The sequence below is a fragment of the Pseudomonas sp. 13B_2.1_Bac1 genome, assembly GCF_025466155.1.
Lineage (GTDB): Bacteria > Pseudomonadota > Gammaproteobacteria > Pseudomonadales > Pseudomonadaceae > Aquipseudomonas > Aquipseudomonas aylmerensis.
Genome location: NZ_JANLOH010000058.1, coordinates 57,195 through 104,745, shown reverse-complemented (window position 1 = coordinate 104,745; position 47,551 = coordinate 57,195). Strand labels below are relative to the sequence as shown.

The 47,551-nt window shown below is 63.1% G+C and carries 42 protein-coding genes and 1 pseudogene (1 of these 43 running past the window's edge); 23 read left to right on the top strand and 20 right to left on the bottom strand.

What is annotated here, in order from left to right:
• Positions 1–108 precede the first annotated feature (108 nt).
• From NTD80_RS15925 to NTD80_RS15905, 5 genes and pseudogenes are all read left to right on the top strand, one after another.
• Positions 109–876 (top strand): DeoR/GlpR family DNA-binding transcription regulator, encoded by a 768-nt coding sequence (locus tag NTD80_RS15925; protein WP_028618576.1) that lies wholly within the window; start codon positions 109–111, stop codon positions 874–876.
• A gap of 10 nt (positions 877–886) precedes the next feature.
• Positions 887–2,719 carry a glutamine--fructose-6-phosphate transaminase (isomerizing) gene (gene glmS, locus NTD80_RS15920; RefSeq protein WP_065902670.1) on the top strand — a complete coding sequence of 611 codons (1,833 nt, stop codon included), beginning with the start codon at positions 887–889 and terminating at the stop codon, positions 2,717–2,719.
• Positions 2,720–2,779: 60 nt separating this feature from the next.
• A pseudogene (locus NTD80_RS15915) lies at positions 2,780–3,146 on the top strand (hypothetical protein).
• Between the two features lie 100 nt (positions 3,147–3,246).
• On the top strand, positions 3,247–3,828 hold the full coding sequence (locus tag NTD80_RS15910) for a LemA family protein (protein WP_106805580.1): 582 nt from the start codon (positions 3,247–3,249) through the stop codon (positions 3,826–3,828).
• On the top strand, positions 3,825–4,991 hold the full coding sequence (locus NTD80_RS15905) for a hypothetical protein (protein WP_262134254.1): 1,167 nt from the start codon (positions 3,825–3,827) through the stop codon (positions 4,989–4,991). Before NTD80_RS15910 ends, NTD80_RS15905 begins: the two co-directional genes overlap by 4 nt.
• On the opposite strand, the gene pbpC is transcribed toward NTD80_RS15905, so the two are convergent.
• The 3 genes from pbpC to NTD80_RS15890 form a co-directional block, all read right to left on the bottom strand.
• A complete protein-coding gene (gene pbpC / locus NTD80_RS15900) occupies positions 4,992–7,289 on the bottom strand; it encodes a penicillin-binding protein 1C (protein ID WP_262134253.1) in 2,298 nt (765 codons plus the stop codon). It abuts the gene before it with no gap.
• Positions 7,270–13,074 carry an alpha-2-macroglobulin gene (locus NTD80_RS15895; RefSeq protein ID WP_262134252.1) on the bottom strand — a complete coding sequence of 1,935 codons (5,805 nt, stop codon included), beginning with the start codon at positions 13,072–13,074 and terminating at the stop codon, positions 7,270–7,272. The genes pbpC and NTD80_RS15895 overlap by 20 nt, the downstream gene beginning before the upstream one ends.
• Before the next feature lie 77 nt (positions 13,075–13,151).
• Positions 13,152–13,781 carry a LysE family translocator gene (locus NTD80_RS15890; RefSeq protein ID WP_065902661.1) on the bottom strand — a complete coding sequence of 210 codons (630 nt, stop codon included), beginning with the start codon at positions 13,779–13,781 and terminating at the stop codon, positions 13,152–13,154.
• A 127-nt stretch (positions 13,782–13,908) separates the two neighbouring features.
• Here NTD80_RS15890 and NTD80_RS15885 point away from each other — a divergent pair, with 127 nt between their 5' ends.
• Positions 13,909–14,391 (top strand): Lrp/AsnC family transcriptional regulator, encoded by a 483-nt coding sequence (locus NTD80_RS15885; protein ID WP_065902660.1) that lies wholly within the window; start codon positions 13,909–13,911, stop codon positions 14,389–14,391.
• Between the two features lie 96 nt (positions 14,392–14,487).
• On the opposite strand, the gene NTD80_RS15880 is transcribed toward NTD80_RS15885, so the two are convergent.
• The 6 genes from NTD80_RS15880 to NTD80_RS15855 are packed head-to-tail and all read right to left on the bottom strand — an operon-like array spanning position 14,488 to position 20,175.
• Entirely contained in the window at positions 14,488–15,420 is a 933-nt protein-coding gene (locus NTD80_RS15880; protein WP_065902659.1) for a phosphatidate cytidylyltransferase, read from the bottom strand.
• A 1-nt stretch (position 15,421) separates the two neighbouring features.
• Positions 15,422–16,042 (bottom strand): lysophospholipid acyltransferase family protein, encoded by a 621-nt coding sequence (locus NTD80_RS15875; protein ID WP_065902657.1) that lies wholly within the window; start codon positions 16,040–16,042, stop codon positions 15,422–15,424.
• Between the two features lie 9 nt (positions 16,043–16,051).
• Complete coding sequence (locus NTD80_RS15870; RefSeq protein ID WP_106805586.1) at positions 16,052–16,495, bottom strand: hypothetical protein; 444 nt, start codon at positions 16,493–16,495, stop codon at positions 16,052–16,054.
• Entirely contained in the window at positions 16,485–17,783 is a 1,299-nt protein-coding gene (locus tag NTD80_RS15865) for a phosphatase PAP2/dual specificity phosphatase family protein (protein ID WP_262134251.1), read from the bottom strand. The genes NTD80_RS15870 and NTD80_RS15865 overlap by 11 nt, the downstream gene beginning before the upstream one ends.
• A gap of 2 nt (positions 17,784–17,785) precedes the next feature.
• On the bottom strand, positions 17,786–19,540 hold the full coding sequence (locus NTD80_RS15860; RefSeq protein WP_106805588.1) for a bifunctional alpha/beta hydrolase/class I SAM-dependent methyltransferase: 1,755 nt from the start codon (positions 19,538–19,540) through the stop codon (positions 17,786–17,788).
• A gap of 11 nt (positions 19,541–19,551) precedes the next feature.
• Positions 19,552–20,175, bottom strand: a complete 624-nt coding sequence (locus NTD80_RS15855) for a CDP-alcohol phosphatidyltransferase family protein (protein WP_106805589.1) — start codon at positions 20,173–20,175, stop codon at positions 19,552–19,554.
• Between the two features lie 304 nt (positions 20,176–20,479).
• On the opposite strand from NTD80_RS15855, the gene hflK (NTD80_RS15850) reads away from it, so the two are divergent.
• The 8 genes from hflK (NTD80_RS15850) to cfaB all read left to right on the top strand — a co-directional run bounded on the left by hflK (NTD80_RS15850) (position 20,480) and on the right by cfaB (position 29,641).
• Positions 20,480–22,405 (top strand): protease modulator HflK, encoded by a 1,926-nt coding sequence (gene hflK, locus NTD80_RS15850; protein WP_262134250.1) that lies wholly within the window; start codon positions 20,480–20,482, stop codon positions 22,403–22,405.
• Between the two features lie 12 nt (positions 22,406–22,417).
• Positions 22,418–23,395 (top strand): protease modulator HflC, encoded by a 978-nt coding sequence (gene hflC / locus NTD80_RS15845; protein ID WP_262134249.1) that lies wholly within the window; start codon positions 22,418–22,420, stop codon positions 23,393–23,395.
• Positions 23,392–24,426: a protease modulator HflK gene (gene hflK, locus NTD80_RS15840; protein ID WP_262134248.1), complete on the top strand. Its 1,035-nt coding sequence runs from the start codon at positions 23,392–23,394 to the stop codon at positions 24,424–24,426. Before hflC ends, hflK (NTD80_RS15840) begins: the two co-directional genes overlap by 4 nt.
• Complete coding sequence (locus NTD80_RS15835) at positions 24,423–26,309, top strand: heavy metal translocating P-type ATPase (RefSeq protein ID WP_262134247.1); 1,887 nt, start codon at positions 24,423–24,425, stop codon at positions 26,307–26,309. Before hflK (NTD80_RS15840) ends, NTD80_RS15835 begins: the two co-directional genes overlap by 4 nt.
• Before the next feature lie 115 nt (positions 26,310–26,424).
• On the top strand, positions 26,425–26,676 hold the full coding sequence (locus NTD80_RS15830) for a hypothetical protein (protein WP_065902641.1): 252 nt from the start codon (positions 26,425–26,427) through the stop codon (positions 26,674–26,676).
• A gap of 68 nt (positions 26,677–26,744) precedes the next feature.
• The gene (locus NTD80_RS15825) at positions 26,745–27,590 is read left to right on the top strand and encodes a DUF692 domain-containing protein (protein WP_065902639.1); all 846 of its coding nucleotides are present in this window, start codon (positions 26,745–26,747) and stop codon (positions 27,588–27,590) included.
• A complete protein-coding gene (locus NTD80_RS15820; RefSeq protein ID WP_262134246.1) occupies positions 27,581–28,369 on the top strand; it encodes a DNA-binding domain-containing protein in 789 nt (262 codons plus the stop codon). Before NTD80_RS15825 ends, NTD80_RS15820 begins: the two co-directional genes overlap by 10 nt.
• Before the next feature lie 87 nt (positions 28,370–28,456).
• Positions 28,457–29,641, top strand: a complete 1,185-nt coding sequence (gene cfaB / locus NTD80_RS15815) for a C17 cyclopropane fatty acid synthase CfaB (RefSeq protein WP_106805595.1) — start codon at positions 28,457–28,459, stop codon at positions 29,639–29,641.
• Between the two features lie 137 nt (positions 29,642–29,778).
• Here cfaB and cls read toward each other — a convergent pair whose 3' ends face one another.
• Positions 29,779–31,218 (bottom strand): cardiolipin synthase, encoded by a 1,440-nt coding sequence (gene cls / locus NTD80_RS15810; protein ID WP_065902633.1) that lies wholly within the window; start codon positions 31,216–31,218, stop codon positions 29,779–29,781.
• 130 nt (positions 31,219–31,348) lie between these two features.
• Here cls and NTD80_RS15805 point away from each other — a divergent pair, with 130 nt between their 5' ends.
• Complete coding sequence (locus tag NTD80_RS15805; protein WP_065902631.1) at positions 31,349–31,870, top strand: DUF3617 domain-containing protein; 522 nt, start codon at positions 31,349–31,351, stop codon at positions 31,868–31,870.
• Here the strand turns inward: NTD80_RS15805 and NTD80_RS15800 are convergent.
• Genes NTD80_RS15800 through folE2 form a run of 7 tightly spaced genes read right to left on the bottom strand, consistent with a single transcriptional unit; the run spans position 31,867 to position 37,492 of the window.
• On the bottom strand, positions 31,867–33,204 hold the full coding sequence (locus tag NTD80_RS15800; RefSeq protein WP_262134245.1) for a dihydroorotase: 1,338 nt from the start codon (positions 33,202–33,204) through the stop codon (positions 31,867–31,869). The two genes, NTD80_RS15805 and NTD80_RS15800, sit on opposite strands and share 4 nt — an antisense overlap.
• Positions 33,205–33,207: 3 nt before the next feature.
• Positions 33,208–33,768 (bottom strand): DapH/DapD/GlmU-related protein, encoded by a 561-nt coding sequence (locus NTD80_RS15795; protein WP_048721911.1) that lies wholly within the window; start codon positions 33,766–33,768, stop codon positions 33,208–33,210.
• Positions 33,765–34,178, bottom strand: coding sequence for a phosphoribosyl-AMP cyclohydrolase (gene hisI / locus NTD80_RS15790; protein WP_262134244.1), 414 nt, complete (start codon positions 34,176–34,178; stop codon positions 33,765–33,767). Before hisI ends, NTD80_RS15795 begins: the two co-directional genes overlap by 4 nt.
• A complete protein-coding gene (locus NTD80_RS15785) occupies positions 34,175–35,053 on the bottom strand; it encodes a metal ABC transporter substrate-binding protein (protein WP_120450584.1) in 879 nt (292 codons plus the stop codon). The genes hisI and NTD80_RS15785 overlap by 4 nt, the downstream gene beginning before the upstream one ends.
• Positions 35,054–35,064: 11 nt before the next feature.
• On the bottom strand, positions 35,065–35,931 hold the full coding sequence (locus NTD80_RS15780) for a metal ABC transporter permease (RefSeq protein WP_065902624.1): 867 nt from the start codon (positions 35,929–35,931) through the stop codon (positions 35,065–35,067).
• Positions 35,931–36,599 carry a metal ABC transporter ATP-binding protein gene (locus tag NTD80_RS15775; protein WP_262134243.1) on the bottom strand — a complete coding sequence of 223 codons (669 nt, stop codon included), beginning with the start codon at positions 36,597–36,599 and terminating at the stop codon, positions 35,931–35,933. The genes NTD80_RS15780 and NTD80_RS15775 overlap by 1 nt, the downstream gene beginning before the upstream one ends.
• The gene (gene folE2, locus NTD80_RS15770; protein ID WP_262134242.1) at positions 36,596–37,492 is read right to left on the bottom strand and encodes a GTP cyclohydrolase FolE2; all 897 of its coding nucleotides are present in this window, start codon (positions 37,490–37,492) and stop codon (positions 36,596–36,598) included. Before folE2 ends, NTD80_RS15775 begins: the two co-directional genes overlap by 4 nt.
• 128 nt (positions 37,493–37,620) lie before the next feature.
• On the opposite strand from folE2, the gene NTD80_RS15765 reads away from it, so the two are divergent.
• Positions 37,621–38,832, top strand: coding sequence for an N-acetylmuramoyl-L-alanine amidase (locus NTD80_RS15765; RefSeq protein WP_106802248.1), 1,212 nt, complete (start codon positions 37,621–37,623; stop codon positions 38,830–38,832).
• On the opposite strand, the gene NTD80_RS15760 is transcribed toward NTD80_RS15765, so the two are convergent.
• On the bottom strand, positions 38,829–39,197 hold the full coding sequence (locus tag NTD80_RS15760) for a glutamine synthetase (protein WP_262134241.1): 369 nt from the start codon (positions 39,195–39,197) through the stop codon (positions 38,829–38,831). The two genes, NTD80_RS15765 and NTD80_RS15760, sit on opposite strands and share 4 nt — an antisense overlap.
• A gap of 125 nt (positions 39,198–39,322) precedes the next feature.
• Between NTD80_RS15760 and dksA the strand changes: the two genes are divergently transcribed.
• From dksA to NTD80_RS15740, 4 genes are read left to right on the top strand one after another with little or no spacing between them, the layout of a single operon-like run.
• Positions 39,323–39,727 carry an RNA polymerase-binding protein DksA gene (gene dksA / locus NTD80_RS15755; protein WP_262134240.1) on the top strand — a complete coding sequence of 135 codons (405 nt, stop codon included), beginning with the start codon at positions 39,323–39,325 and terminating at the stop codon, positions 39,725–39,727.
• Between the two features lie 26 nt (positions 39,728–39,753).
• A complete protein-coding gene (zigA, locus tag NTD80_RS15750) occupies positions 39,754–40,962 on the top strand; it encodes a zinc metallochaperone GTPase ZigA (protein ID WP_262134239.1) in 1,209 nt (402 codons plus the stop codon).
• Entirely contained in the window at positions 40,962–41,606 is a 645-nt protein-coding gene (locus tag NTD80_RS15745; protein ID WP_213551855.1) for a DUF1826 domain-containing protein, read from the top strand. Before zigA ends, NTD80_RS15745 begins: the two co-directional genes overlap by 1 nt.
• A 44-nt stretch (positions 41,607–41,650) precedes the next feature.
• Positions 41,651–42,613, top strand: a complete 963-nt coding sequence (locus NTD80_RS15740; RefSeq protein ID WP_262134238.1) for a CobW family GTP-binding protein — start codon at positions 41,651–41,653, stop codon at positions 42,611–42,613.
• Here NTD80_RS15740 and NTD80_RS15735 read toward each other — a convergent pair.
• Positions 42,607–43,002 carry a DUF3301 domain-containing protein gene (locus NTD80_RS15735; protein WP_262134237.1) on the bottom strand — a complete coding sequence of 132 codons (396 nt, stop codon included), beginning with the start codon at positions 43,000–43,002 and terminating at the stop codon, positions 42,607–42,609. The genes NTD80_RS15740 and NTD80_RS15735 overlap by 7 nt on opposite strands.
• A gap of 117 nt (positions 43,003–43,119) precedes the next feature.
• Here NTD80_RS15735 and pdxY point away from each other — a divergent pair, with 117 nt between their 5' ends.
• Together pdxY and NTD80_RS15725 are read left to right on the top strand one after the other, a co-directional pair.
• Positions 43,120–43,992 carry a pyridoxal kinase PdxY gene (gene pdxY, locus NTD80_RS15730; protein ID WP_262134236.1) on the top strand — a complete coding sequence of 291 codons (873 nt, stop codon included), beginning with the start codon at positions 43,120–43,122 and terminating at the stop codon, positions 43,990–43,992.
• 82 nt (positions 43,993–44,074) lie between these two features.
• Positions 44,075–45,106, top strand: coding sequence for a hypothetical protein (locus tag NTD80_RS15725; protein ID WP_065902605.1), 1,032 nt, complete (start codon positions 44,075–44,077; stop codon positions 45,104–45,106).
• Positions 45,107–45,127: 21 nt separating this feature from the next.
• On the opposite strand, the gene NTD80_RS15720 is transcribed toward NTD80_RS15725, so the two are convergent.
• Positions 45,128–45,610 (bottom strand): acyl-CoA thioesterase, encoded by a 483-nt coding sequence (locus tag NTD80_RS15720; protein ID WP_065902603.1) that lies wholly within the window; start codon positions 45,608–45,610, stop codon positions 45,128–45,130.
• 291 nt (positions 45,611–45,901) lie between these two features.
• Between NTD80_RS15720 and NTD80_RS15715 the strand changes: the two genes are divergently transcribed.
• Positions 45,902–47,551: the 5' portion of a cation:proton antiporter gene (locus NTD80_RS15715; protein WP_262134235.1), read on the top strand. 114 nt of this gene lie beyond the right edge of the window; the window shows 1,650 of its 1,764 coding nt (coding positions 1–1,650); it begins with the start codon at positions 45,902–45,904; its stop codon lies beyond the right edge, outside the window.

Here is a 47,551-nt window from a genome sequence, read left to right as displayed (position 1 = left end):
ACATTTTTTGCTTCGAGTATTCAAAAAGCTCATTCCCGCGCTTGACGATCTTTCGCCAATAGGTTTTGATTGCCTTCGTTATCTTTCGAAGCGAAACTTATCATCACCATGTCGAAACGAAATACACCCCAACGACGCCACAACATCCTGACCTTGCTCAATGAACAGGGCGAAGTCAGCGTGGACGAATTGGCGAAGCGTTTCGAAACGTCGGAAGTGACCATCCGCAAGGACCTCGCCGCCCTCGAAAGCAACGGCCTGCTGCTGCGCCGCTACGGTGGCGCGATCACCATGCCGCAGGAACTGGTCGGCGACGCCGCCCAACCCATCTCGGTTTACAAGCGCGCCATCGCGCGGGCCGCCGTGATGCGTTTGCGTGAGCACGCCCGCATCATCATCGACAGCGGCAGCACGACGGCGGCTATGATCCCCGAACTGGGCCACCAGCCCGGCCTGGTGGTGATGACCAACTCCCTGCACGTGGCCCGCGCCTTGAGCGAACTGGAACACGAGCCGGTGCTGCTGATGACCGGCGGCACCTGGGACCCGCATTCGGACTCATTCCAGGGCCAGGTTGCCGAGCAGGTGCTGCGGTCCTACGACTTTGACCAGTTGTTCATCGGCGCCGATGGCATCGACCTGGAACGCGGTACCACTACCTTCAACGAATTGTTGGGCCTGAGCCGCGTGATGGCCGAGGTCGCCCGTGAAGTGGTGGTGATGGTCGAATCCGACAAGATCGGCCGCAAGATTCCCAACCTGGAACTGCCCTGGAGCAGCGTCCATACCCTTATTACCGATGATCGCCTGCCGCTTGAGGCCCGCGACCAGATCCAAGCCCGCGGCATTACGCTGATATGCGCGGCAATCATCTAGGAGAAATACCATGTGTGGAATTGTAGGCGCAGTCGCTGAACGCAACGTCACCGCCATCCTGCTTGAAGGTCTCAAGCGCCTGGAATACCGCGGCTATGACAGCGCCGGTGTGGCAGTCTTCACCAACGCCGGCAAGCTTGAGCGCATGCGCCGCCCGGGCAAGGTCGCCGAGTTGGAGCAAGCCCTGCTCGGCGAGCCGCTGGTCGGTCGCCTGGGGATTGCCCACACCCGCTGGGCCACCCACGGTGCGCCGTGCGAACGCAATGCCCACCCGCACTTCTCCGGTGACCTGGCCGTAGTGCACAACGGCATCATCGAAAACCACGAAGTACTGCGCGAACAACTCAAGGGCCTCGGCTACGTGTTCACCTCGGACACCGATACCGAAGTCATCGCCCACCTGCTCAACCACAAGCTCAAGGACCACAGCGACCTGACCACCGCCCTCAAGGCCACGGTCAAGGAACTGCATGGCGCCTACGGCCTGGCGGTGATCAGCGCCAGCCAACCGGACCGTGTGGTTGCCGCTCGCAGTGGTAGCCCGCTGGTGATCGGCCTGGGCCTGGGTGAGAACTTCCTCGCGTCCGACCAACTGGCCCTGCGCCAGGTCACCGACCGCTTCATGTACCTGGAAGAAGGTGATATCGCCGACATCCGCCGTGAAAGCGTGTCGATCTGGGACGTCGACGGCAACCCCGTCGAGCGCGAAGCCGTGCAATACCGTGATGGCGCCGAAGCCGCCGACAAGGGCGAGTTCCGCCACTTCATGCTCAAGGAAATCCACGAGCAGCCTTCGGTGGTGCAGCGCACCCTGGAAGGTCGCCTGAGCCAGAACCAGGTGCTGGTCAACGCGTTCGGCCCGCAAGCCGCCGAGCTGTTCGCCAAAGTGCGCAATGTGCAGATCGTCGCCTGCGGCACCAGCTACCACGCCGGCATGGTTGCGCGTTACTGGCTCGAAGAGTTGGCCGGCATCCCGTGCCAGGTCGAAGTCGCCAGCGAATTCCGCTACCGCAAGGTGGTGGTGCAGCCTGACACCCTGTTCGTGACTATCTCCCAGTCCGGCGAAACCGCCGACACCCTGGCCGCCCTGCGCAACGCCAAGGAGTTGGGCTTCCTCGCGAGCCTGGCGATCTGCAATGTCAGCATCAGCTCGCTGGTGCGCGAATCCGACCTGACTCTGCTGACCCAGGCTGGTCGCGAAATCGGCGTGGCCTCCACCAAAGCCTTCACCACCCAACTGGTCGGCTTGTTGCTGCTCACCCTGTCCCTGGGCCAGGTTCGCGGCACATTGGCTGCCGGTGTCGAAGCCACCCTGGTAGAAGAACTGCGTCGCCTGCCGACCCGCCTGGGTGAAGCCCTGGCCATGGACAGCACAGTGGAAAAAGTCGCCGAACTGTTCGCCGACAAAAACCACACCCTGTTCCTCGGCCGTGGCGCGCAATACCCGGTGGCGATGGAAGGCTCGCTGAAGCTCAAGGAAATCTCCTACATCCACGCCGAAGCCTACCCGGCTGGCGAATTGAAGCACGGCCCACTGGCCCTGGTGGATGACGACATGCCGGTGGTGACCGTCGCGCCGAACAACGAGCTGTTGGAAAAGCTCAAATCCAACCTGCAGGAAGTGCGCGCCCGTGGCGGCCAGTTGATCGTGTTCGCCGATGAGAAAGCCGGCATGGTCAACGGTGAAGGCACCCACGTCATCAACATGCCGCACATCCACGACACCCTGTCGCCGATTCTCTACACCATCCCGTTGCAGCTGCTGTCGTACTACGTCGCCGTGCTCAAGGGCACCGACGTCGACCAGCCGCGCAACCTGGCGAAGTCGGTGACCGTGGAGTAAGCCGCCATACCCTGGAGGCCCGCCCGGGTCTCCAGGTCCCCGCGAAAGGACGCGATCTCGATGCACACGCCCTCCCAGATCCATCCACGTCTGCACAACCGCCGATTCACTGTCGCCAACAACGCCCAAGGGCTGTCGGGTACGGGTACGGTGTTTCATTACCTTGTCGAAGGGTGATGCCATCTCCGGCACCTACCAAGGCGGTCGCATCCGGCTGGGTACGCAAGTGGGACGCGTGACAGGCCCGGATACCATCGAGTTGCTGTATCAGTGCCTGACGCTGGACGGTCAGCTGCTGTCCGGTTGGTCGCGTGGGACGGTCGCTGTAGACCCTGTCGGACGCACTACGCTGAGCTTCGAGTGGGGCTGGTTGTCAGGTGCCGCTGGCGGTGGCGAGTCGAGCTACGTGGAGCTTTCCTCGGGTTAAGCACCTCTTGTCGGTTCTGTGGGCCAGTGCCCGTCGCGTGACGCCGTTTTCCCCCTAGAATGCGACCCTGTGGATAACTCAGCCAGGGAACGCCTTCACCATGAATATCGAACTGCTAATCGCCGGCATCGTTGCGCTGATCATTGTCGTGGGCGTCGTCGGCTGGATGGTGGGGGTCTACAACGGGCTGGTGATGCGGCGTAACGATGTGGACAAGGCTTTCGCCAACATCGACGTATTGCTCAAGCAGCGGGCCGATCAGATCCCGGACCTGATGCGCGTGGTCCAGACCGCCATGAACCATGAGAACGCGCTGTTCACCCGCCTGAGCGACGCGCGTACGCAATACCTCAACGCCAGCAGCCTCAACGACAAGGTCGACGCCTCCAACCAGCTCAATGCTGCGCTGAAGTCGGTGATAGCGGTGGCGGAGAATTACCCCGCGCTGATCTCGGGGCCCAACATGGTCGCGTTGCAGCAGGCGATCTCGGCGGTGGAGGAGCGGATTGCCGACCGGCGGGAGTTCTTCAATGAGTCGGTCAACCTCTACAACATCGCCATCGCAGTGTTTCCCGACCTGTTCTTTGCGCGAATGCTCAGTTACCAGCGTATTCCGTTGCTGGCCATCAGTGCAGAAGAAACCCGCTACGAAGGCGTGAAGCTCGAAGTGCCGGGCACATGAAGACCACCCAGGCTGGCACCATCAAGAAAAAGCAGGCATGGAAAACCCTGCTGGCGCTGCTGATACTCGCAGGCTTTATTGGCTTGATGGTATATGCGCCGAACATCCTGATCGCGTTGTTTTTCCCGACGTTGATCCTGCTCGGTCTGTTGGCCAGCTTCGGCCCCAATTTCTACAAGACGGAACAGCGGCTGGCCACCAGTCAGATCCGCTCGCTGGCGATGGGGTTGGTGGAACTGCGCGGCAAGGTGGTTGTGGATAAGCCGCTGGTGTCGCCGGTGTATGGCAAGCCCTGCGCGGGCTACGTGTTGATCATCGAAGACGGCAAGAAAGACGACGACGGGCACTGGAGCTGGAGCCGGGCTTCGGGCGAGGCGCGCTGCAATGACTTCAGCCTGCAGGACGCCAGCGGCGAAATCCGGGTGATTGCCGAGGGCATTGATCTGTTTGGCAACAAGTCGCCTGACGATTACGAGCCGATGGGCAGCTCCCGCCGCCAGGGTGAAATCCTACTGAGCCAGGACCTTGATGTGATGCTTATCGGCGATGCCTGCGAACGCGACGGCCTGCGCGTGATTGCCCAGGGCAAACAACCCAAGGCGGTGTTCGGCGTAGCGCTGACTCAGGATGTGGAAAACCGTCGGGTCCTCGCGCCGCTGTGGCGCGCCGGTGGCTTCTACGCGGCCGGCGTGGGGCTGATCGGCGTGGGCATCATGGCCCTCACGCCCGAACACATTGCCCAACTGCATTTGCCGGGGCCGGACACTTATCAACAGATGGCCGAGCTTGGCCCTGTGTATAAATTGCTGGCCTGGTTATATCGCGAGGGCGGTTTCCAGATTCCGTTCATGGCGGCGTTTGGCTTCTTCCTGGCGATGATCGTGGTGCTGATGGCGACCCGCCTGGTGCTGCCCAAGGGCATCCGCATGGCCGTGGGCCGGGTGTTGGGTGCGTGGACCGGGCTGGGCATGGTGATTGGCGGTGTGGTCACCTTGCTGCTGTTCGTGGCCCAGGTGGATACGCTGAAGTTGTTTCTGGTGTGGATGCTGATCTTGGTCGGCACCCTGGTGTTCTCGATCTTCGAGCAGCGCAAGCTGGGCGCGGCGTACAACCATTTTGCCAAACGCGTGGGCAAAGCCAGTTTCGGCGACGAAGACGCCTGATCAGGGCACAAATTCCACTTTTAGCCCGCGACTCGTGCTGCGCCCCTGATCATCACTGACCCGCAGCCGGTATTCTCCCGACTTGCCCGGTCGCCAATTCAGCGTGGATTGCGGCGGGCCCTGGCCGATCAGGGTCTGGTCGGCGAACCAGTACAGGGTCGCCGCATCGCTGGCGGCGTTGGCGTTCAGTGGGATGCTTTCCTGGGGCTGGGACAGGCGTAACTGGTAGCTCACCTGGGTCAGGGGCGAGCGAATCTGCGGCGCTTCGCTCTGGTCACTGAGGCGGTTGGGCTGGCAGTTTTTCATCACCGTGGGCGGCGTGCGGCGCGGCAGGCCGGCGGCGCGGTACAGGCGTTGTATGTCGCTGGGCCAGAACTCGAAGACTTCCTCGCGGGTGTACTGCGCCTCGAATGGCGGGCACGCGGCCTTGCCGGTGCGGGTGTCGATCAGCACCGGGCGGTGCAGGTTGGAGACGCGTATCGGTGAGACGCCGGGGATGTACCAGGTCTTGCGGGTCTGTGGACACCAGCGGTTGGGCAGCTCGCCGGAGGCTGCGCACACGTCGATGCGCACCAGCCCGGCGGGCGGCTTGTCAGGCTTGATCAGCACATTGGGCAAGGCCAGGGGCAGGGCGTCGGCGATACGGAAGAACAGTGGCGCGGCGGTTTTGGCGCCGATGAACGCCGGGTTCGGGCGCCCATCGAAGTTGCCCACCCACACCACCAGCACATACGGGCCGACCAAACCGGCACTCCAGGCATCGTGAAAGCCCCAGGAGGTGCCGGTTTTCCAGGTGGTGCGCCAATGGCGGCCGGGCAAGCCATCCGGACGCGGATTGCGGCGCAGCATGTCGCGCACCATAAACGCGGCCTGGGGGGTAAGCAGTTGCGCGCCGGTGGACTGCGGTTGCTCCTGCAGATAGCGCAATGGCCGTAGATGCCCATCGCCGGCCAACATTACATACAGCCCCGCGAGTTCTTCCGGGGTCATCTCGCCACCGCCGAGGGCCAAGGCCAGGCCGTAATGGCTTTCACCCCGCAGGCCCTTGATACCGGCCCGTTGCAACAAGCCATACAGCGAAGGTGACCTCACCTGGCTGGCCAGCCACACCGCCGGAATATTGCGACTACGGATCAAGGCATCCCGCGCCGTCAGCGGCCCGACAAAACTGCCGTCGAAATTTTCCGGCTGGAAGTAGCCAAAATTACTCGGCAGATCTTTGAGGATGCTCATCGGATGAATCACGCCCTGATCCAGCGCCAGCCCATACAGGAACGGCTTGAGGGTCGAGCCCGGCGAGCGCCGCGCCAGCACGCCGTTGACCTGGCCATGCAGGCTTGTGGATAAGTAATCCGCCGAGCCCACCAGGGCCTTGACGCTCTGGTCGCGGCTGTCGATCAGGATCGCGGTGGCGTTCTCCACCCCGGTGCTGCGGCGCTCGGCGATAAAGCCGCTGATCAAGCGCTCCAGCAATTGCTGAAGTGGCAGGTTAAGGGTGCTGTTCAGCTCATTACCGGTCTGGGATGCCAGCAGTTGCTCGCTCAGGTGCGGTGCCAGAAACGGGATCTGCTGGCGGTTGCGCGCTTCCAGGGGCAGGTCGAGCAAACTGGCGTTGCGCGCGTCCTGTGGATAAGTTTCGCGCCAGTCGGCCATCAGCCTCAGCCGCGCGTTTTGCAGCGACGGCCCGAAGCGCGCGCGCCGCCCCGGTTGCTGGGGGATCACCGCCAACGCCAGGGCTTCGGACAGTGACAACTGCGCCGCCGACTTGCCGAAATAAATCCGGCTGGCCGCCTCGGCGCCTTCAATATTGCCGCCCATCGGTGCCAGGTTCAGGTAAGCCTCGAGGATGTCGTGCTTGCTGTAGCGCGCTTCCAGCCACAGGGCCAAGGCGATCTGCTGCAGTTTGCCCGGTACTTGCCGGGTGTTGAGATCCCACAGGCGCCGCGCCAGTTGCATGCTCAACGTCGAGCCGCCCTGGCGCTGGCCACCGGTGTAGGTCGCCATGGCCGCACGCAGCAACGCCGGAGGATTGACCCCCGGGTGCCAGTAGAAATTACGGTCTTCCTTGAGCAGCAGGGCCTCGACCAATGACGGTGACATGCGCTCCAGCGGCAGCCATAAACGGTATTGGCCGTCCTGCGCGAGGGTCATGCGCAACAGCGAGCCGTCGTCGGCCAACACCACCCGTGACGAGGTCACGGCCAGCTCCAGCGGGGCATGGGGCCACAGCCGCAACCCCGCCAGCACCACCGCCGCTGCCAGCAGCGGCGTCAGGCGTTTAAGGCTTGGTAATTTCAAGCTGGCCTACTTTGCCGCGCCCTTGCAGGGTGGTTTCGTACATGCCTTCGGCGTAGGCCGGAGGTGTATTGAAGGTGCCTGCGTTGGTGGCGCGCACACGGTAAACGAAAGTACCTACGTCGCGCAGCGCAGTGCCGTACAACACCACCCGATCATCGCGGACATCCACGTACTCCGGCTGCCAGTTACTCAGCTCGGTTTCGCCGATCGGTGCCTGCCAGGTGTCGGCCTCTTCGTCGCTGGCTTCCACGTACTCGGATTCCTCTCCTTCACTTTCCTCGGCACTGGCGGCTTCCGGCTCCGGCGGCAAGTTATACACAGGCTCGACGCCACCCGGCAGCAAGTCGACCACGGCGACTTGCTGCACTTGGTCACGGTCGGTGGCGCGCAGGCGCAAGCGCACCAGGAACTCGTCGCCTACCGCCACTTTGCTCACCGGCTCGCCCTTGAGGTCGAGGTATTCGTGGATGATCTCCAGGCCATTGGTGATTGGCTTGAGCTTGGCGCCCTTGTCGAAACCGGCCTCGCTGAGCATGTAGAACGCCGCCGGGCCGTCGGATTTTTCCATTACCAGCTTTTGCGTGGCACCCGGCACGGCAGCGCGTGGCGGCTGGCCAGCCATTTCCAGCAGTTGTTGCTGCTTGTCGCCCAGCCAGGCGGTGGCCTTGAGGGTCATGTCGCTTTGCGCGCGCTGGCCATAGTTGTCCAGAGCGCGCAGCAACAGGGCGGCCGACAGCGAGTTGTAACGTTGCTCGTTGAGGCGCTTGCCGAGCTTATCCAGCAACGCCACCGGCACATCGTCCAGCAGTTCGGGGAAGTGCCGCGCCAGCAGATGCAGATGCTCGGCGTCATGCACCAGTGGGTCGTAGTACAGACCATCGCTTTCCCACTTATCCACAAGCGAACGCCATGGGATCTTGCGGAACAACGTATCGGCCTGGCGATCCTGCTTGAGCAGCTTGTAACTGGCGGCCAGGTAAGCGGCGCCGAGGTCGTTCTGCCAGGTGTCCTTGAAGTAGCTTTCGTAGCGTTCGCGGATATCGCTCAAGGCGCCGCTGACGAGAATCCCCTGACGGCTCAGCAGGTAACTGGCGTAGGCACGGTTGCGCAATTCCGACAGGCCTTCGCTCGGGCCGTTGGCCAGGTCTGTCAGATAGGCATTCGAGCGCACCAGCAGGTCTTCGGGCACCGGCAGCCCACGCTCCCGGGCTTCGATCAGGAAGTCGGTGGCGTACAGGCTGGCATACGGCGCCACGTCCGGGTTGGCCGCCCACAAACCGAAGCCGCCGGCCTGGTTCTGGCGCTGGCGCAGCATGCGTACCGCGCTGCCGAAGGCCTGTTCGGCCTCTGGTGCATTGCCGCCCCAGATCAATGCCGGCATGGCCTTGGACACCAGTTGCTCGGTGCAGGCATAGCCGTAGTCATCCAGGTAATGCTTGAGGCCGTTGGCCCACACCAATGGCGAGGCCGCCACACCCAGTTGCACGTCGCGCAATTGACTGAACAGTTCGCGGGTGGGCTTGAGCTCTTTGCTGGCGCTGTCGAAGCGGCCCAGGCTCAGGGCCACGCGATGCTCGCTCAGAGGGCGGATCGAGGTGGTTTCGGCGACCTGGATACGTTTGCCATCCGGCAGCACCGCGACAAAACGCAGGTCCGCCGAACCGAGGGTGTCGCCGACCTTGATCTTGAACTCGGCGGTGCCTTCCTTGCGCGGTTGCAGGGACAAGGTGCTGCCCTTGTCGCCCTGTACCACCAGGCCGGCGCTGGTCTGCACTTCAAACTTCACGTCCGCCGCCGCGTCGAGGTTACTGAACACCCCGGCACTGACGTTGAACACATCGCCCGGCGCCACGAAGGCCGGCACGTTCGGCGTGATCACAATCGGCCCGCGCACCTCGGTGTTGGCCTCGCTGACGCCGACGCTGTCGGCATCCACCGCCACCGCAAACAGGTGCAACTTGCCGTTGAAGCTGTCCGGCACCTGGTAATGCAGCACGGTTTCACCCGCCGGCAGGTCCACCAGGCCCGACCACCAGGCCACTGGCGGCTGGTGTTTGCGCTTGAACGGGTTGAGGTGGTTGGCCAGGGCGCCTTCGGTATCGCCACCCGGCGCTGCCCCACTGAGCAGGCGGCTGAATTCCGGCAGGATCAGGTCAAGGATCTGACTGGTGCCGACCTCCAGCGCCCGCTTCTGGAAGAAAAAGCCAAGCGGGTCCGGCGTCTGGTAGCGCGCCACTTGCAGGATGCCTTCGTCCACCGCGTACACCACCGCGCGGCCCGGACGGTCGGCGTTGACCTTGATGTCCAGGGTCTGCCCCGGTTCGATCTTCGCCGGGCCTTCGACCTTTAGTGCCATGCGCCGCGCATCCAGGTTGATGCTGAAGGGCACCACGCCGTAGGACAGCGGGCTCATATAGACCTCGGACGAACCGATGTCCCGCACGAACTGCACGTTGACGTAGGCATTGCCCTCAAGCCCTGCCGGAACGCGGATATGTTGCACGCTGTTGGTGCTGTCGGCCTTGAACCACTGCTGGGTGTAGACCTTGTCGCGCTCGATGGTGATCAAGCCGGCGCCGGTGTAGGGCGCGCGGATGCTGATCGCGATCTCATCGCCGGTGGCGTAGCTGCGTTTATCCAGGCGCAATTGCAGCTCGGCGTTGCGTTCCAGCGAGCGCGAAGTGTTGCCACGGCCGGCCACGCTGTAGTCGATCTGGTTGAGCAGGTTGCCGTTGGCGTCTTTGAGTTGCAGGGTGAAATCACCCGGCGTGCCGGTGTTCAAGGTCTGCTTGGCACCTTCCTGGGTCATCACCAGCGGTGAGGCAGGTTGGCTGATGTTCTTGATGCGCGACTCGTATTTGTAGGTGCCGTTGGACTGTTTCACCAGCACCGACACGTAGCGGTGCTCGACCACTTCGCTGGTCAGGCCGGCCACTGCCAGTGGCGTGAGGTCCGGCGCGACGGCCAGCCATTGCACCTGGCGTGGGGCGTCCTTGGCGACGTACGACAGCGAATCCTGACTTTTCACACCCACCAGGTAGGGCGCGGATGACACCAGCACGGCACTTTGCGCGGCCACGTTGCGGCCGCCTTCAGCCTCGAACACCTGGGTCATCACCTGCAGGCGATAGGTGCTGTTGGCGAAGCGTTGCAGGTTGAGGTCGAGCACAGCCTGGCCGTTGTCATCGACGGTGGTCTCGGCCAGGTCTTCGGTGCTGGCCTCCTCCAGGCCATCGTTGAGGCGGAAGCGGTAATCGGGGTAACGGTCGAAGGCCGCGAGCGTGGGGCTCAGGGACATTTTCGCGGTGACACGCCGACCGGATGCCGGGGCACCGAACAAGTGCATCGCAGTGACTTTGGCCACCACCTGGTCAGGTGGGATCCAGCCCTGCACCGGGGTGTCGTGCAGGCTCAGGCTGACCTTCATGCGGTCCGGCTCGAAGTCGCGGACTTTGAAGCTGACACTGCCCAGGTCGGTGCGGGTCTGCTTCTCGCCGATCAACTGCAAGGTCGCGGTGTAGTCGCCGGCGGGGGCCACTTCGCTGCTGGGGAAATCAAAGGTTTCAAAACCGCTGGCGGACAGCTTCAGCGGCTGGCGAATCACTTCCAGGCCACGCGGGTCGGTGATTTGCAGCTCCACCGGCAGGCCTTGCAGGGCGCCTTTCCAGTTGCCGCTGCGCACGATCATGCCCAGGTGCGCGGTTTCGCCGGGCCGGTACAGCCCACGGTCGGTGAACAGGTAGGCGCTGAGACGATCAACGGCACCGTCTTCTTCCAGACCACCTACGTCGAAGCGCGATAAATCCAGTTGTTGGGACTGACGGGCAATCGGCAGGAACGACTGGTCATTGCCGCGAGTGACCACATACATCAGCGGCGTTTTCTCACGGCGTAGTTCATCCAGTTTGGCGAAATGCACGTGGCCTTCGGCGTCGGTATGGCCGCTGCTCACCGGCAAACCGTTGCGGCCAATGATGTCGACTTGCGCATCCGCCACCGGCGAACCGCTGCCGATGGACTGCACGTACACATCATGGCTGCCGTCGCTGGAGCGCTTGGCGATGATGCCAAGGTCGGTCACCACGATAAAACGCAGATCGCTGGTGCTGCTGCGCTCGTACTCGAATGTGCGTGTTGCCGGGTCATCCTGCGGGCTGAGCTTGAGTACGAAAATGCCGCGACGGCCGCCATTGGCGGTGAGGTAGTGGCTGAGATCGACGTTGTCGTAGACGGTTTTCGCAGGATCCGAGGACGACAGCGGAATATCCAGTGCCTGACGCTCGACCATACGGTCGAAGTATTCGTTGCCGAAGTTAGGCCGCGCAAAGCTGCCGCTGCTCTGGTCCACCAGGTGTTGCAATTGGTTGGGCAGCAGGCGGGCGATTTCCACATGCGCGCCGGGTACGCCGCGAGCCATGAAGCCCAGGCGTTTTTCGCCATTGAGGCTGAGCAGCGCGCCGTCGGACAGGAACTGCAAGGTGCGCGGATACGCGGGCATGCTGAGCAGCGACGCTGTCGGATTTTTCGCCAGGTAGCCACCGATGGCTTCGAGGTTGGCGGGCACGCGCACATACACGGCGCGCCCGGCCGGGGCCTTGAATTTGAAGGCGTGCAGGGTGTTCAACGGTTCGACGCTGGGCACGTGGGTCAAGGTGATTTTGCTGCTGCGTGCGAGCAGGGCGTCGTCGATGTCGTTGCTGTTGTAGGGGCGCGTGTCGTCCTGGGCTTTTTCCGGCAACAGCCAGGCCTGCACCTTACCGGCGATGGTGTCATCGGCTACGGCGCTGGAGCTGCTGAACATCAGCACCGGCTCGGGCTCGCCACGCGCGTTATCCACAAAGCTGACGTCGGCGCCGGTAAAGGTCAGGCGGTAGCGGCCGGGCACGGTGACTTCCGCCACCAGCGCTGCGGCGCTGGCGTTACCGCCGTCGCGCGCCTTGATGCCTTCGTCGAGCTTGGCGCTGACCGGCGTGCTTTCCAGCGGTGTGGCCAGGGCGGCGGAGCGTACGTAGGCGTTGAGTTTTTTCTCGTCGAAGGTGATTTCCGGGCGGTTGGGCAATTGGGCGTCGCGGTAGGCCAGGCCTTTGCCGAGGGTCACCGAGACACGCTTGCGCAGGCTGTCTTCATCAACAGGGTGGGAAAAATGGAAGGTTGCCACCAGCTGTTTCAGCGTCGGGTTGGACGGGTCCTGGTACAGCTCGTTTTGCGCCAGGGTGGCGCGGAACGGTTGGGTGGAAAACTGGCTGCTGTATTGGCTGAGCAGCACGCCATCGGCCAGCAGGTTTTTCTTGGCCAGGTCGAGGGTGTAATGGGCGTCTACCGGCCAGTCCTTTTCCGGCACGAACAGCAAGGTGCGGTCATCGGACCAGCGCCAGGCACCGGCCACGGAGGGGTTCAGGGTGATGCCTTCGGTCACCGGCTTGCCAATGGCGGCCAGCGGAGCCACAGATTCGGCGAAGCGCACTTGCAGGTTATCCACAACCGGCGGCTGCTGGGTGTAGTCGGTCAGGTTGGGCTTGTGCAGCGAATACCCCACGGTGTGGGGCTGCGGCAGGTTGGAATACCAGTGCCAGCCGTAGAACCCTGCGGCCGCCAGCAACACCAGGCCCACTAGGCCGGCGCCGGCCTGACGCGGATAGGCACGCGCCTTGTGCCCCAGGTTCGCCACGCCACGGCCGATCGCACGGAGCCAGAGCGGCGGATGCCATTGGCCGAAAACGGCCCCCACCACAGTCAACAACACAGCGCTGATACGGCGGCTGATCGCTTTGAACGAATCGAACATGGTGAGCATCCCTGGCTAAGTGCGGCGTATCTTACACGCGTCTTTGATACAAAAGATGACGTCGATACGCCGTACCGCTAGGCGTGTTGCACAAAAGTGAGGCGCACCGCAAAACCGATCAGAAGACTGCCGAACAACCACTGCTGCATACGCTGCGCCGAGCGATTACGCGCCAGCCAATGGCCGATGCGCGCACCCGTCAGGGCATAACAACAGTCGAAGGCGAAACCGACGCTCACCAGCATCACCCCCAACCACGCAAACTGCATTGCCACTGGCCCAGCCTGCGGGTTGATGAATTGCGGCAGCAATACCGAGCAGAACAACAGCGCCTTGGGGTTGAGCAGGTTGGTGAGCAGGCCGCGTTGAAACGCCGTGCGCCAGGCATGCAGCGTTGGCGGCGTGTTCGCGTTGGCGAGGGACGGCAGCATATTCGCGCGCAAGCATTGAACCCCCAGCCATAGCAGATAGGCTGCGCCGCCCAGGCGCACCACATCGAATGTCCACGGCGCCACTTTGAACAAGGTCGCCAGGCCCATGCCTGCCAGCGCCACATGGCACGCCCGGGCAATCCCCAGCCCGATCGCCGTGGTCAGCGCGAGGGCCTTGCCCTGGCGTGCGCCGGTCTGCAGCAACAGGATCATGTCCGGCCCCGGCAACAGATACGCCACCGACAGGGCCATCAAAAACAACCAGAGTTCCGCCATGTTCCACCCCCGTATTTGGTCGACTGATTCTAGGGCGCGAGGGCGGGGCAGGTGCTTGCGTAATAAGCCAGAAAAGCGTCTAGTCTTGGCATTCTCTGCCACTGAATAAGCTACCGGCCATTCACTTATGCCAACTCTCAAACTCGATACGTTTGATCGCAAGATTCTCGAGGCCCTGCAACGCGACGGCCGCTTGAGCAACGTGCAACTGGCCGATGAAATCGGCTTGTCTGCCTCACCGTGTCTGCGGCGTGTGCGCCTGCTGGAAGAGGCCGGCGTGATTCGCGGCTACCAGGCCACGCTCGACCGCGATGAAGTGGGGCTGGGCATGATGGTATTTGTCGGGGTGAAAGTGGAGCGGCATAACGACACCGAGGCCAACGCCTTTCGCGAGGCGGTCACTGCGCTGCCTGAGGTGATCTCGGCATTCCTGGTCTCGGGCGAGTCGGACTTTCTGCTGCAGGTGGTGGTGCCGGACTTGCGTGGCTATGAGCGGTTCGTCACCGGCAGCCTGTTGAAGCTGCCGGGCGTGAGGGATATCCGCAGCAACTTCGCGATCCAGACCGTGAAAACCCCGGGGGCGTTGCCGCTCGGGCATTTGCCAGGCTAATGATTCGTAGGCGTCGGGGTGCCAGCGATGAGGCCTGCGAATTTCACGCAGTGTTCAAGACCAGTCATCGCCGGCAAGCCGGCTCCTTAGGATTTTTCAGGTCCACCAGTAGCGCACGAGGTGGAAGAAGATCGGCGCGGCAAAACATACCGAATCCAGTCGATCCAGCATGCCGCCGTGCCCTTCGATCATGTGCCCCCAGTCTTTCACGCCGCGGTCGCGCTTGATCGCCGACATCACGATGCCGCCGGCAAAGCCCAGCAGATTGATCAGCAATGCGATCAAAAACGACTGCCACGGGTTGAACGGCGTGGTCCACCACAGCGCGGCGCCGATCAGCGAGGAGAGCAAAACCCCGCCGATAAACCCTTCAACGGTCTTGGACGGCGACAGGTTGGGCGCGATCTTGTGCTTGCCGAACAGCTTGCCGCACACGTACTGCAGCACGTCCGAGAGTTGCACCACGATCACCAGGTAGGCGATCAGCAAGAGGTTGCGGCCTTCGTAGCCAGGGATGTCGAGGGTCAGCAGGGCCGGGACGAACGACACGCAGAACACCGCGATCATCAGGCCCCACTGCACCTTCGACGCACGCTCCAGGAAGTGCGTGGTGTCGCCGCCAAGCGAAGCGAGGATCGGCAGCAGCAGGAACACGTACACCGGGATGAAGATCGAGAACAGCCCGTACCAGTCCGAGTAGATCAACAGGTATTGCAGCGGCAGGGCCAGGTAGAACGCGGCCACCAGGGCCGGGTAGTCGCTGCGGCGGGTAGGCGTGAGGGTGAGGAATTCGCGCAGGGCGTAGAACGAGACCGCGTAGAACAGCAGGATCACCGCGCCGGTACCGAGCCAGAAGGCGATGCCGATCACGACCACCATCACCCACCAGGCGTTGATGCGCGCGTTGAGGTTCTCGATCACCGCATTCGGCGTGCCACGCGTGCGCAGTTTGAGGACCAGGCCGATCAGCGAGGCGAGTACCAGGATCGCGCCGATCCCGCCGAATAACATCAGGGTTTGGCTATCCATCTCAGGAATGCTCCGGGGCAAGGGCGAGCAAAGCATCGCGGGTACGGGCGAGGAACGCGGCTTTGTCTTCGCCTTCGGCCAATTGCAGCGGGGCGCCGAAGCTGGTGGTACACAGCAGAGGCAGCGGCAGCACGCGACCCTTTGGCATGACGCGGTTGAGGTTGGCGATCCACACCGGGATCAACTCGGCCTGTGGGTAACTTTTCGCCAGGTGATACAGGCCGCTTTTGAACGGCAGCAGGCCGTCTTCCAGATTGCGCGTGCCTTCGGGGAAGATGATCAACGAGTCTCCACCCTCCAGTGCATCGAGCATGGGCTGCAAGGGGTTATCCACAGGGTCCTTGCGCTCGCGGTCGATCAGCACGCCATTAAACACGCGGTTGATGATGTAACGGCGCACTGCGCTTTTGTTCCAGTAATCGCTGCCGGCTACCGGGCGCGTGAATTTGCGCAGGTTTTGCGGCAACGACGCCCACAACAGCACGAAATCGCCGTGGCTGCTGTGGTTGGCGAAGTAGATGCGCTGCACCGGCACCGGCGCGCAGCCCAGCCACAGGCTGCGGGCGCCGGTGACGGTGCGGGCCATGGAGGTAATCAGCGTGGCGACCACAGGTTCGAACATGGGGATTCCTTATCCGGCGAAGGGCAGCCAGGGGCTGGCGAGGATCACGGCGAGGGTCAGCAGCGCCTGCGCGCCCAGCAGCCAGGCTTGTTTGCGCAGCAGTTTGAGGGCGCCGCGACGGCGCTCGGTCCAGGGGCGGCCCGCGCGCTTGGCCGACTGCAGGCCAAGGGATTGCAGGGCCTGGTCGAGATCTGCGGTGCGATCGGTGTCGCGGGCGAGCAGGGCGAAGAGGTCGGCATCAAAGGCCACGCGCAGTGCCCAGTACTTTTGCAGCAGCCCGAGGATAATCATCCACAGGCTGAGCAGCAGGCAGATGGTCGAAATACTCGCCATCAGCAACTGGGCCAAGCCGAATAACACACCGACCACGGTCAGGCCTGTTGATAACTGATCCAGCGAACGACCACGGCGTAGCAGGCTGGCGACGACCTGCAGTTCCATATCAGCGGGCATGGGGCAAACCCTCCAAAGCTTTACGGTGAGCGGGGTGCAGGACTACACGGGTACGCGCTGCACGAATAATAGCCAGCGCGTCATCCACCGTGGCCGCGCGGCCGCTGTGCAGCAGCCAGGCAGCGACGGCGGTGGCGCTGCGTGAGTAGCCGAGGGCGCAGCACACCAGCAGCGGCCCGCTCTGGCGCAGACGTTCGATGGCGTGTGCGGCTTGCAGGCATTGTTCGGGTGTCGGTGCGATCAGGTCCAGCACGGGCACATTCTGATAGGCGCGGCCCTGTGGATTAATCGGCAATTCGGCGCACAGGTCGACGATGGCCTTGAACGATTCCTGCTCGCCGGTGCTGGGAATCCTGCCGAGCCAGACGTTATCCACAATCAGATCAGGCTGTGGATGTTTGCGTGTCCACAGACGTGAATTGACCCACGCGCCCGCGAGGTAAGGCGCGTACAGCCAGCGGGCGGCGGGTGTGATCCGCCCATCGGCGCGTTTCTGGAAGCCTGCAGCACCGAGCACGAAGTAATTGGCCTTGATCAGACCCAATGAAACCGCTGGCCACAGCAGCCACAACCACCCGCCGCCCAGCCCAAAGGCCAGGATGACCAACACCAGGGCGCCGAGGCCGTAGCGCGCGCCCAACCGCCAGCGCTTCGGGTCTCGCGTCAGCCGCGCATTCAATAGCGGGCTGGGGTGCTCCAGCGGCCACAGCCACACGCACAGCCAGCCGGCGAGGGCGCCTGTGGGTAAGTCGATAAAGTGGTGTTGATAAGTGGTCAGCACTGAAATCCCGATCAACGCGAACCAGCCATGCACCACCCAGCGCCAGAAGCCCTGCGTATGGCGTTGGTACATGACCCACAAGATCACCAGCAGCGCGATGTGCAGCGAGGGCGCCTGGTTGAACGGCTTGTCGAACCCCGCGAGCACGGCGAACAGCCAGCCAAACACGCCGTCCAGTTCCGGACGTTCGAAGGTGAAGCGCAGCGGCCAGATCAGGAAGCAACTCACCGCGATGACCTGCGCCGTCAACAGGCGCAGGGCATGTTGCTTGAGCTCGTGACGGCTATTGGGCAGCAACAGCGAGAAACCGTAGAGCAGGTCGATGGACCAGTAGGGCACGATGGTCCAGGCCCAGAAGGGCATATGGGTTTCCCAGTCGAACACCAGCGTGCCGACGTCGCTGCGCTGGCTGGTGACCCAGGTGGCGAAGCCATAGGTACTGAAAAACAGCGGCGCCAACAGCAGCAGCCACAGCACCGCTGGCTTTAACAGGCCGGGTTCGCGCATGTTCAGATCTTCTGTGCCAGGGACACGGTAAAGATGCCCCACTCGTCCACACGCTGGGTGATCTTGCGGAAACCGGCGGCTTCCACCAATTGGTCCATTTCCGCCTGGCTGCGGCGGCGCATCACCCAGGCCTGGCCCTGGCGATGGCTGGTCAGCGCACGGGCGATCAGTTCCAGCTGCGGGTGCCACGGCTGGCCGGTGTAGACCAGATAACCGCCAGGCTCCACGGCCTCGGCGAGACCCGCCAGTGAGCCGCCGACCATGCCGTTGTCGGCAAACAATTCATACAGCCCGGACACCACCGCCAGTGTCGGCTTGGGGTCCAGTGCCGCCAGGTCCAGTCGGTCGAATGCATCGCCTTTGACGAACTGCGCGATATCTCCCAGGCCCTTCTCGCGGATCAGGGCGCCACCGTCGCGCACGTTGATGTCGCTGTAGTCGCGCAGCAGGATCGACTCCGGCAGCGGCGACACACCCTGCAAGGCTTCCAGGATGTAGCGGCCGTGGCCGGCGGCGATGTCGACGATGCGCACTTCGCGCTGCTCATCGCGCAGCCGGATCATGGCCAGGCGCAGCAGTTCTTCGACATTCAACTTGCGCTGGCGAATGCCACGCCAGCCGATGGAGTTGAGGTAATTGGTGTCGATCATCCGCCCCAGCCCGCCCTTGCCGGTGGGCTTGTTGCGGTACACGTAATCCAGGGTACTGCCGGAGTCGAAGCCGGTGTCGAAACCGAGTTTCACCCCGTCCGACAGGTTCTTGCCCAGGCCCATGCTGGCGCGGGTCAGGCGCCAGTACAGGTCGCGCAGGGAATTGCGCGGCAGCGGCGCGGCGAGGGCTTCGGACTCGGCGCAGGTGGCACCCAGCTTGTCGGCGTCCAGCAGGCAAGCGCGGTCCAGCGGCTGGGTGAAATTCTGCAGGATAAAGCGCCGGGCACTGCTCACGGCCACCGCGCGGTCGCGTTCGCCAAGGGTGTCGTGGAAGAAACCGGGGAGGATATGCAGCTCTTTTTTCAGGCTGCCAAGGCGGTCGAAGAACTGCTGCTGGGGTTTGCGGTGCACCACAAAGTCGGAGCCGGAGATCAGCAGTTGGGTCGGTACCTGGATCGCCTGGGCATCGGCTACGACGCGGTCGGCCGCTTCGTACAGGCCAAGCAGCACATTGACCGAGATGGCCTTGGTGATCAGCGGGTCGCTGTCGTAGGACGCCACGCGTTCAGGGTCATGGCTGAGGAACTTGGCCTTGACGTAGCTGTTGACGAAAAAGTTGCCGCGAAACTTGCGCATCAGCGCCAGCCCTGGCCGTGCGAACGGCACGTACAGCTTGACCTTGAACGCCGGCGAGGCGAGCACCAGCGCGCGGATTTTCGGCGCGTAGTCATGCACCCAAGTGGCTGCGATCACCGCGCCGACGCTTTGCGCGACCACCGCGAAGTTTTCTTCCTCGATGCTGTAAGCCGCGCCGATATGCTCGCAAAAGGTCTGCACGTCACGGGCGCTGGTGGCGAAGCTCGGGCTGTCGCCGCGCGCGCCCGGTGATTGGCCGTGACCGCGGGCGTCCCAGGCGAAGAAGTCGAATTGCGGCAGGTCGAGTTCATCCACCAGGTGCGCGATGCGCCCCGAATGCTCATGACCGCGATGGAACAGCAGGATCGCCTTGCGCGGCTCATCGCCCGCAGGCGCAGTAGCCGGCCAGTGCCGGTAGAAAAGCTCGACGCCATCATGGGTACTGAAGGTGTGCTCTTGCTGTTCGCGCATCGCAAAAATCCTTATGCAATCGGTGGAGTATCTGAGTGTTCCTTGAGGCCCTGGCGTACCCGGTTGACCAGGGTGTAGGCGAGCAGGGCGGCGACCAGCCACATCACGGTGTCGACCCAGCCCGCGCCGAGCCAACCCAGTGCAACACCGGTGGCCAGTACGCCGAGGACGAAGGCCCGGTCACTCTTGCCCATCGGCCCGTCGTAGCGGCGCGACGCACCGACCATGGGCCCGAGCACGCCGGCGTATTCGCTGAATACCGCCAGCAGCGCCACCAGCAGCACCGGCGCCAGGCTCACGCCGGGGATCAGTGCGAAAGGCAGGATCAGCGCGCTGTCGGCGATGACGTCGCACAGTTCATTGAGGTAGGCGCCCAGGCGCGACTGCTGGCCAAATTCACGCGCGAGCATGCCGTCGATGGCGTTGAGGGCCATGCGCAGGATCATCCACAACGGGATCAGCGCAAACAGCCAGAGGTGTTGAGCGAAGCTGGCGATCAGCAGGCCGACCAACAGGGAAACCACGCCGGCCAGGACGGTGATCTGGTTGGCGGTGGTGCCGTTGTCGTAGAGGCGCTGCACGAGGGGGCGCAGCAGGTTTTGAAAACGCGGCTTGAGCTGATAGATCGAAATCATGGGGAGTGACGCTTCCTTGTCCGTGAGCCCGCGAAAAACTGGTTTGGAGTGTGCCGATTATTCATGGCCTGCACCAGTGATGGCGCGTGTTTATGGGGGTTTTGTCACGCTATCGAAGGCGTCGCCGGACAAATCAGCGACCGGGCCGGCTCGCGAATGCGGTGGGTAAGGGTGAACAGCGATAACTGACAGACCACCATCGTGGGCAAGCCCACTCCCGCAGGGGGTTTACCCGGGTTTCGAACAAAAATTTCACGCTGCGTGTTATATCGTAACGAATTGTGTACAACTGGGCGTTAAGTAGATGCAAGTGGATCTAGAGGCTGACGGCGCTTCGGTGGAAGGCCTGCCGCGTTTTCAGCAAGGGCTGTTCCATGCCCGTCGATTGCGCCAAGCCGGCATCAGCCTGACGGCCCTGGCCGTTGCCGGTTGGGTGCTGGCGCTGTTTGTCGCGCTGTTTGCGCCGCTGTCGATCTGGCCGGTGGTGTTGATCAACTGTGCCTCGGCGCTGCTGGTGCTGGTGGCCGGGTTGCAGTCGGCGTGGTGGGTCGCCGATTGGCGCGCCCAGGCGCTGGAAGAACCGGTGGCGGCGTTGACCGGACAGCCCGATGAGCCCGTCACCTGGCATCGAAGCCTGGCCAACCGCCTGGGCAGTGGCCTGCTGGCCCAGATCGGTGCGCCGGTGTTGTGGCTGTGCGGTTGGGCGCTGCTGGCGCTGGTGAGTGTTATCGAGTTCTGGAACCTGGCGCTGCCCGCCGCGGCGGTGGGGCAGTCGGCCAGTGTCGGTGCCGCGCTCGGCTTGGCACTGGCGTTTGGCCTGCTGGTGTTCGAGCGGCGCCTGGCTCAGGAAACCGCCACGCAATGGCCGGAAGCCGCGCAATTGGCACAGTTGAGCCGGGTGGCGATTGTTTGCCTGGTGGTCAGTGCGATCTGCCTGCTGTTTGCCGGCGCAGCGTCTGTCTGGCCGCTGCGCCTCGCCACACTGATCGGCCTGTTGCCCGCCCTGGTGGCGCTGGAGTTTCTGCTTCGGGCCGTGCTGTCGCTGTTCAGCCCGCGCCAGCCACGCCTTGAGCCGCGCTTGATGGCGCAGAGCTTTATTGCCGACCTGCTGCGCTGGCCGCCGCAACCGTTGCTCGCCTTGCAGCATGAACTGCACAACCGCTTCGGCATCGACCTGCGCCAGATCTGGGCGTTTACCTACATGCGCCGTGCATTCCTCCCGGTGCTGCTGGTGGTGCTGGCTGTCGGCTGGACACTGACCGGCGTGCATGAAGTGCCGCTGCAAGGGCGTGGGATTTATGAACGCTTTGGCAAGCCCGTCGAGGTGTTCGGGCCCGGCCTGCATGCCGGTCTACCCTGGCCGTTAGGCCGTGTCATCAACGTGGAAAATGGCGTGGTGCATGAGTTGGCCACCAGCGTCAGCGAAGCGGCTGCGCCGGAACTGGCGCCTGCCGAGGGCCCGGCGCCGTTGATCGCCAATCGGTTGTGGGACGCCAGCCATGTGAATGACAAATCCCAGGTGATCGCCAGCAGCAGCGGCGACAAGCAGAGCTTCCAGATCGTCAATATGGATGTGCGGTTTGTCTACCGCATCGGCCTCACCGACCAGGCCGCGCTGGCCGCCACCTACCACAGCGCGGACGTGCCGACCCTGATTCGCAGCACCGCCAGCCGTATCCTGGTTCACGACTTTGCCTCGCGCACCCTCGACGAATTGCTCGGCGAGCAACGCACTCGCCTCGCTGACGAAATCGGCAGCGCGGTGCAGGCGGACCTGCAAAAACTCGACAGCGGCGTGGAAATCCTCGCCACGGTCGTAGAAGCCATCCACCCACCGGCCGGTGCCGCCAATGCCTACCACGGCGTGCAAGCCGCGCAGATTGGCGCCCAGGCCCTGATCTCCCGCGAGCGCGGTGCCGCCAGCGAACAGACCAACCAGGCCTTGCTGCAAGCCAGTACTGCGCGCGACCAGGCACTGGCCAGCGCGCGTGAAGTGAATGCCGGGGCCCAGGCGGCCGACCTGCGCTTCGCCGCCGAGCAAAAGGCCTACGCCACGGCCGGCCAGGCCTTTGTGCTCGAGCAGTACCTCGGCCAACTCAGCCAGGGCCTGGCCCACGCCAAGCTGCTTATTCTGGATCACCGCCTGGGTGCCGATGGCGCGCCGACGATCGATCTGCGTTCTTTTACCTTACCGGCCGATCCTTCGGTGCCGCGTAAAGCCGTTCAATAAGGAGTCTGTCTGTTGAGCGCTCACGATCATCATCATGGCCATCACCACCACGCTCATCATGGTGATGAACACGCGGCAGGCCCGTTCCCCTGGCGGCGCATGGCCTGGGCGGTGCTGCTGGTGCTGTTTGCCGTAGCGGCGGCCAGCCTGGTGCAGGTGCGTTCCGGTGAAGCCACGGTGATTACCCGCTTCGGCAACCCGTCGCGGGTATTGCTGGAGCCGGGCCTGGGCTGGCGCTGGCCGGCGCCGTTCGAAGCGGCGATCCCGGTGGACCTGCGCCTGCGCACCACGTCCAGTGGCTTGCAGGATGTAGGCACCCGCGACGGCCTGCGCATCATCGTGCAGGCCTATGTGGCGTGGCAGGTGCAGGGCGATGCCGACAATGTGCAGCGCTTCATGCGCGCGGTGCAGAACCAGCCGGATGAAGCGGCGCGGCAGATTCGCACCTTTGTCGGCTCGGCGCTGGAGACCACGGCCGCCAGTTTTGACTTGTCGAGCCTGATCAATACGGATGCCAGCCAGGTGCGAATTGCCGATTTCGAGGCTCAGTTGCGCCAGCAGATTGATCAACAATTGCTCACTACTTATGGCGTGCGCGTGGCCCAGGTCGGCATCGAGCGGCTGACGTTGCCGTCGGTCACCCTCACCGCGACGGTCGACCGCATGCGTGCCGAACGCGAAACCATCGCGACCGAACGCACCGCCGTGGGCAAGCGTGAAGCGGCGCAGATCCGTTCCGCCGCCGAGCGCGATGCGCGCATCGTGCAAGCCGATGCCACGGTGAAAGCGGCTGACATCGAAGCACAGTCGCGCGTCGAAGCGGCGCAGATCTATGGGCGTGCCTACGCCGGCAACCCGCAGCTGTACAACTTGCTGCGCTCGCTGGATACCTTGGGCACCGTTGTGACGCCGGGTACCAGGATCATCCTGCGCACCGACGCGGCGCCGTTCCGTGCATTGGTGGACGGGCCGAAGGACGTCCAGCCATGATCGAGCGTGGCAGCCCGGACAGCCCGTGGATCCAGGCTGGGCGCCTGACCTTTCTGGCGCTGTACGCAGTGACGGTTTTGGCGGCATTGGCCTGGGCGTTTTCCAATGTGCGGCAGATCGACCCGCAGAACCGCGCCGTGGTGTTGCACTTCGGCGCGCTGGATCGCATCCAGAATGCCGGCTTGTTGCTGGCCTGGCCGCAGCCGTTCGAGCAAGTAGTGCTGTTGCCGGCGGCGGATCGCGTGATCGAGCGGCGCGTGGAGAACCTGCTGCGTTCCGACGCTGCGATCCAGGCCGACCGCGTGGCCAGTTTCGCCACCCCGTTGAGCGACGCACTGGCCGGCTCCGGCTACCTGCTGACCGGCGATGCCGGCGTGGTGCAGCTGGATGTGCGGGTGTTCTACAAAGTCACCGAGCCCTATGCGTTTGTGTTGCAGGGCGAGCATGTGCTGCCGGCGCTGGACCGCCTGGTGACCCGCAGCGCGGTGGCCCTGACCGCTGCGCGTGACTTGGACACGATCCTGGTGGCGCGCCCGGAACTGATCGGCACCGACAACGGCGCCGCGCAACGGCGCGAAAGGCTGCGTGGAGACCTGGTGCAAGGCATCAACAAGCGCCTCGCGGAGTTGACGTCCACTGGCCTGGGATTGGGCATCCAGGTCACCCGCGTCGACGTGCAATCAAGTCTGCCGGGCCCGGCGGTAAATGCTTTCAACGCCGTGCTCACCGCCAGCCAGCAGGCCGACAAAGCCGTGGCCAATGCGCGTACCGACGCGGAAAAACTCACCCAGATCGCCAACCAGGAGGCCGACCGCCTGGTGCAGGTCGCCCATGCCCAGGCCAGCGAACGCCTGGCCAATGCGCAGGCGCAGACTGCTACTGTCGCAAGCCTGGCCCAGGTGAAAGACCCCGGCTTGCTGCTGCGTTTGTACCGCGAGCGGCTGCCGAAGATTCTCGGCCAGGCCGGCGCTTTGACCACCGTCGATCCTAAAGACGACTCCCGCTTGATCATCCAGGGAGCCGAACAATGAGCGCACCCATGTTGACCTCCGCCGAGCAGCGCAGCGCCGCCCGGCAATTGACCCTGGCGATGCTCGCCCTGGGTTTGCTGGTGCTGGGCCTGGTATGGCGCTGGCTGGCGCCGGACCAGAGTGGCGTCAGTCAATTGCTGCTCGGCGTTGCGTCCTTGCTGGTCGCGGTGCCGGTAATGCGCTCGGCCTGGTACAGCCTGCGCTTCCCCAGCCTGCATGGCATCACCGACCAGTTGATCGCCCTCGCGATGATGGGGGCGTGGGCCACCGGTGACCTGCTGACCGCCGCACTGCTGCCGATCATCATGATTTTCGGGCATGTGCTGGAGGAGCGCAGTGTGATCGGCTCCCAGGAGGCGATCCACGCCCTGGGTAAACTGACGCGCAGCCATGCCCGTCGGGTGCACGCCGATGGCAGCATCCATGAGGTGGATAACGGCACGCTGAACCCCGGCGATATCGTTGAAGTGCGCGCCGGTGACCGCGTGCCGGCCGATGGCGTAGTGCTGTCGGGCCAGGCCAGCCTGGACACGGCGCCGATCACTGGTGAGTCGGTGCCGCTGGAGGCCCATGTCGGCGTCCAAGTGTTTGGTGGCGCGATCAACCTTGACGGCCTGTTGCGTTTGCAAGTGACCCGCACCGGCAATGAGTCGACGCTGGGCAAGGTCATTGCGCTGATGCAGAACGCCGAGCGTTCCAAGCCACCGATCACGCGGCTGCTGGAGCGTTACGCCGGCAGCTACATGGTGCTGGTGCTGTTGCTGGCGGCAGTGACCTGGTTTGTGACCAATGACGCCCAGGCGATGTTGGCTGTGCTGGTGGCGGCGTGCCCGTGTGCGTTGGTGTTGTCGGCCCCGGCCACGGCGATTGCCGGGATTGCCGTGGCGGCACGGCATGGGATTCTGATTCGCAGCTCGGCCTTCCTCGAAGAGTTGGCGGACCTGACCTCGCTGGTGGTCGACAAGACCGGCACCCTGACCTTTGGCACCTTGCGTTTGCAGTCCATCGAGAGTGTATTGACGGATCGCCAGGCGCTGCTCAACCTGGCGGCCAGCCTTGGCTCGGCCAGCAGCCACCCGGTCAGCCGCGCCTTGGCGGGGTTGGCGACGCCGGAGCAACGGCTGGCGCTCAGCGATATCCGCGAGCGCCAGGGCCTGGGCGTGGTGGCACAGACCGAACAGGGCGAGGCGGCGTTGGGGCGTCCGGAGTTGTTCGAGCAATTGGGTATCGTCGCGACGCCTGTTCCTGACCACGACGGCCCGATTGCCGGGCTGGCGCTGAAGGGGCAATTCGTCGCCTGGCTGTTGCTCGCCGACAGCGTCAAGCCCGAAGCCCGCCAGGCGCTGCAGGAACTGCGCGACCTCGGCCTGGGCCGCCAACTGCTGCTGACCGGCGACCGTCAGAGTGTGGCCGACAGCCTGGCGCTGGACGTGGGCATCAGTGATGTCGAAGCCCAGGCCCTGCCGGAAGACAAGCTCAACCGCGTGCTCGGCGAGATCGACAGCGGCTTTCGGCCCATGGTGGTGGGCGACGGCATCAACGATTCCCTGGCGCTCAAGGCCGGTGTGGTCGGCGTGGCCATGGGCGCGGGCGGCGCGGATATCGCGCTGGCCTCGGCGGACGTGGTGTTGATCGGCAGTGACCTGCGCCGGCTGGGCACCTGTGTGCGCTTGAGTCGCCAGTGCCGGCACACGTTGCAGGTCAACGTGATCATCGGCCTGGGCTGGACGCTGGCCATCGTGGTGTTTGCCGCCTTCGGCTGGCTGGGCGCCGCCGGGGCCATGATTGCGGCGGTGCTGCACAACCTCAGCACCTTGCTGGTACTGGGCAATGCCGGGCGTTTGCTGCGGTTTCAGGAGCCGCTGCTGAAGCTTGAGGAATAATTTCCGAATTATTTTCGTAGCGCTGTAACGCCGGCAGGGGGCCTCACTCTAGTGGTGTGTCGAGACTGAACAATCCGTTCAGACCGACTCCACTACCGATCATGAGGACTACAAAATGAACATTAAATCCGCTGCTGCCGGTGCCGCTCTCGCCATGGCCGCCGCTACGATGTTTGCCGGTGTTGCTACCCAGGTCCAAGCCGCAGACGCCTCGGTTCATTGCTATGGCGTCAACGCCTGCAAAGGCCAGAACGACTGCAAAACCAAGGACCATGCGTGCAAAGGCCAGGGTTCTTGCAAAGGCCAGGGCTTCCTCTCCATGAGCAAGGCCATGTGCGACCAGAAAGGCGGCACCGTCGGCGAGTAACCGGCAACCGAGTGCAACCGCAGCGGCTGCCTCCCACCGCTGCGGACACTTTTACCTTGGAGTGTCCTATGCCCACTTCTCTTGCGAGCCTCGGTTACGGCCTGGGCTTACGCAGCGAGTACTACCAGCAGATCCTCGAACAATCGCCGCCGGTGGATTGGTTCGAAGTGATCTCCGAAAATTACCTGGTGCAGGGCGGCAAAGCGCTGTACTACCTGGACGCAATCGCCGAGCGTTATCCGCTGGTGATGCACGGCGTGTCCCTGTCCATCGGCGGGCCGCATGCCCTTGATACTGATTACCTGAAGCAGCTCCACGCTCTCGCCGAACGCATCCAGCCGGCGTGGATTTCCGATCATCTGTGCTGGAGCCGCGGCAGCGCGCACCAGCTGCATGACCTGCTGCCGTTGCCCTACACCGAAGAAAGCCTTTATCACGTGGCCGCCCGCGTGCGGCAGGTGCAGGATGTTCTGCAGCGCCCGCTGGTGCTGGAAAACGTCTCCAGCTATGTGCGCTCGAAGGCTGATGAATTTACCGAGTGGGAATTCCTCAACGCGCTGACGCACTTGTCGGGGTGCCAATTGCTGCTGGACGTCAACAACGTCTACGTCAGCTCGCGCAACCACGGGTTCGACGCCTGGACCTTCATCCGCAACCTGCCGCCTGCGAGCATTCGCCAACTGCACCTGGCCGGGCATATGGACTACGGCGATTATGTCGTCGATACCCATGACCAACCGGTATGTGATCCGGTGTGGGCGCTGTACCAGCAGACGTTGGAGCACCTGGGGCCGGTCTCGACGCTGTTGGAGCGCGATGATCATTTCCCGCCGTTCGACGTGTTGCTCACCGAGTTGGACAAGGCTCGCGCGTTGGGTGCTACCGCCCTGGCCCGGAGATCGTTATGCGCCTGACCGATTGGCAGCTGGCGTTTGAACAGCATGTGTTATCTGAAGCCCCGCTGGCCAACAGCAGCTTTGCCGCCACTTTGCTGGGTGGGCCGACGCTGGACGTGGACACGGGCCTGGCGATTTATCACAACGCCTACCTGTCACGACTGCAGGACGTGTTGCGGCATGACTTCGGCGCCATCCGATATTGGCTTGGGGACGATGAGTTCGCCGCGCTGACCGAGGCCTACGTGCGGCGTTATCCGTCGGCCCATTACAGTTTGCGTTGGCTGGGCGAGCGGTTCCCGGCGTTTATCCTCGAACACCTGGTGGCCGAACAGAGTGCGCCGCTGGCCGAGCTGGCGCGCTTGGAATGGGCATTCACCCTCGCATTCGATGCGCCATCAGGGCAGCCGCTGACCCTCGACGATATGGCATCGTTGCCGCCTGAAGCCTGGCCGGCGCTGCAGGTCAGTCTGGCGCCCTCGGTGCAGCAGTTGCTCTGCCACTTCAATACGCTGGCGCTCTGGCGGGCCAGCAAGGAGGAGTCCGCCTTCCCGCCCAGCCAGGCGTTGGCGTTGGCGCACATCTGCCTGGTGTGGCGTCATCAGAATGTGTGCCATTACCGCAGCCTGGAGCCGGCAGAAGTCTGCGCGCTGGCCGGTATGGTGACCACCGGCTGGAATTTTTCAGAACTGTGCGAGCAGCTGCAGGTCACTTATGCAGAGGGAGCCCCATTGCAAGCGGTCACGTGGCTTAAACAGTGGATCCAGGACGGTTTGCTCGAGCGCCGAGCTCCATAGAAGAACGCTATCAAATCGATAGCCTCCTACTTTGTCTTCGGATGGTCTACCCTCACACCAGACGTCTGAAACAAGGGGGGACCACTCATGCTCGCGCAACTTCCACCGGCCTTACAGAATCTTCAGCTACCGCTGCGTCTTCGACTCTGGGATGGCCATGAATTCAACCTGGGTCCCGATCCCAGTGTGACCATCGTGGTGAAGGACCCCACGGTTGTCTCCAAGCTCACCCATCCCACGCTCGATTCATTGGGCGCAGCCTTTGTCGAGGGCAAACTGGAGCTGGAAGGCTCCATCAGCGAAGTGATACGGGTGTGTGATGAATTGAGTCACGCCCTGATCGATGACGACGAGGGGAGTCGTCCGGTGCGCTCGATCCACGACAAGGCCACTGACGCAGCGGCGATTTCCTACCACTACGACCTGTCCAACGAGTTCTACCAGCTGTGGCTGGACCAGGACATGGCGTATTCCTGCGGTTATTTCGAAACCGGCAGCGAGTCCATCGACCAGGCCCAACAAGACAAATTCCGCCATCTGTGCCGCAAGCTGCGCCTGCAGCCGGGCGAGTATCTGCTCGACGTCGGCTGCGGTTGGGGCGGGTTGGCGCGGTATGCCGCGCGGGAGTTCGGCGTCAAAGTATTTGGCATTACCCTGAGCAAGGAGCAGTTGGCGCTGGCCCGGGAACGGGTCAAGGCCGAGGGGCTGGAAGACCAGGTCGACCTGCAACTGCTGGATTACCGCGACCTGCCTCAGGATGGCCGTTTCGACAAAGTGGTCAGCGTGGGGATGTTTGAACACGTCGGCCATGCCAACCTGGCGGAATACTGCAAGACCCTGTACGGCGCGGTACGCGAAGGCGGCCTGGTGATGAACCACGGCATTACCGCCAAGCACACTGACGGTCGACCTGTAGGCCGTGGCGCCGGTGATTTTATCGAACGTTACGTCTTCCCCAACGGCGAGCTGCCGCACCTGGCGATGATGACTGCCGAAATCAGTGAGGTCGGGCTGGAAGTGGTCGATGTCGAAAGCCTGCGCCTGCATTACGCGCGCACCCTGGACCACTGGAGCGAGCGGTTGGAAGACAATCTGGAAGCGGCGGCGAAGATGGTGCCGGACCAGGCGCTGCGTATCTGGCGGCTGTACCTGGCCGGTTGCGCCTATGCGTTCGCCCGCGGCTGGATCAACCTGCACCAGATCCTCGCGGTCAAGCCGCACGCCGATGGCAGCCATGAACTGCCGTGGACGCGGGAAGATATCTACCGCTGAAACACAATCACGACAACTGCGGTGATCTAAATGTGGGAGCGGGCTTGCTCGCGAAAGCGCTTTATCAGTGACTCATCGAGTACTGATGTACCGCCTTCGCGGGCAAGCCCGCTCCCATATGGATCGCGTATTGATCGCTAGAGAATCGGCGAAATAAGCCGCGCCACCCGCATGCCCAGTTGTTGCAGGCGGCGGGTTTCGCGACTTTCTTCCTGGCTGACTTCATGGGCCAGGGCGAAGTCGTCGAGCAGCATCTGTTCCACTTGCTGGGCGAAGGCTTCGTCGACCGTGAGCAGCATCACTTCGAAATTCAACCGGAACGAGCGGTTGTCCATGTTCGCACTGCCGATGGCGCTGATTTCGCTGTCGACCAACACCACCTTCTGATGCAAAAAGCCCGGCGTGTAGCGGAATACACGAACCCCGGCGCGTACCGCTTCGATCGCATACAGGCTGGACGCGGCGTAGACGATGCGGTGGTCGGGGCGCGACGGTAGCAGCAGGCGCACATCCACCCCACGCAGCACCGCCAGGCGCAGCGCGGCAAACACGGCTTCGTCGGGGATGAAATACGGGCTGGTGATCCACACGCGCTCGGTCGCCGCATGGATGGCCTCGACGAAAAACAGCGAGCAGGTTTCATACGGGTCGGCCGGACCGCTGGCGAGCAATTGGCAGAGCACGCCGTCTTCGGGGTAGGCGTCCGGCAGGATCAGCGGCGGCAACTCGCGTGCGGCCCAGAACCAGTCTTCGGCAAACGACTCCTGCAGGCACGCGACCACCGGCCCGGTGACCTGCACATGGGTATCGCGCCACGGCGCCAGCGGCGGCTTTTTGCCGAGGTATTCATCGCCGACGTTATGCCCGCCGACAAACCCGGTGACGCCATCCACCACGACGATCTTGCGGTGGTTGCGGAAGTTGACCTGGAAGCGATTGAGCCAGCCGCTGCGGGTGGCGAAGGCCTTGACCTTGACCCCGGCGTCGCGCAGCGATTGCACATAGTGATGGGGCAGGGCGTGGCTGCCGATGCGGTCGTAGAGCACGTGAATATCCACGCCCTCGGCGGCCTTGGCTGTCAGCAAGGTGTGCAGTTGGCGGCCCAGTTCATCGTCGTGAATGATGAAGAACTGGAACAGCACGGCCGTCTTGGCGCGGCGGATGGCGTCGAAGATCGCGCTAAACGTAGCCTCGCCATTGATCAGCAGGCGCACCTCGTTGTTTGCCAGGCACGGCATACGGCCCAACTTGGGCATGGCGCGCAGCGAGGCGTAGGCGCTGGAGTTGCGCGCGGCCAGGGCTTCCTCGACCCACGGGCGCCAGTTCAGCTCGGTGATCGCGGTGTGCATTTCCTGGTTCGCCTGGCGCCGCGCCTGGATGTAAGCGTCGAAGGTGCTGCGGCCGAAAATCAGGTAGGGAATCAGCGTCAGGTAGGGCATGAACATCAGCGACAAGGCCCAGGCGATCGAGCCTTGGGCGGTCCTGACGGTCAGCACCGCGTGGATCGCGGCGAGGGTCCCGAGAAAGTGCAGCGTGGCGATGAAGTAGGCGAGCAGGTGCGGGCCAAAAAAATCCATGGACGACATGACTCCAGACAATCCAGTGCCTAACAGACCATGAACGGCCGCGAATGTCGCTATTTTATTTGCCGTGCAACACTGGCACTTTTGCGGCGTCTAACGCCCACAATTGCCCAGGAGTTACCCGATGAATGCTCGTCTGCTTGGTTTGGCCATGGTTATTGGTGTGTCGCTGCCCGTGGCGGCGCAGGCGCAGATGCTGGCGCCGGGCTTGTGGGAATTGACCACCAGCAACATGAAAGTCGATAACCAGGACCTGCCGGACCTGTCCTTGATCCTCGGTCAGCTCAAGCAACAGATGACCCCCGAACAACGCGCGATGCTGGAAAAACAAGGCATCACCATGGCCGGCAAAGGCGTGCAGGTGTGCCTCACGCCGGCGCAAGTCGCCTCGGACTCGATCCCGCTGACCGACCCGCAATCGGGCTGCAAACAGGAAGTGACCGACAAGACCGGCAACCAGTGGAAATTCCGCTTCAGCTGCCCCAAAGCCCAGGGCACTGGCGTCGCTACCTTCCAGAGCCAGAAAGAATTCACCACCACCGTCAACGGTACCTTCAATGCCACCGGCATCCAGCAGAAGGGCAGCCTGGACAGTCATGCGCAGTGGCTCGGCAACGATTGCGGTACGGTCAAGCCCCGCGCTTAACGCAGGAAATGCAGCGGCAAGCCCTGGCAGCTGTCGACCACCTGGCCTTTGTGCCAGGCCAGGTGGCCGGACACCAACGTGGTGCTGACGCTGTGGCGAAAGCGCCGCTCTGCAAACGGCGTCCAGCCGCAGCGGGCCAGGATCGGCTCGTCGCTGACCGGCTTGCCTGCAGGCTCGGGTTTGATCAGCACCAGGTCGGCCCAATACCCTTCACGTAAATAACCCCGGTCCGGGATGGCGAACAAGTCGGCAACGCGGTGGCTGGTTTTCGCCACCAGGGTGGTCAACGGCAGCAGCCCGTCGGCGACCAATTCCAACAACGCCGGCAGCGCGTGCTGCACCAGCGGCAGACCCGCTGGCGCGTCCCGGTACCCCAGCTGCTTTTGCGCCCAGGTATGCGGCGCATGGTCAGTGCCAATCACATCCAGGCGATCACTCAACAAGGCCCGGCGCAGGGCGTCGCGGTCGCCGCGGGTCTTGATCGCCGGGTTGCATTTGATCTGGTGGCCAAGGCGGTGATAGTCGCGGTCATCGAACAGCAGGTGGTGCACGCAGACTTCCGCGGTGATGCGCTTTTGCGCCAGGGGCAGGTCTTCAAACAGTTCCAACTCTCGGGCGCTGGTCAGGTGCAGTACGTGCAAGCGCGTACCCAAGCGCCTGGCTAACTCCACGGCAAAGGAAGACGAGCGATAACACGCTTCGGCATCGCGGATCAGCGGGTGGGCAACCGCCGGGATCTTGTTCCCGAAGCGCTCGCGCAGGCGCTGTTCATTGGCCTGGATGCTCGGCGTGTGTTCGCAGTGGGCGAGGAGCAGGGTGGGCACCTCGGCAAACAGTCGCTCCAGAACCTTCGGGTCGTCTACCAGCATGTTGCCGGTGGAGGCGCCCATGAACACTTTAACCCCGGCCACTTCGCGCGGATCGAGCGCGGCAATGGTGTCGAGGTTGTCGTTGCTCACGCCGAAGTGAAAGCCGTAGTTGGCCACCGAGTGCAGGGCCGCGCGGCGCTTTTTATCGGCCAGGGCTTCCAGGGTCAGCGTGGCCGGGTTGGTGTTGGGCATGTCCATGAAACTGGTGATGCCACCGGCCACGGCCGCCCGGGACTCGCTGTAGAAACTGCCTTTGTCCGGTGCGCCAGGCTCGCGGAAATGCACTTGGTCATCGATCATGCCCGGCAGCAGCCACTGGCCTTGGGCGTCAATGGCCACCGGCGCATTGCAGCCCTCGATGCTGGCGGCGATCTTCTCGATGCGGCCGTTGGCAAGCAGTACGTCGGCGTCGAATTCCTGGCCCTCATTCACCAGGCGGGCGTTGCGGATCAGCAGGCGGCTCATGGTTCAGAACTCGTTTTGCAAGGCTTTGTAGCCGCGTACCAGGTCGACGTTGGTACGCGCCACGTCTTCGGAAAACTCCGAGGCGCTGACGCTGACCGGCGGGAATTGCGACAGGTCGGTGTTGGGCCCGATGCGCGTGGTGGAGGGCACGTAAAACGCGGCGGGCAAGTCGCGACCGTCGACCACCGAGTTGTGGCGCACTACGCAGCCATCGCCTACGGCGCAATTGAACAGCACGCTGTTGAAGCCGATGAACACACGGTCGCCGACGGAGCAGGGGCCGTGGACGATGGAGCGGTGTGCGATCGAAGTGAACTCGCCGATGGTCACCGCCGCGCCGGACTTGGAGTGGATGACCACGCCGTCCTGGATGTTCGAGTTGGCGCCGATGGTGATTGGGTCCATCGCGCCGCTGGCGTCGACTTCGTCGGCGCGGATCACGGCGTAGGGGCCGACGAACACGTTCTCACCGATGATGACCTTGCCGCAAATGATTGCGGTCTTGTCGACGTAGGCCGATTCGGCAATCACCGGCAGATCGCCGGAAGGGTTCTTGCGGATCATGCCGCGGGCTCCGTAATGATGTGAACGTAATGACCGTCGATGGCGTTATAGAAACAGGTCGGGCGGCCGGTGTGGCAGGCCGGGCCCTGCTGGTCGACGATCAGCAGCACTGCGTCGCCGTCGCAATCGAGCCGCGCTTCCACCAGCTGTTGCCAGTGGCCGGACGACTCGCCTTTGCGCCACAGCTGCCGGCGCGAGCGCGACCAGTAGCAGACTTGTCCGGTGGCCAGGGTTTCGGTGAGGGCCTGGCGGTTCATCCAGGCCAGCATCAATACCTCGCCGCTGCCGTGTTGCTGGGCAATGGCGGCAATCAGCCCATCGCTGTTCCACGCCAAGGCATCGAGCACCGAGTCGAGTGGAAAGCGGCTGCCGAGGGCAGCCTCTTCCAGTTCGAGCATGCTCACGGTCATGGCTTGCCCAGGGCGGCGCACAGGGTGTTGAGGTTGTATTCGAACAGCCCGGTGAAGGTGCTGGCCGGGCCTTCGGCGGCCAGGGCATCGGAGTACAGCGTGCCGCCGATCTGCGCGCCGCTTTCGTCAGCGATCTGCTTGAGCAGGCGCGAGTCCTTGATGTTTTCCATGAACACCGCCTTGACCTTGTCTTTGCGGATCTGGGTGATCAGCGCAGCGACTTCGGCAGCCGACGGTTCACGCTCGGTGGACAAGCCTTGGGGCGCGAGGAACTCGATGCCATAGGCCTGGCCCAGGTAACCGAAGGCGTCATGGGAGGTGACGATGCGACGGTTGCCCGGCGGCAGTGCGCCGAACTTGGTCTTGGCTTCGGCCAGCAGGCGGTAGATTTCTTTCAGGTAGGCCTGGCTGTTGCGCAGGTAGTCGGCCTTGTTGGCCGGGTCGGCGGCGACCAAGGCCTTGGTGATGTTGTTCACGTAGATTTCGGCGTTGGCCAGGTTGTGCCAGGCGTGCGGGTCGGGGATGGTTTCGCCGTCTTCTTCCATGGTGTGGGAAATCACGCCCTTGCTGGCGGTGACCACGGTGGCCTTGGTTTCGGTGCTGGTCACCAGGCGGTCCAGCCAGGGTTCGAAGCCCAGGCCGTTCTTGATGATCAGCCTGGCCTTGAGCAGCGCCTTGGCGTCGTCCGGGGTGGGCTCGTAGGTGTGGGCGTCGGAATCCGGGCCGACCATGTTGCTGATCTGGATGTGATCGCCACCGATCTGGTGGGTGATGTCATCGAGAATACTGAAACTGGTAACCACCTGGAGTTTGTCAGCGGCCTGGGCCGTCGATAACGACAGCACCAGACTGAACAGCACGAGTAAAGCGCGCATCGGGAAACACCTCATTGGGATGACAGCAAGGGCGGGCGGCGCAGCAAGCCGTGCACCGGACCGAAGACCACGGACAGCAAATACCCGACGCCAGCCACCAGCACGATCGCCGGGCCGCTGGGCAGCGAGTAGTAGAACGACAGCAGCAAGCCAAACCACACCGACAGGCATCCCAGCACTGCCGATACCGCGATCAGCACCGGCAGGCGCCGGCTCCAGAAACGTGAAGCGATGGCCGGCAACATCATCAAACCCACCACCATCAACGCGCCGATAGCCTGGAAGCCGATCACCAGGTTCAGTACCACCAGGGTCAGGAACAACCCGTGGGCGAGCGGGCCGAGGCGGCTGACGGTTTGCAGGAACAGCGGGTCGAGGGTGTCCAGCAGCAGCGGTTTGTAGATCAGCGCCATGGCGAGCAGGCTGAAACCGGAGACCCAGAGCATGCCGGTCAGGGTGGTTTCATCCACCGCCAGGGCGGAGCCGAACAGCAGGTGCAAAAGGTCCAGGCGCTTGCCGGCGATACCCAGGATCAGCACCCCGGCGGCGAGCGAGATCGGGTAGATGGCGGCGAGGCTGGCGTCTTCGCGCAGGCCGGTGCGGCGGGTGATCCACGCCGACAGGCCGGCCATGCCCAGGCCTGCGCCGAGGCCGCCGATGGTCAGCGCGGGAAGGCTCAGGCCAGCGAACCAGAAGCCCAGCGCGGCGCCGGGCAGGATGCCGTGGGCGACGGCGTCACCGATCAGGCTCATGCGCCGCAGGATCAGAAACACCCCCAGCGGCGCGGTGCTGCAAGCCAGTACCAGGCCGCCGATCAAGGCGCGACGCATGAACACGAAGTCGAGGAAGGGCATCCACAGGTGGGCGGCGAAGTGCATCAAGCCACCTGCATGTGCGGTTGCGGGCGGATCAGCTCTTTACTGGCCCCGAACACGCAGCCGGTGCTCTTGATCTGCACAACTTGCTGAGTGTGGTGGCGCACGGAGGCGAGGTCGTGACAAACGATCACCACAGTGCGGCCTTCATCGTGCCAGGCGTGCACATGTTTCCAGCACAGCGCCTGGCCTTCTTCGTCGAGGGCGGCGTGGGGTTCGTCGAGCAGCAACACTGGCGCTTCGGCCAGGCTCATGCGAGCGAGCAGGGCGCGTTGCAGTTCACCACCCGACAAGGCCATCAACGGGCGATGTTCAAGGCCGCTGAGGCACCAGTCTTCGAGTACTGCTTGCAGGCGTTCGCTGCGTTGCGGCGGCGTAAGCCGGGTGCCCCAGAAACCGGCGGCAACCAACTCTTGCAGGCTGATGGGGAACTGGCGGTCGAGGTGCTGTTGCTGAGGCAGAAACGACAGGCCGCCGCGGCGTGGAACATCCACGATGACTTTACCGGCGAGCGGTTTTTGCAGGCCGGCGATGACTTTGAGCAAGCTGCTCTTGCCGGTGCCGTTGGCGCCGATGATGCCGGTGAGGCTGCCTTTTTCCAGGGTGAAATCCACCGCCGGCGTCAGCGGTTGGCCGGGGGCGCCCCAGCGCAAAGCGGTGCAGGTGATCATGCAGAGGGTCTCGTCCAGCGGCTTTCAGCCACGGCATCGTGCGCGTGCAGGCTTTCGGCGTGGATCACTTTCAGGTGGAAGGCGTTGATGGCATCCGAGCGCTTCAAGGCGAGGTTCAGGCGGCGGGCTGCGTCTTCGCAGAACATCAGGTTCTGCCCGTTGGCCAGGGCGAAGGCTTGTTCGTCCGCGCGTTTTACAGCGGTTTGTACGGCGGTGCCGAGGGCCGCCTCGACGTCGTCGATCAGCGCGGTGATGGGCAGGTCGGGCTGTTGGCCGTCCAGCTCGATCAACAGCTGCGCAGTGCTGCGTTGGCTGTGGGGCGTGGCAACAATGCCGTTGGCGCTGCCGAGCCAGGTGAGGACGTCTTCATGTTGCAAAGGCGTGTTGCCGAAATCTTCAACAAATTGCTGCTGAATCAATTGCCTGGCGAGGGCAGCCGAGCAAGGGCAAGTTGAGGAATAAGTAACGTCAATTTTTAGTTCCACGTGGAACATCTGGTTTTGCAGACGCGCTTCGACGCTCATCGGATAGCTTTTCCAGCCGGCCAGCGGGCTGACCAACGCCGGGCGTTTGAGCAGCAAATCGGTGTGGATCCGCAGGTAGGCGTTCTTAGATAAACCTTCATGACTGTCGAGAAAACGCTGCAGTACATTACGCAGAAGTGCCGGCGTAAGGGGCTGCTGCTCGAGCATCTCCAACGCCAGGTACAGGCGTGACATATGAATGCCACGGGCGGCGCCATCGTCCAGGCTCACGCCGGCATCGGCGGTGGCGGCCAGGCGATGGCCGTCGATGAGGATCGGCAAGGCGATACCGCACATACCGACCCAGTCGAGTGGCAAGGCTTGGCGTGAAGCCTGCGCGGCGATATCCGGCAGAGTCAGCGCATTCATGAGCAGGTCCATCGTTGGAAATAAAAAGACATGTTATATTATAACTATTGAGTCGACGATGATTTTTCTGCTCCAGCCTTTTTTCAGTCATGTCGAGCAGGGACGCTCCTTCATTTGCGGTATTTTTCATGCACAGACGTCAGCTCCTAAACCTGCTTCTGGCCAGCCCGCTGTTCACCTTGCCTTTCACCGCGTCGGCCACGCAGATTCGCAATGCGCGCCTGTGGCGCTCGGACGACAAGCTACGGCTGGTGTTCGACCTCAGTGGGCCGGTGCAATACAAGACCTTTTCGCTGAGCGCACCCGAGCGCCTGATCATTGATCTCAGCGGCGCGGGGCTCAGTGGGGATTTCTCCCAGTTGATGCTCAAGGGCAGCGGGATCACGTCGATTCGCTCCGGGCATTTCGGCAAGGGCGATACGCGGATCGTGCTCGACCTGGCCGCGCCGATGCAGCTCAACAGCTTTTTGTTGCCGCCCCAGGACGGCCAAGGGCACCGGCTGGTGCTGGACCTGACCGGCGCCACCCATGCGCCGCGCCAGATCGCGGCGCAGCCTGCGCCGTTGGTGGCGCCGGTGGACAAGGCTCATCCCAAGCGCGACATCATCGTGGTGGTCGACCCCGGCCACGGCGGCAAGGACCCCGGCGCCGTCGGCTCCAAAGGCCAGCGTGAGAAAGACGTGGTGCTGTCCATCGCCCAGCTGTTGGCCAAGCGGCTGAAGCGCGAGAAGGGCTTCGATGTGAAGCTGGTGCGCAATGACGACTTTTTCGTGCCGCTGCGCAAGCGCGTGGAAATTGCCCACAAGCACAACGCCGACATGTTCATCTCGGTGCACGCGGATGCCGCACCACGGATTACCGCGTCGGGCGCTTCGGTGTATGCCTTGTCCGAAGGCGGCGCCACGTCCGCGACCGCGCGCTTCATGGCGCAACGTGAAAACGGCGCCGACCTGCTCGGCGCCACCAGCCTGCTGAACCTCAAGGACAAGGACCCGATGCTGGCCGGGGTGATCCTGGACATGTCGATGAACGCCACCATCGCTTCCAGCCTGCAACTGGGCAACTCGATCCTGGGCAGCCTGGAAGGCATCACCTCGTTGCATCAGAAACGTGTAGAGCAGGCCGGCTTCGCGGTGCTCAAGTCACCAGACGTGCCGTCGATCCTGGTGGAAACCGGGTTCATCTCGAATGCGCGGGACAGTGCGCGACTGGTCACCGCGCGTCATCAACAGGCGGTTGCCGATGGCCTGTTCGAAGGTTTGAAGAAGTACTTCCAGAAGAACCCGCCGATGAACAGCTACATGGCCTGGGTGCAGGAACAGAAGGATGCCCAGGCCTAGCAGCCGGTTATCCGGCTGCAGGTGAACTTGGCGCTGGCGCCACCCGAACTGGAGAACCGGTTGAGGGTGGTCCAGCCCACGCGCCGTGTGTAGCCGACCCACGCCTCACCGTCCGAGGCCAATCCGGTAAAGAACGTCAGCTGCCCATAGCGGCTGTTGGTCTGTGCCCAATAGCGTTTGCCGATCACCTCGAAGCCGCGCAGGTACGTGGTGCTGCCGACCGTTGCCACGCTGTAGGCATTGCCCAGCGGGTCGATACACGCCAGCAGGTTGGCGCTGCGCGTGCAGTTGGCCAGCAGGCTCGGTGTCTGCGCGCAGGCCGAGCTTGCCGCTGCCAATAACAGGGCGCACCACAGATATTTCATAGGGCTTCTCGGGGCAGGGAGGGTTCCAGCATTGCGCCCTTCGTCGTGACGAGCAAGGGGGATTGGCTTATTTGCATTGTTATACTATAACATTAAACCACAGCCTGACCCGTGAACCGCTCCCCATGACTGAACAAGACCTCCTGGCCCAGCCACCCGCCGACTACATGAATGAAGCCCAGCAAGGCTTCTTCCGTGCGCTGTTGCTGGCCCAGCGCAATGAACTGCAAGCGCGTATCGATGCCGAGTTCCAGCAGCTGCGCGAGCAGGAAACCAACAGCGACCCCGCCGATGTGGGCAGCGCCGAAGAGCAGCGCCAGTGGCAACTGCGCCTGCTGGAGCGGGAAAAAAAGCTCCTGGACAAGATCGACGACGCCCTCGAACTGCTGGCCCGTGGCGAATACGGCTGGTGCCGCGAAACGGGCGAGCCCATCGGCCTGCAACGCCTGCTGCTGCGTCCTACCGCCACCCTGTGTATCGAAGCCAAAGAACGTGAAGAGCTGCGCGAACGCCATAAACGGGCGATTTGACCGGCCACCCTGATGAGGACTACCTGATGCCCAATCGTCTCCCCGTTACCGTGTTGTCCGGCTTTCTCGGCGCCGGTAAAAGCACGCTGCTCAATTACGTCCTGCGCAACCGCGACAACCTGCGCGTGGCGGTGATCGTCAATGACATGAGCGAAATCAATATCGACGGCAGCGAGGTGCAGCGCGACGTCACCCTCAACCGGTCCGAAGAAAAACTGGTGGAGATGAGCAACGGCTGCATCTGCTGCACCTTGCGCGAAGACTTGCTCGAGGAGGTCGGAAAACTCGCTAAGGAAGGTCGCTTCGATTACCTGCTGATCGAATCCACCGGCATTTCCGAACCGTTGCCCGTGGCCGAAACGTTCACCTTCCGCGACGAAGACGAGCAAAGCCTGGCCGACATTGCGCGCCTGGACACCATGGTCACCGTGGTTGATGGCATGAATTTCCTGCTCGACTACCAGGCCGCCGAAAGCCTGGCTTCACGCGGCGAAACCCTTGGCGAGGAAGACGAGCGCTCGATCACCGACCTGCTGATCGAGCAGATCGAATTCGCCGACGTGATCCTGATCAGCAAGATCGACCTGATCAGCAGCCGTGAGCGCGAGGAGCTGATGGCGATTCTCGAGCGCCTGAACGCCCAGGCGGAAATCATCCCGATGGTCATGGGCGAAGTGCCGCTGCACAAGATCCTCAATACCGGCCGTTTCGACTTCGAACGTGCAGCGCAGGCCCCGGGGTGGCTGCAGGAACTGCGCGGTGAGCATGTGCCGGAAACCGAAGAGTACGGCATCGCCTCCACCGCCTATCGCGCGCGCCGTCCGTTGCATCCGCAGCGCTTTTTCGACTTTATCGACCGCCCATGGGTCAACGGCAAACTGCTGCGCTCCAAGGGTTTCTTCTGGCTGGCCAGCAAGCACCAGGATGCGGGCAGCTGGTCCCAGGCCGGCGGCCTGATGCGGCACGGCTTTGCCGGTCGCTGGTGGCGCTTCGTGCCAAAAAGCCAGTGGCCCCAGGACGAAGAAAGCGTCGCGGCGATCATGGGTAACTGGCAATTGAGCACTGGCGATTGCCGTCAGGAACTGGTGTTTATCGGGCAGAACATCGACTTCGCGCGCCTGCGTGCCGAGCTCGATGCCTGCTTGCTCACCGACGCAGAAATGGCCTTGGGCGTCGACGGTTGGCGCTTGCTGGACGATCCCTTTGGCCCTTGGTATGACGAGGCGGCCGCCTGATGCTGGCCCCGGTTATTCCCCTGCGCCCGGTGATCCGCCAGACCCGCGGCGAAACCCCGCTGGCGCTGTCCGACATCCTCGAAGACGGCGTCAACCTGGCGCTGTGGCAGCGCCAGTTGCCGCTGCACATTGCCGAGTTCGGCGCGTTGCTGGTGGCGCTCAATGAGCCGTTGGCCGATTCGCTGGTCGTGGAGTTGAGCCGCGAAGACGCCGCGCCGAACTTGCAGGGCCTGGCGTCCAGTTGTCGCGATCTTGAAGGCTATGAAGGTTTTATCGCTGATGTGGCGTGGCTGGTCAGCGCGTTTGCCTGCCTGCTGGGTGCCAAGCGAATCGGTGTGCGCCTGCGCCTGTTGGACAAGGCCATGTGCCCGCGCTTTCACGTGGACCATGTGCCGGTGCGGCTGATCACCACCTATGCCGGGATCGGCAGCCAATGGTTGCGCGAAGGTGTGATGGACCGTCGCCTGCTGAGCCGACCGGAGGCCGAGCCTACCGAGCGAATCGAGCAGATTCACTGCGGCGAAGTAGCCTTGCTCAAGGGCACGAAATGGCATGGCAATGAAGGTCATGGCCTGATCCATCGCTCGCCCGCCCTGAAGGCGGATGAACGCCGCTTGATCCTGACGCTGGATTGGCTGGCATAACCGCGTAGGATCTAGCGTTCTACACGGTCTGAATGAAGCGTCTCATGCTGCAGAACATTCCCACCCACGTGATTGCCGGGCCCTTGGGCGCCGGCAAGACCAGCCTGATCAAGCACCTGCTCGCGCAACGCCCGGCCAACGAGCGTTGGGCGGTATTGATCAACGAGTTCGGGCAGATCGGCCTGGACGCTGCGCTGCTGACCCAGGATGACGACGGCATTGCCTTGGGCGAAGTCGCCGGTGGCTGCTTGTGCTGTGTGAATGGTGCACCGTTCCAGGTAGGCCTGGGCCGGCTGCTGCGTAAGGCCAAGCCGGACCGGCTGTTTATCGAGCCCTCGGGCCTGGGGCACCCGGCGCAGTTGCTCAAGCAATTGCGCCAGGCGCCGTGGCAGAACGTGCTGGCGGTTCAGCCCTGCGTGCTGGTACTCGATGCCCAAGCCCTGGCGGCGGGTAAACCGTTGCCTCCCGCGCAGCAGGAAACACTGGCCAGTGCCGGGCTATTGGTATTGAACAAGGATGAGACGCTGGATGCCGTGCAGCGCCAGGCTGTCGAACGGCAGTTGCCGAATTGCCCGGTGTACTGGACCCGCCAGGCCCAGTTGCCACTGCAGCAGCTACCCGGATTAAGCGCACTGGCCGCCGCCGCGGTGGATAACTTCGCTGTGCCCGAGGGGCTCGCGCAACTGCCGGCGATCTGGAGCGATCCCACGCTGCCGATTTGCTTGAGCCAGGCCCAGGAAGGCGGTTGGAGTATTGGCTGGCGCTGGCACCCGAGTCAGCAATTCGATGCCGTGAGGGTATCCGGATGGCTGGAAAGCCTGGAATGGCGCCGCGCCAAGCTGGTTATCCACAGCGCCGAAGGCTGGATGTCCGCCAACGCCGTGGATAACGCTTCGCTTGCCTGGCAACCCAGTGAATGGCGCCGCGACTCGCGGATCGAATTGATTTTCAGCGCACCACAGGACGTGGCCGCGTTGCAGATGGCGCTCGCGGCCTGCCGTCAGTGACGATTCTTGGCCGCGTGGTCCTCGCGCCATTGGCTCAGCTCGATCACATTGGCACTGGGCAGTGGGGTCTTGATCTCGAACGGGTAGGGCGCCAGTTCGATCTGCGCGCTTTGGGCGCCGAACTGGGTGATCGTCCCCGGATGGCGGGTCTCGCCGGTCACGGTGAATTCGAAATTGTAGATGCGCGCCAGGCGTCGCCGACCATTGGCATCCTTCACAAAACCGATGCGCTTGAGCGCCACCGCACCGTCGAGCAGCTCGATATCGAGCTTGGCGCAATGCTGCTTGACCCGTTCCAGCGCCCGCTCGCGCAGGCCGTGGTTGTGCCACACCCAGGCGGCAGCGGTCGCCAGCAGCATCAACACGAAGATGTTTCCCAGGGTCAGCATGCAAAGAACTCCAACAAAGTGAGAGCAGCTTAACTGTGTCGCCGCTCTGTCGTACAGGCTGCGTTTAGTCGCATACTGCGCGGCCAGAATTTCAATGGCTTTACGGAAATCTCCCGCATGAAACGCACACCTCATCTGCTTGCGATCCAGTCTCATGTGGTCTTTGGCCACGCCGGAAACAGCGCTGCCGTGTTCCCCATGCAGCGGGTCGGGGTGAATGTCTGGCCGCTGAACACTGTGCAGTTCTCCAACCACACCCAGTATGGCCAATGGGCGGGAGAAGTGTTGGCGCCGCAGCAGATTCCGGCGCTGGTGGAAGGCATTGCCGCGATCGGCGAGCTGGGCAACTGCGACGCGGTATTGTCCGGTTACCTGGGCAGTGCGGACCAGGGGCGCGCGATCCTCACCGGTGTGGCGCGCATCAAGGCCATCAACCCCAAGGCCCTGTACCTGTGCGACCCGGTGATGGGGCATCCGGAAAAAGGCTGCATCGTGCCGCAGGAAGTCAGCGATTTCCTGCTGGAAGAAGCGGCGGCGATGGCCGACTTCCTGTGCCCCAACCAGCTGGAGCTGGACAGTTTTGCCGGGCGCAAGCCGCAATCACTGTTCGATTGCCTGGCCATGGCCAAGGCGTTGCTGGCGCGCGGGCCGAAGGCGGTACTGGTCAAGCACCTGGATTACCCCGGCAAGTTGCCGGATGGCTTCGAGATGCTGCTGGTGACCGCTGATAGCAGCTGGCACTTGCGCCGGCCGCTGCTGGCGTTTCCGCGCCAACCGGTGGGCGTCGGCGACTTGACCTCCGGGCTGTTCCTGGCGCGTGTGCTGCTCGGCGACAGCCTGCTGGCGGCCTTCGAGTTCACGGCGGCGGCAGTGCATGAAGTGCTGCTCGAAACCCAGGCCTGCGCCAGTTACGAACTGGAACTGGTGCGCGCCCAGGACCGCATCGCCCATCCGCGTGTACGTTTCGAGGCCACGCCCATTGGGTTGTAGGCCTCCGCCGAATTGAGCCAGGCCAAGAGCGTCCGGTACTATCGGGCGCTTCTTATCCCCCTGTGCTTTTCAAGGAAGATCCATGTCGCCATCCCTTAGGGTTTTTTCCGCGCTCAGCCTGGCCTCGCTGCTCAGTGCCTGCAGTGTCAACGGCAGCTACCCGGACGCCACCGAACCTGATGCGGCGAAGCTGCGCTTTATCTCCAACACACAGAACTCCACGCTCGACCTCTTCGATGCGCAGCACTGCGCAGGCCGTACCACCGGCATGCTCAACAACTTCATGATGGCCGATACCCGCCGCCGCGCCGACATGAGCGTGCCGCCGCCAGCGAAAACCCGTGGCCTGCTGGAGGTGAAGTTGCCCGCCGGCCAGCCGCTTTTCGTGCGACTCAATACCAACGGCGGCTCCTACGTATGCGCCAAGGCGTTCAATTTCACGCCCGAAGCCGGCAAGGAATATGAAGTAACCTTCGACGTCGATGGGAGCAACTGCATTACCACGTTCCGGCGCCTGTCACGGTTCAATGGCAAAGACGCGCGCACGCCACTGCCAATGTTCGAAACGCCGTTGCTGGCATGCGCCGGCAGCACGCCGATGTTCCCCAGGCAGCTGCCCGAAACCGCCCAGCGCACAGCGTTGATCAACACCATCGTCGACACCAACGTGCAGTTGTTCAAAATGATGAACCCTGACACCCCGGCCGAAGCACCGACGACCGCCAAAGCCCTTGAGGAGCAGATTGCCAAGCGCAAGGTGGCGATGGGATCGTTTACGTTGCCGCAGGATTACTGGGCGCAATATCGCCAGAACTACGCACTGTTGAATGAAGAGGCTGCAGCCCAGCAGACACGCACGCTGGGGTTCTACAAGGAAGTTTATCGCTTCCGGCTCACGCTTATCGAGGACGCGGTGCTGCAACAGTGGCTGAACCCGACGGACCTCGCCACGCGCGAGCGGGTCAAGGCCAACGACAAGATGATGACCACGTACTACACCAATACACGCACGTCAGTGATGATCGAGGTGCTCAACCATCACATGGAGCGCATGAGCCAGTTGGACCAGCGCTTTGATGTCTGTGCCCACTATGACAAGTGCTGGCACCTGTAGGCATGGGCGCGCTCGCGCTTACTAGGCGTCTGCCTTGATCTCCTGGTAGCGCTTCTCCAGCTCCTGGCGAATCTGCCGACGCTGCTGGGCCTGCACGAACCGGCGCTTGTCTTCGCTATTGTGGGGCTGCAGTGGCGGCACGGCGGCGGGTTTGCGCTGGTCGTCCACGGCCACCATGGTGAAGAAGCAGCTGTTGGTATGGCGCACCGAGCGTTCGCGGATGTTCTCGGTGACCACCTTGATGCCCACTTCCATCGACGTGTTGCCGGTGTAGTTGACCGAGGCGAGGAAGGTCACCAATTCGCCGACATGGATCGGCTCGCGAAAAATCACCTGGTCGACCGACAACGTGACCACATAGCGACCGGCATAACGGCTCGCGCAGGCGTAGGCCACTTCGTCGAGGTACTTGAGCAGGGTGCCGCCGTGGACATTGCCTGAGAAGTTGGCCATGTCAGGGGTCATCAATACCGTCATCGACAGCTGGGCGTTTCCGGGTTCCATAGCACACTCACGGGTTGTAGGCATTGGTTGGGGGGCACCTCTGCGGGTGCTGGAATCTTTGCAGCGCCATCCTTTACGGGACGCCGGTGGGCGCCTTGCCGTCACGCGTGCACCGATCTGTTTCCATATATTGCACCGGCTTTCCGGCGGAAGTCGCGGTGTTAACCTTCAAAAGCCCATCTCAGGGCATTTCTTACGATCAAGGCAGACTCTTCCTCTCGCTCTTTGCGACCGTTCAAAGGCGCGGACGGATGCAGGAAGAGCGCCAGTACCTTCAAGGAGCCCCTCGCCATGCACGCCATCAGCTTTATCCAGGACCTGGCCGTGATCATGTTGGTGGCCGGGGTTGTCACCATCCTGTTTCACCGCCTCAAGCAACCCGTGGTGCTGGGGTACATCGTCGCCGGCTTCATCATCGGCCCCCATACGCCGCCCTTCGGCCTGATCCACGACGAAGACACCATCAAGACCCTCGCCGAGCTGGGGGTGATCTTCCTGATGTTCTGCCTGGGCCTGGAATTCAGCCTGCGCAAGCTGTTCAAGGTCGGTGCCACGGCGTTCATCGCGGCGTTCCTGGAAATCATCCTGATGATCTGGATCGGCTACGAGATCGGTCGCTGGTTCGACTGGAATACCATGGACTCGCTGTTCCTCGGCGCAATCCTGGCGATCTCCTCGACCACCATCATCGTCAAGGCGCTCAATGACCTGAAGATGAAGAACCAGCGCTTCGCCCAGCTGATTTTTGGCGTGCTGATCGTGGAAGACATCCTCGGGATCGGCATCATTGCCTTGCTGTCGAGCATCGCCGTCAGTGGCACGGTCAGCTCCGGCGAGGTGTTCTCCACGGTCGGCAAGCTCTCGCTGTTCATGATCGTCGCACTGGTCATCGGCATTTTGCTGGTGCCGCGCCTGCTGGCCTACGTGGCCAAGTTTGAAAGCAACGAGATGCTGCTGATCACCGTACTCGGCCTGTGTTTCGGCTTCTGTCTGCTGGTGGTCAAGCTGGAGTACAGCATGGTGCTGGGCGCGTTCCTGATTGGCGCGATCATGGCCGAATCGCGTCAGTTGATTAAGATCGAACGCCTGATCGAGCCGGTTCGCGACATGTTCAGCGCCATCTTCTTCGTCGCCATTGGCTTGATGATCGACCCGCAGATCCTGCTGCAATACGCCTGGCCGATTGCGGTAATCACCGTGGCGGTGGTGCTGGGCAAGATGCTGTCCTGCGGCCTGGGCGCGTTTATCGCCGGCAATGATGGCCGGACCTCACTGCGCGTAGGCATGGGGCTGTCACAGATTGGCGAGTTTTCCTTCATCATCGCCGCGCTTGGGATGACCTTGCAGGTGACCAGCGACTTCCTGTACCCGGTGGCGGTTGCCGTTTCGGCGATCACCACGTTGCTCACGCCGTACCTGATTCGCGGTGCCGACCCGTTGTCGTTGAAGATTGCCGCCGTGATGCCCAAGCGCATGAGCCGGGTGTTTGGCCTGTATGGCGAGTGGCTGCGCAGTATCCAGCCGCAGGGTGAGGGCGCGATGCTGGCGTCGATGATTCGCAAGATTATCCTGCAAGTGGGGGTGAACCTGGCGCTGGTGGTGGCGATCTTCTTCGCCGGCAGTTACTTCGCGGCGCGCATTGGCGGGTATCTGGAGGGGTGGATCAGTGATCCGAGCTGGCAGAAGGCATTGATCTGGGGTGGGGCGCTGCTGTTGTCGCTGCCGTTCCTGATTGCGGCTTACCGCAAGCTCAAGGCGTTGTCGATGTTGCTGGCAGAGATGAGCGTGAAGCCGGAAATGGCCGGGCGGCACACCCAGCGTGTACGACGCGTGATCGCCGAGCTGATCCCGCTGTTGTCGCTGCTGGTGATCTTCCTGCTATTGGCGGCCTTGTCGGCCAGCATTCTGCCGACCAACAAGTTGCTGGTGCTGATCGCCGTC

Coding starts and splice junctions, on each gene's coding strand:
- NTD80_RS15925 (WP_028618576.1), top strand. CDS start 109: ATGTCGAAACGAAATACACCCCAACGACGCCACAACATCCTGACCTTG.
- glmS (WP_065902670.1), top strand. CDS start 887: ATGTGTGGAATTGTAGGCGCAGTCGCTGAACGCAACGTCACCGCCATC.
- NTD80_RS15910 (WP_106805580.1), top strand. CDS start 3,247: ATGAATATCGAACTGCTAATCGCCGGCATCGTTGCGCTGATCATTGTC.
- NTD80_RS15905 (WP_262134254.1), top strand. CDS start 3,825: ATGAAGACCACCCAGGCTGGCACCATCAAGAAAAAGCAGGCATGGAAA.
- NTD80_RS15895 (WP_262134252.1), bottom strand. CDS start 13,074: ATGTTCGATTCGTTCAAAGCGATCAGCCGCCGTATCAGCGCTGTGTTG.
- NTD80_RS15890 (WP_065902661.1), bottom strand. CDS start 13,781: ATGGCGGAACTCTGGTTGTTTTTGATGGCCCTGTCGGTGGCGTATCTG.
- NTD80_RS15885 (WP_065902660.1), top strand. CDS start 13,909: ATGCCAACTCTCAAACTCGATACGTTTGATCGCAAGATTCTCGAGGCC.
- NTD80_RS15880 (WP_065902659.1), bottom strand. CDS start 15,420: ATGGATAGCCAAACCCTGATGTTATTCGGCGGGATCGGCGCGATCCTG.
- NTD80_RS15875 (WP_065902657.1), bottom strand. CDS start 16,042: ATGTTCGAACCTGTGGTCGCCACGCTGATTACCTCCATGGCCCGCACC.
- NTD80_RS15870 (WP_106805586.1), bottom strand. CDS start 16,495: ATGCCCGCTGATATGGAACTGCAGGTCGTCGCCAGCCTGCTACGCCGT.
- NTD80_RS15865 (WP_262134251.1), bottom strand. CDS start 17,783: ATGCGCGAACCCGGCCTGTTAAAGCCAGCGGTGCTGTGGCTGCTGCTG.
- NTD80_RS15860 (WP_106805588.1), bottom strand. CDS start 19,540: ATGCGCGAACAGCAAGAGCACACCTTCAGTACCCATGATGGCGTCGAG.
- NTD80_RS15855 (WP_106805589.1), bottom strand. CDS start 20,175: ATGATTTCGATCTATCAGCTCAAGCCGCGTTTTCAAAACCTGCTGCGC.
- hflK (WP_262134250.1), top strand. CDS start 20,480: ATGCAAGTGGATCTAGAGGCTGACGGCGCTTCGGTGGAAGGCCTGCCG.
- hflK (WP_262134248.1), top strand. CDS start 23,392: ATGATCGAGCGTGGCAGCCCGGACAGCCCGTGGATCCAGGCTGGGCGC.
- NTD80_RS15835 (WP_262134247.1), top strand. CDS start 24,423: ATGAGCGCACCCATGTTGACCTCCGCCGAGCAGCGCAGCGCCGCCCGG.
- NTD80_RS15830 (WP_065902641.1), top strand. CDS start 26,425: ATGAACATTAAATCCGCTGCTGCCGGTGCCGCTCTCGCCATGGCCGCC.
- NTD80_RS15825 (WP_065902639.1), top strand. CDS start 26,745: ATGCCCACTTCTCTTGCGAGCCTCGGTTACGGCCTGGGCTTACGCAGC.
- NTD80_RS15820 (WP_262134246.1), top strand. CDS start 27,581: ATGCGCCTGACCGATTGGCAGCTGGCGTTTGAACAGCATGTGTTATCT.
- cfaB (WP_106805595.1), top strand. CDS start 28,457: ATGCTCGCGCAACTTCCACCGGCCTTACAGAATCTTCAGCTACCGCTG.
- cls (WP_065902633.1), bottom strand. CDS start 31,218: ATGGATTTTTTTGGCCCGCACCTGCTCGCCTACTTCATCGCCACGCTG.
- NTD80_RS15805 (WP_065902631.1), top strand. CDS start 31,349: ATGAATGCTCGTCTGCTTGGTTTGGCCATGGTTATTGGTGTGTCGCTG.
- NTD80_RS15800 (WP_262134245.1), bottom strand. CDS start 33,204: ATGAGCCGCCTGCTGATCCGCAACGCCCGCCTGGTGAATGAGGGCCAG.
- NTD80_RS15795 (WP_048721911.1), bottom strand. CDS start 33,768: ATGATCCGCAAGAACCCTTCCGGCGATCTGCCGGTGATTGCCGAATCG.
- hisI (WP_262134244.1), bottom strand. CDS start 34,178: ATGACCGTGAGCATGCTCGAACTGGAAGAGGCTGCCCTCGGCAGCCGC.
- NTD80_RS15785 (WP_120450584.1), bottom strand. CDS start 35,053: ATGCGCGCTTTACTCGTGCTGTTCAGTCTGGTGCTGTCGTTATCGACG.
- NTD80_RS15780 (WP_065902624.1), bottom strand. CDS start 35,931: ATGCACTTCGCCGCCCACCTGTGGATGCCCTTCCTCGACTTCGTGTTC.
- NTD80_RS15775 (WP_262134243.1), bottom strand. CDS start 36,599: ATGATCACCTGCACCGCTTTGCGCTGGGGCGCCCCCGGCCAACCGCTG.
- folE2 (WP_262134242.1), bottom strand. CDS start 37,492: ATGAATGCGCTGACTCTGCCGGATATCGCCGCGCAGGCTTCACGCCAA.
- NTD80_RS15765 (WP_106802248.1), top strand. CDS start 37,621: ATGCACAGACGTCAGCTCCTAAACCTGCTTCTGGCCAGCCCGCTGTTC.
- NTD80_RS15760 (WP_262134241.1), bottom strand. CDS start 39,197: ATGAAATATCTGTGGTGCGCCCTGTTATTGGCAGCGGCAAGCTCGGCC.
- dksA (WP_262134240.1), top strand. CDS start 39,323: ATGACTGAACAAGACCTCCTGGCCCAGCCACCCGCCGACTACATGAAT.
- zigA (WP_262134239.1), top strand. CDS start 39,754: ATGCCCAATCGTCTCCCCGTTACCGTGTTGTCCGGCTTTCTCGGCGCC.
- NTD80_RS15745 (WP_213551855.1), top strand. CDS start 40,962: ATGCTGGCCCCGGTTATTCCCCTGCGCCCGGTGATCCGCCAGACCCGC.
- NTD80_RS15740 (WP_262134238.1), top strand. CDS start 41,651: ATGCTGCAGAACATTCCCACCCACGTGATTGCCGGGCCCTTGGGCGCC.
- NTD80_RS15735 (WP_262134237.1), bottom strand. CDS start 43,002: ATGCTGACCCTGGGAAACATCTTCGTGTTGATGCTGCTGGCGACCGCT.
- pdxY (WP_262134236.1), top strand. CDS start 43,120: ATGAAACGCACACCTCATCTGCTTGCGATCCAGTCTCATGTGGTCTTT.
- NTD80_RS15725 (WP_065902605.1), top strand. CDS start 44,075: ATGTCGCCATCCCTTAGGGTTTTTTCCGCGCTCAGCCTGGCCTCGCTG.
- NTD80_RS15720 (WP_065902603.1), bottom strand. CDS start 45,610: ATGGAACCCGGAAACGCCCAGCTGTCGATGACGGTATTGATGACCCCT.